Genomic DNA, 56848 nt, shown 5'->3' on the forward strand with positions numbered 1-56848 from the left:
GCACGTTATTCAGAAACACCGCCTGATTCCTGCGCTTCATCAGCTGTGACGAAGGTCGACGGTGCTGGCCGCTCAGCCAGAGAGACTCTTCTTTGATCACCGGGTCGAGCTGAAACTGCGAGGGATAGGGCAGCTTCTCCACAAACCCGACCTGCAGCTCGTATTCGTAGCTCTCTGTTTCCACCGCGAGGTTCATCCGCCGCAGCTGGTCGCTGCGGGTTTTGCCTGCCCAGAACACCTTCAGAATGCCGCCCTCGTTCGCCAGCGCCTGGGAAAACTGCCCCTGCGCGGCGCTGTGCATCAGGTGTATCGCCTTGTAGATATTTGATTTTCCGGTCCCGTTCGGCCCAAAAACAATGTTGAGCTGCTCCAGCTCCAGCGACATCTCGCGGATGGAGCGGTAATTTTGAATGTGCAGGGTGTGGATCACAGGCAGGCCCCTTTCGCAGAATAAGCCTGTATATAATCACAGTCTTTGAGATGAAATGCAAAAAAGAGACGACAGTGAGGATGTCGTCTAAACGGGGTACTGCTTTGGGCCTCTACGGGTCAATGGGGCCTTCGCATTTTTTTCATCACTTGACTGCCAGACGCAGACCCAAATCATCAGGATAGGGATCAAAGTAGTTTTGCGTCATCAGATACCGGTCGGGGTATTCGGCCAGGTAGTGCTTCAGCAGCGTGATCGGGGCGAGGATAGGCAACTGTCCGTTGCGATAATGCAGGATCACGTCGCGCAGTTCGCCGCGCTGGCGGGTGTTCAGCTGGTTACGAAAATACCCCTGAATATGCATCAGCACGTTGGTGTGATTCTTACGCGAAGCGGGTTTTTTCAGGATGGTCATCAGCTTTTCCCGGTACGCCACGAAGAAAGCGTCCAGGTCTTCCCACTCGTGCAGCGAGGCAACGAACGGGCCGATTTCACGGTAACCCGCCTGATGGTGCGCCAGCAGCTGGAGTTTGTAACGGCTGTGGAAGTCCAGCAGCGCGCGGCGCGTAAGGCCATTTTTACGCAGCGTGTTGAGTTCGTGCAGGGCAAAAACACGTTCGACAAAGTTTTCACGCAGCACCGGATCGTGCAGACGTCCATCCTCTTCCACGGGCAGCCACGGCCAGGTTTCAAGGAGGGCGGCGGTGAACAGCCCGACCCCCTCCTTGCGGCCCCGGTTGCCGTTTTCATCATACAGCCGCACGCGTTCCATGCCGCAGCTTGGGGATTTAGCGCAGACGATAAACCCGGCGAGATCGCCGATTTTCGGCAAAAAATCTGCCGTAAAGTCCGCCATTTTCTGCGTAACGTCTTCGTGAGGCGCGTGGCTAAAGCGCATCTGCGTTTCACCGCTGGTGGTCATAATCAAACGCAGCGCAGGGCGAGGCGTCGGCAGGCCGATGGCCATTTCCGGACAGACGGGCCTGAAGTTCACCCACTGGGCCAGCTCATCCATGACGAAGCTCATACGCTTGTGTCCGCCGTCAAAGCGAACGGCGGATCCGGTCAAACATCCGCTAATACCGAGCACAGGTTTCGTTGTCATGGTGTGGTCCTCCCGTTCATATAATTAAAACTTACACAACATGACTAATTTGTCCAAGTATTCGCGGAACTATTTTTTTTATTCCTTTAGAATCAATGCGTCTTAGCTGCCCTTATAGGTCGAGTAACCGTACTGGCTCAGCAGAAGCGGGATGTGCAGCTTCTCGTTGGTGCGCGTCACGGTAAACAGCACCGGGATCTCCGGGAAGAAGGAGTCCAGCTTTTTGCCGTGGAAGTACTCAGCCGTTTTGAAGGTCACTTTATACACGCCAGGCTGCATGTCCTGATCCTGCGGATAAAGCGATTTGATGCGTCCGTCATGGTCGGTTTTACCGCTGGCAATCGGGGTCCATTTGTCCTGCTGCTGCTTCTCCAGCGTAACGCTCACGTCTGATGGCGGCATCCCGGTTTGCTGGTCGAGAATGTGGACGCTCAGCGTACCGGCAGGGGCGCTAAAGGCGGCGGGGGCAAAGGCTATTGAGGCCAGGATCAGCAGAGGGACAGTTTTTTTCATGGTGTTTTCCTGTGGAGTTATTCGTCACAGGAAAACGTTAGCATTTGCGGCGCGGGAAAATATTCAACTTTTCGTGAAGATTCCCGCAGAAGAAAATGATCAGAGGATAATCACTTCAAGCGATACCTGCTGCTGCCACTGCTCCACCTGCTTTTTCCGCCCGGCGGTGAGTTTACCGCTGGTGACCAGCAGCCATTTTCGCTCCGGGAAAATGTCCGGAGCCAGGGCGTCTGGCGGAACTGGCAGAATGTCGATGCGGTGGCCCTGCCCGGTGCGCGTTAGGGCTTCGAGCCAGATCTCGCACGGGTCGTTCAGGTGCCAGCCGCTAAGCAGAATATTATCGCCCGGCGCTTTTTTATCGCCTTCGAGGCAAAACGAGGTATAGGCGATGATGATGCCGTCGAGGATCGCGCGCAGGGTCATGGCGGCGGCCACGTTAGCCGAGACCTGGCGGCGCAGCGGGCGCAGCACGTTCGCGACCAGCTCCGGCCTTGGGTACTCGCGCCCGGCGTCGTAAATCATCTGGCGCAGGGACTCGACTTTGCCGTCCTGCAGGCGTTGCAGCATGTTCTGCTGCAGGGTTTGCCAGTTGTTGGTTCGGCCCGGCGTCGGGCGTTCCAGCAGCGGTTTGACCTGGCCGATCGGGACGCCTTTTTTTACCCAGTCGAGGATTTTGAGCGCCTGCTGGACGTCCTCATCGCTGTACTGGCGATGGCCGCCTTCCGTGCGCTGTGGCTTGAGTAAACCGTAGCGACGCTGCCACGCCCGCAGGGTGGTGGCGGTGATGCCGCTGAGTCTGGCGAATTCGCCGATGGAGTAAGCCATGTCCGTGTCCAGAGTGGAGGAATACTCTCAATATACTACGAATTTTCCCGAAGGGGATGAAGCGCCGAAACGGTGCACTACACTTAACATCCAACCGTGCAAATGAAAGGAATTCTCATGAAGCTATGGCCTGTTGTGACCGGTGTTGCGATTGCTTTGACGCTGGTCGCCTGTAAATCCCCCACGCCGCCGAAAGGCGTGCAGCCTATTACCAACTTCGAAGCCAGCCGCTATCTCGGCAAATGGTACGAAGTCGCCCGTCTGGAAAACCGCTTCGAACGCGGCCTGGAGCAGGTGACGGCGACCTACGGCAAGCGCAGCGACGGCGGCATCAGCGTGCTTAACCGGGGGTACGATCCGGTGAAGAACAAGTGGAATGAGAGCGAAGGCAAAGCGTACTTTACCGGCGAGCCGACCACGGCCGCGCTGAAGGTGTCGTTCTTCGGCCCGTTCTACGGCGGGTATAACGTGATCAGACTCGACGATAAGTACCAGTATGCGCTGGTCAGCGGCCCGAACCGCGACTATCTGTGGATCCTGTCACGCACGCCGACCATCCCGGATGCGGTGAAGCAGGATTACCTGAACACCGCGCGCAGTCTGGGCTTCCGGGTTGACCAGCTGGTGTGGGTGAAACAATAAAAATCGTGCTTTCTTCCTGGGGCATTACTGGCACGCCTGGATAGACTTCCGTTAAAAGCCTAACGGAGGGAAGACGACATGAACTGGCAGCCTTTTCGCGGCGATGCACCGGAAAATATGACGATTTTCAGCGCGTCATTTCCCGACGTCAGCGACCAGTGGCCGATGAAAGACGATGCTGCCCGTGAGATCGCCTCCCTTGACCGCGCCTTGAAAGCGGAGCCGGCGCTTCGGCCGCCGCGGGTGGAATACGACGAAGGGGGGCTGGCCGTGCTTGTCCCGCAGAATCGCTATTCCGAACAGGCCTTTCGCAACCGCCCGGCGCTCACCGCGTGGCGCACCCGGCTGGTGCCCTCCGCGCTGGCGCTGTTTGTGGTGCAAAACCCGCTGGAGGACCGCCTGCCCGACGGCACAAAAATGGACAGCGACAGCCGCCAGTGGTTTATCCACGCTAACGATGCGATTGGCGTGCGCTCCCGCGCCCGGGTGCTGGCCGCGCTGGTGGATAAGTACATTCATAATGAAAGCGAGAACAACTGGGTCAGCCTGGCGAGCGGTGCCGCCATTCCGGTGCTGGAGGCGTTGCGCGAAGCAAAGCTCGACGGTCAGCAGGTCTATCTCACCCTGGTGGACAAAGATCCCGTAGCGCTGAGCTGGGCGGAAACCATGGCGGCGCAGGAAGGCATTGTGGTGGGCGAACAGCTGACGCTGCTCAGGCGCAACCTGCTCCATACGCTGGTGCGTAACGAGGACCTGCTGCTGGAGCTGGGCGAGCACCAGGCCGAACTGGTCGACGCGCTGGGGATTTTCGAATACTTCAATGATACCGACGCGGTGATTTTTCTCCAGCGCGCGCTGCGGCTGGTCAAACCCGGCGGCGCGGTGATTGTGTCGAACATGCTCACCAGCAGCCCGCAGATTGACTTTGTGCTGCGGGGCATCGGCTGGGAGGATATTCACCCGAGGTCGTTACAGCAGCTGCAGGACATCCACCTCGCGGCGGGCGTGCCGGTGGAAAACGTCACCGTGGTGGTGCCGAAGGACGGGGTGTATGCGGTGATGGAGATTAGGGTAGGGGATGAAAAACCGCACGGTCAGTTCCCTCTCCCTGTGGGAGAGGGTTAGGGTGAGGGGGAGCAGGCCGCATAGCGTGATTTGCATTAGTAGGATTTTCCAATCATGATCTCCCCCATGAAAATTGAAACCGCACTCCCCATACACTTCGAGCGTCTGGTCGCGATCTGGGAATCCTCCGTCCGCGCCACCCATCACTTTTTACAGGAAAGCGATATTGCGGCGCTGCGCCCGCTATTGCTCAACGCCTATCTGCCAAATCTCAAGGTTGTGATTGCTCGCGATGACGCAGGCGTTATTCACGGCTTTTTAGGCGTGGATGAAAACCGCATTGAAATGTTGTTTGTTGACGACGCGAGCCGCGGGAAGGGCGTTGGGAAATTGCTGCTGCAACACGCCATCGCAGCGTTCGGCGCGAACGAAGTGGATGTGAATGAGCAGAACCCGCAGGGCGTCGCGTTTTATGGCCATATGGGGTTTGAGCAGGTCGGACGCTCGGAACTGGACGGGCAGGGGAATCCGTTTCCGTTGCTGCATATGCAGTTGGGCGGGCAGGTTTAACGCCCCCTCCCTCTGGAGAGGGAGTCTGCAAGCTAGTTACTGGTAATTTGCCCGATGATTACGCCACGCACTTTTTCGCCATCGAAGTAATAAGAGACCGTATTACTCTGGATGAATCCATTCTGTACTGGCGTCTCCTGATAAAAAAGCATCGCTTTCTTTTTGGCGATCTCTTTCTTGCCGAACAATTCGACTAAATTCCCATGCGTCGCATTTAATAATGGAACATTAGCGACTGAGACTCTGACAGGTTCCGTTGTTTTAGCACACTCGTTATGGATGCCATCTTTGGCTATAACTAGCGCAGTTAGCAATCCTGCACCCATTTCGTTATCAGAAATGAACCAGTAATTCGTGCCATCGTCGTCATGAAGGCAGACCCAACGAGCGGAACTGTCTTTGTTGACTGGTGTGCTGGAGATGTCCGCCAGATGAGTAACCTGCATTTGCACGGTTTTCTTACCGATAGTGATGGTTGAGGTAAGGGGCATTGTTGTTGAAATTTCCGTCAGCGAGTCGTCTTCATCGTAATACCGGGTCGCGAAGCCGGTCATTTCCGTTGCTGAGACGTGCGAACTGACTGCAACGAGTAATGGCAATAAACAAAATAAATGCTTCATTTGACAATCAATATCGTATCGTTGCTTTTCCAGATACTCCTTCTGGCACTCAGAGGAGCAATGATGCAGCCCTCTGAAGAGTCGTCGGGGTGCAAACTGCGTTTACCATGTGTGAATCGCCACGGATAATCTAGACACTTCTGAGCCGTTGATAATATAGGTTTTCATATTCAGCCGGTGGCATCTGCTCGCTCGAACCATGCCGACGCTTACTGTTATAAAACATTTCCATATAATCAAAAATATCGCTTCTGGCTTCGTCTCTCGTTCCGTAGATCCTTTTCTTAATCCGTTCGCGTTTCAGTAGCTGGAAAAAGCTTTCCGCAACCGCGTTGTCATGACAATTACCGCGACGACTCATTCTGCCTTCCAGACCGTGTGATTTCAGGAACGACTGCCACTCATGGCTCGTGTACTGACTGCCCTGATCAGAGTGAACCAGTACCTGCTTTTGAGGATTACGCCTCCACACCGCCATAAGTAATGCGTTCAGGACAATCTCTTTTGTCATGCGGGGTTGCATTGACCAGCCGATAACTTTTCGGGAGAACAGGTCAACCACCACGGCCAGATACAGCCAGCCTTCGTGGGTTCGGATGTAGGTTATGTCCGTCACCCAACGCTCATCCGGTGAGTCCGGATTGAACTGCCGCTGGAGCCTGTTGGGTGTCACGATACTGGCTTCGCCTTTACGTGCTCGTGGGCTACGGTACCCAACCTGAGCTTTTATTCCGGCACGCTTCATCAGCCGCCAGACCCGGTTCACTCCGCACTGCTGTCCGGTATCACGCAGATCGAGATGGATCTTGCGATAACCATAGACGCAGCCAGACTCAAGCCAGAACTGTTTGATTTGCCCGGTCAGCATCTGAACTGTCTGGTGACGCTGCGAATGTGGCTGCTGAAGCCAGAAATAAAATCCACTCGGATGGACATCCAGAACCCGACAGAGCAAACGAACAGGCCAGCAACGGCTGTTGTCGCGGATAAAGGCGTACCTCAGTCGGACAGCTTTGCGAAGTACGCCGCGGCTTTTTTTAATATGTTCCGTTCGTCCGTAACCCGCTTCAACTCTTTCTGAAGACGGCGGATCTCGGCCTGAGCATCTGACTGTTCATTATGAGTGGAAGAATCCGGGCCGTACTTCTTTATCCAGGCGTAAAGACTGTGAGTGGTGATATCGAGACGTGTTGCAACACTGGAAACAGAATGACCACGATCAACAACCTGTTTGACTGCTTCAATTTTAAACTCTTCAGGATAACGCTTACCGCTCATGGGCACCTATCTTTAAGTCATCTTAAATGACTCTGAGGTGTCTGTTAAACCCGTGGCGATTCAATCAGTCCACTTAACACCATCCGTATATCTAAAACGATCTAATGTTGTTAACGATAAAAAAAATTGCCAGTATCCCTAAAAAAGTTGGCAAACCTGCCGATGAACTGACAACCTATGTCAGCATTTCACATATAATCCATGTCAGGGAAACAGAAAAGTAGGTGCTTATGGCCGATTCAGCAAGGAGTTGCTCAGCGGGACGTTTAGTCGATATTCTGATAGAACTACAAACTTGTGGCGCTGTGAATCGCTATCAGTTGATGAGGAAATTTAATATTACTGAACGAACGGTCTATCGTGATCTTAATATGCTTTCCTCATTTATAGAGGGGTGTGGTGGTGGAGAGTATCGATTGATACCTATTCGAGCTCAGAATAATCGCTACGATGCTCTTCATTACCCACTGGCTAAGTTGCTGGACGCCGATGCGGTTTTTCCTGACAGAGATGAGGATTTTTGGCTTAGCTTAGAGAAAAGAGCTGCAGAACAGCATGTTAGAGTTCAGTTTGGTCGCCCTGAACATTCAGTCAGAAATGATTTGCGAAAGTATTTTAACTTATTAGAAAAAGCGATTCAGAAAAACAGCGTCTGTCATATTTTATATAAAGACAAAACGCGCACTGTTCATCCTTATAAATTAGTTAACCAGAAAAATATTTGGTATCTGCAGGCGACTGAGGACGGAAAACTAAAATCTTTTTCGTTAGGTAAAATTCGGTGGTTGGATATCCGGAAAGAGCATTTTGCTGTAGACACCCCCACACTGTCATTAATTGATGAGCATCGCGATCCTTGGGTGAGTGAAGAGACGTTTGAGGTGCGGGTGCGTATTAAACACAGTATTGCTGGCTACTTCGCAAGACGAGACTTACTGCCTCAGCAAGAATTGGTTCGCGAAGAGAATGATGGTGTGACTTTGCTTTGCAAGGCAGCACATCAGAATCAAATTATTCCACTAATTCTATTCTGGTTACCGAATATAGAAATTCTGGAACCAGAATGGTTGAAAAAAACGGTCATCAACTTACTGCATAACTACATCACTGTCGATCGTGACTCTGTTCCTGTTCAGGAATGTGATGCGTAGCGGGTAACAACGACTTATTGCACAGGAGATTATTATCTATGGCATTACCATTCATTATTCTGGGCGTCGCGGCAGCGGCAACGGCGTTTGGCGGCAAAAAAGCTTATGATGGCTACCAGAAAAAATCGGAAGCTGATGATGTATTAGATCGCGCGCAGCGTCGCTTTGATAAGCATAAAGAGAGCTTTGATCTGGCAAATGAAACAACGTCGAAAAAACTGGCCGAACTGGGTGAAAAAGAGCTGGAAATCGGTAAAGATTTCAATGAGTTTAAAACGATTGCCGACGATCTGCTGGCGCGTATGGCGAAAGATGGGCATAAAGATCTTCAGCTGAAGGTACCACAGCATAACATCAATAAAATTCAGAACTTGGCGATTTCCGCCACGGAATACCTGACGACGGTCGTCGGTGCCGGGGTTTCTGGTGCTGCCGCTGGTTTTGCCGTGTACAGCGGCGTGATGGCGTTTGCCGCAGCTTCTACCGGTACGCCGATCGCCGCCCTGTCTGGTGCGGCGGCGTATAACGCCACAATGGCAGCGATTGGTGGTGGTTCCCTGGCCGCAGGTGGTTGGGGGATGGCGGGCGGCGCGATGGTGCTTGGCGGTGCAGTGGTGGCTCCGCTGATTGCTATTGCGGGCTGGGCTTACGATAGCCATGCCGAAAAGGCGCTTAACAATGCTTATCAAAGCTCCCGTGAAGTGACCGCGGCGGTGGAAAAAATGAATGCGGCTGAAGCGCAGCTGACGAAGGTGCAGCAGTATGTAAATAGCATTTATGAATCAATCACCCGTATGCATAGCGTCTTTATTCAGCACTACTTTGAGCCGCTGAAAGCGATGCATACCATCATTGTTGAACGTCATGAGAAGAATATCACTACCGAGATTAGTGAGTCGGAAGAGATCATGGCGATTATCGACCATGGTTATGAATTAGCCGCCATAATGACCGACGTGATCACCACGCCGTTGTTCAAGCCGGTGACGCAGGAAAACGGTGAAGCCGTTATCGAAGATGGCGTGATCCAACTGCAGACCGACAGCAACGGTATGAACCTGCTGAACAAAGAGATTCTGGACGAAAAACTGGCGGCTTCTGATTCTGAGTTTGACGCATTTTCTTCTCGTATTTAATCAACTCGCCGGGCGAATCTGCCCGGTATTGCTATGGGCGAGCACAATGAACACAGCCAGGTTTGACTGGGGTGAAGAGTTACATCAGACGGTAGTCAAGAGTCTGACTACCTCTTTTGGGTTGGATTTTCTCTTGCTGGAGGATAAACACGGCGGCGATGTGAATACCATTCATAACGCTCGCGAGGGAGTGTATGCCTCCGATGCCGAGCGTCAACGGTACGAGCAACGCGAAGGGTATGATTCTCATCATTACCATAGGCACGAAAACTACATTGCCACCAACCGGGCGGGAAAAAAGGCGCACGAGGCCGGTACGTTGACCGATACCTACACTGGTGAGAGATTTGCGGCTAATGATAAAAAGAATCTCGACCATATTATTGCCGCCCATGAAATTCACAACGATCCAGGGCGTATCCTTGCCGAATGCGATGGTGCCGATCTGGCTAATGATTCATCAAATCTGACCTTCACGAATGAGTCGCTGAATAAGGCGAAGAAGGCGAAAACGATGGATGCCTTCGTGCAAACGCTACAAGAACAGCATGCTGCGACCACGCAGGAAATTGCCCGTTTGCGCAGCCAGCCAACGCTTTCCGAGCAAGAGCAAAAACAACTGAATAAGCTGGAAAATAAAGCAGCCGCCGATTTTGAACGGATGAAAGAGGCTGACAAAAAGGCGCGGGAAAAATACAACAGTACGATCAATCAGGAATATTACACCAGCAGCAAATTTGCGAAGAATGTCGCCACTGCCACAATAAACAATGCATTTCGCATGGGAACGCGGCAGATGTTGGGGCTGGTTCTGGCAGAGACCTGGTTTGAGTTCCGCGAGCGCATTCCGGTGATGTTCGAGAAGCATCGTCGTTCATTCGATGCCGGAGACTTCCTGCAAGATGCGGCGGAGGCATTACGCGCAGTCTGGCAGCGAGTGCAGAGTAAATTCAGCACTTTCCTGACATCCTTTAAAGACGGTGCTATCGGTGGCGTGCTCTCCAGCATTACGACGACGCTCTTCAATATCTTCTTTACGACTAAGAAGATGATGGTGCGCCTGATTCGTGAGATGTGGAACAATTTGGTACAGGCCTTTAAAGTTATGGTCTTTAACCCTGAGGGGTTAGCGCCGGGGCAGCTAGCTAAAGCGGTGAGCAAGCTGGTGGCTGCGGGTGTGGCCGTGGCTGCTGGTGTGGTGGTTAACGAAGCTTTAGCCAAGATGCTCGTCTTTCCTTTTGGTCCGGAACTGGCGGCTTTCTGCGGCGCGCTGGCGACCGGTCTTCTGACGCTGGTGATGAACTACTTCCTTGAACACAGCGCATTGATGAAAAAGGTCTGGGCGTTTCTGGATACGTTTAAAGATAAGTATCAGAAAGCACTAGAGTATTATCAGCAGGTGAATGCTGAACTCGATCGTTATCTACTGGAGCTTTCGGCGTTAGAGTTTGCTATTGATACGTCTGCGTTATCGCGTTTCTCGCTGCATCTTAACGCGGTGAATAGTGAAATTGAGCGTGGTTTGTTGCTGCGTGCAGAGGTTGAGCGCCGTAATATTGCGCTACCGTTTGAAGCAGGGAATACCCGCTCTGTGCGTAGCTGGTTAAGTAAGCTATGACGCTAACGCCCGCGTTTCCCTGTAACCAGTGCGGCGCTTGTTGTCGCCACGTCAATCGCGCCAGTGAAACGCAATTTCTCGATCGTGGTGACGGCATTTGTCGTCACTATCAGATGGAGACAAAGCTGTGCGCGATTTATGAAACACGTCCGCTTATTTGCCAGGTAGAAAAACAGTATCAGCTTAACTACCAACAACAATATAGCTGGCAGGAATTCATTACTCTTAATCGTGAAGCTTGTTTAATTCTAGAAAAACTTGAGCAGTAGGATGGACTGATCCCATGACCGTAGTCACGACTAGGCCAGTTTGAAGGCCTTTGGACTGATGCTGCCGTTGTTTTGACTACTTGAACCCGAATCAAAGAGCAGAATTTAAAGTAAATCACTTCGGAGACAAAAAAACACTCCAAATAATAGCCATCTAGATTTATAGATGGCTAAATCATTGTTGTATTTACCCCACAACATGCCTATTCAATACAGCCTCTCTCATCCTTAGCTCATCAATAAAATCCCCATACCACTGCATCATTTCCCTTCTTCCTTCCAGATATTGCGCATGGTTGTAAGTACCACGGATCGCATTCTTATCGACGTGTGCAAGTTGCGTTTCAATCCACACTGAGTTAAATCCCTGCTCATGCAAAATGGTACTCATGGTGTGACGGAAGCCATGTCCAGTTAGCCTACCTTTATAACCCAGTAGCTCTATTACCTGATTCACACTTTCCTTTGAGATTGGTTTAGTTCGATCATTACGCCCGATAAACACTAATGGATACTGCCCGGTAATCGGTTTAAGCGATTCAAATAGGGCCACTATCTGGTTCGATATTGGAACGATATGGGGTCGCTTCATTTTCATCACCTCGGCAGGTATTTCCCAGAGTCGTTTTTCAAAATCAATATCTTCCCATCGGGAAAAACGTAGCTCCTGAGTTCGTACGCCCGTCAGCATGATGATCTATGTTGCTGTTTTTGGGATGACACTGCCAGTATAGCCAGAGAGGTCTTTGAGGAAATGCGGGAGCTCATCTGCAGAGAGGAAAGGAAAATGCGTTTTCTTTGGTGTTGCCAGGGCAGTTGCAAGATCCGGTGCTGGGTTATATTCGGCCCTGCCTGTGACTATTGCATAGCGAAACACTTCACCACAGCGTTGACGAACCTTGCGCATTTTCTCTAACGCCCCGCGCTTTTCCATGCGACGGAGTGCTTCCAGTAATTCCATTGGTTTGCTTTCAGCAATAGGGCGCTTACCAATGTAGGAAAAATATCTTTTTCAAAGGTATCAATGATTTCATCGCAGTAGCGTAATGACCAGCGATCGGCTTTTGAGTGATGTCACTCACGAGCTACAGCTTCGAAGGTGTTCTCAATATTGAGCTTTTGGGCTATTTTCTCCGCTTTTTTTACTTCTGTTGGATCACTTCCTGCAGCTAATGTCTTTTTAGCCGCTTCTCTTCTGTCACGTTCAAGATAAACACCAAATGCTAAGCGCTTCTCTTTACCGCCGTAGCGATATTTTAGTCTCCAGGAGCGAGAGCCGCTGGTTGCTATCTCAAGATAAAGTCCACCACCGTCTGAGAGCTTGTACGGCTTATCTTTAGGTTTTGCGGTCTCTACTTGTCAGGCTGTCAGTTTCATTGGGGGCACCTAGAAATAGGGGCATCTTTTATGCCCCCAGAACACGCTTGATTCTGATAGACATGAGTTGATCTAAGGAGAGCATAGATGCTTTCAGTTGCAGGTATTATAAGGGATTAATTGACTTAGGGAGAATTTAGAAGAGGCATATTGGCGGAAGATCACAGGAGTCGAACCTGCCCGGGAACGCTGGCGTCCCCAACTGGATTTGAAGTCCAGCCACCTCACCGGAGATGACGATCTTCCGCGCCTGCATTGCTACATGGAGGCGGGGCGCATTATAGCTACTTTCAGGCATTTACCACATACCCCACACCACTTTTTTCACCTCTCTTTTGACCTGCACCCCCCTGTTTCAGTTAATTCTTAAGAAAATCCTCAGGTTAACCTTTCGTGCTCTCCATTATTTACCGCGATCACAAAAAACAAGAAACGTAATCTGCTAACCAGAAAACGCAATACCCCCATCTGAAACAATGGTTTAAAACCAATGCAACCGGTCTCAGCGCCCCCTACAGCGTGAAGGATAAAAAAAGATGAGCGAAGTACTGTCAGTAAAAGAGAAGATTGGCTACGGCATGGGAGACGCCGCCAGCCACATCATTTTTGATAACGTCATGTTGTACATGATGTTTTTCTACACCGACATTTTCGGCATTCCCGCCGGGTTCGTCGGCACCATGTTCCTGCTGGCCCGCGCGCTGGATGCGATCTCCGACCCGTGCATGGGGCTGATTGCCGATCGCACCCGCAGCCGCTGGGGCAAGTTCCGCCCGTGGATTTTGTTCGGTGCGATACCGTTCGGCATCGTCTGCGTGCTGGCCTACACCACGCCGGACCTCAGCCTCAACGGTAAAATGGTTTATGCCGCCGTGACCTACACCCTGCTGACCCTGCTCTATACCGTGGTCAACATTCCTTACTGCGCGCTGGGCGGTGTGATCACCAGTGACCCGACGCAGCGTATCTCCCTTCAGTCCTGGCGCTTCGTGCTGGCGACGGCGGGCGGCATGCTCTCCACGGTGCTGATGATGCCGCTGGTGAAGCTGATTGGCGGCGACGATAAGGCGTTCGGCTTCCAGGGCGGGATTGCCGTGCTGTCGGTGGTCGCGTTCCTGATGCTGGCGTTCTGCTTCTTCACCACCAAAGAGCGCATCCAGGTGCCGCCGAGCACCACCTCCATGCGGGAAGACCTGCGCGACATCTGGCACAACGACCAGTGGCGCATCGTCGGCGTGCTGACCATCCTCAACATCCTCGCCGTCTGCGTGCGCGGCGGCGCGATGATGTACTACTGCACCTGGATCATGGGCTCGCCGGAAGTGTTCGTCGCGTTCCTGACCACCTACTGCGTCGGCAACTTGATTGGCTCCGCGCTGGCGAAACCGCTCACCGACTGGAAGTGCAAGGTCAGCATTTTCTGGTGGACCAACGCCGCGCTGGCGGTGGTCAGCGTGGCGATGTTCTTCGTGCCGATGCATGCCACGGTGCTGATGTTCGCCTTTATCTTCGTAATCGGCGTGCTGCACCAGCTGGTGACGCCGATCCAGTGGGTCATGATGTCCGATACCGTCGACTACGGTGAATGGACCAACGGCAAGCGCCTGACCGGCATCAGCTTTGCAGGCACGCTGTTCGTGCTGAAGCTGGGTCTGGCGCTGGGCGGGGCGATGATCGGCTGGATGCTGGCAGGCGGCGGCTACGACGCGGCGGCCAAAACCCAGAACAGCGCGACCATCAGCATCATTATCGGCCTGTTTACCCTGGCCCCGGCGGTCTGCTACGTGCTGAGCGCCATCATCGCCAAACGCTACTACACGCTGAAAACCCCCTTACTGACCAAAATCCTGGGCGAGCTGGCACAGGGCGCGCGCCGCAATCAGCAGGAATTTGAAACCCTGCCGGTCAGCAAAGAATTGCAGAACTAAGAGGACGAAAGCATGAAAATCAGTGATGGAAACTGGCTTATTCAACCGGGCCTGAACGTGACCTGTCCGGTTCAGGTGTTCGACGTGGAGCAGCAGGGCAATGACCTGGTGATGTATGTTGCGCCGCGCGACGTGCGTGAGCGCACCTGGCAGCTCGACACGTTGATGTTCACGGTGCGTCTGTTTGCCCCGCAGGAAGGGATTGTGGGGGTGCGCATCGAGCACTTCCAGGGCGCGCTGAACAACGGCCCGCACTATCCGCTGAACGTTCTGAAAGACGTGAAGGTCGAGATTGAAAACAACGCCGAATTTGCCGAGCTGAAAAGCGGCAGCGTCAGCGTGCGCGTCACCAAAGGCGAGTTCTGGGCGCTGGACTTCCTGCGCAACGGCCAGCGTATTACCGGCAGCCAGCTGAAAAATAACGGCTACGTGCAGGACAGCAATACCCACCGCAATTACGTGTTCGAACGTCTGGATCTGGGCGTGGGGGAAACGGTCTACGGCCTGGGCGAGCGCTTTACCGCGCTGGTGCGCAACGGCCAGACGGTCGAGACCTGGAACCGCGACGGCGGCACCAGCACCGAGCAGTCCTACAAAAACATCCCGTTCTACCTGACCAACCGCGGCTACGGCGTGCTGGTGAATCACCCGGAAAACGTCTCGTTTGAAGTGGGCTCCGAGAAAGTCTCTAAGGTGCAGTTCAGCGTGGAAGGGGAGTATCTGGAGTACTTCGTGATCGACGGCCCGACGCCGAAAGAAGTGCTGAACCGCTATACCCGCTTCACCGGGCGTCCGGCGCTGCCGCCTGCGTGGTCATTTGGCCTGTGGCTCACCACCTCGTTCACCACCAACTACGACGAAGCGACGGTCAACAGCTTTATCGACGGCATGGCCGAACGGGACCTGCCGCTGCACGTGTTCCACTTTGACTGCTTCTGGATGAAGGCCTTCCAGTGGTGCGACTTCGAGTGGGATCCGGTGACCTTCCCTGATCCGGAAGGGATGATCCGCCGCCTGAAGGAGAAAGGGCTGAAGGTCTGCGTGTGGATTAACCCATACATCGGCCAGAAATCCCCGATCTTCCGGGAGCTGAAAGAGAGGGGCTATTTGCTTAAGCGTCCGGACGGCTCCCTGTGGCAGTGGGACAAATGGCAGCCGGGGCTGGCGATTTACGACTTCACCAACCCGGACGCGTGCCGGTGGTATGCCGACAAGCTGAAAGGGCTGGTGGATATCGGCGTCGACTGCTTTAAGACCGATTTCGGCGAGCGCATCCCGACCGACGTCCAGTGGTTCGACGGTTCCGATCCGCAGAAGATGCACAACCATTACGCCTACATCTACAACGAGCTGGTGTGGAACGTGCTGAAAGAGACGGTGGGTGAAGAAGAGGCGGTGCTGTTTGCCCGCTCGGCGTCCGTGGGTGCGCAACAGTTCCCGGTTCACTGGGGCGGCGACTGCTACGCCAACTACGAATCAATGGCGGAAAGCCTGCGCGGCGGGCTGTCGATTGGCCTGTCCGGCTTCGGGTTCTGGAGCCACGATATCGGCGGGTTCGAAAACACCGCCCCGGCGCACGTCTACAAACGCTGGTGCGCATTCGGGCTGTTTTCCAGCCACAGCCGCCTGCACGGCAGCAAATCCTACCGCGTGCCGTGGGCGTACGATGACGAGTCCTGCGACGTGGTGCGCCACTTTACGCAGCTGAAGTGCCAGCTGATGCCGTACCTGTACCGTCAGGCGGCGCTGGCCCGCGAGTTCGGCACGCCGATGCTGCGGGCGATGATGCTGGAGTTCCCGGACGATCCGGCGTGTGATTATCTCGACCGTCAGTACATGCTGGGGGATTCGTTAATGGTGGCACCGGTATTCTCCGAGGCGGGTGACGTGCAGTTCTACCTGCCGGAAGGGCGCTGGACGCACCTGTGGCACAACGACGAAATTCAGGGCAGCCGCTGGCATAAGCAGCAGCACGATTTCATGAGCCTGCCGGTCTACGTGCGCGACAACACGCTGCTGGCGCTGGGCAACAATAACCAGAAGCCAGACTATGCATGGCACGAGGGGACGGCCTTCCAGCTGTTTAACCTGGACGATGGCGCGACGGCGGTAAGTGAAGTGCCTGCGGCGGACGGTTCTGTGGTGTTTACGCTTAAGGCGTCACGTCAGGGCGACATCGTGACCTTTATCGGCGCGGGAGACGCGCAAAACTGGTCGGTATGCTTGCGCAACGTGCAGAAAGTGAGTGGCGTGAAGGGCGGCTCGCACGCGGGTAGCGAGTGGGGCGTGGTGGTGAAAGCCGAGGGGGATGAGGTGGCGGTTCAGCTCTGAGGTGGAAAATGCCCGGTGGCGCTGCGCTTACCGGGCCTACGGTAATTATGCGGTCTGATGCCCTCACCCACAGGGAGAGGGAACCAAAACCTCGTAGGCCGGGTAAGGCGAAGCCGCCACCCGGCTTTTTACTGTGCCGGCGCCATCGCCGACACCACGCCGCCCGTCATCGTCTGCTCTACCTGCTGCTTATCCATATTCACCGCGCTCAGCTTCCCATTCACCGTTGGCTTCAGCGGCGCACTGGCCTGCACGCTGCCGCTGGCGGTGAGCTGAATATTGCCGTCACCTGCAATTGGCAGCGCAGGCCAGCCCCACTGCTGCAGCACGCTGAGCGGAACGCCGCGCCCGTTGAGGCTCACCGTGGTCTGCCGCTGCGGCAGCTGGGAAACGGTCGCCGTAGCTTCCAGAATACCTTTCTCGGTAAATGCGCTCAGGTCGGTAATATTCACCGTGGCGGCGTTGGCATTCAGCGCCAGCGACGGACGGCGCACGTCCACGCGGTTAAAAGTCGCCGCCGCGCCGTTCAGGGTTGCGCTGCCGCCCCAGACGCCCCACTGGCGATCTTTCACCAGCTGCAGGTTTGCGCCATAGCCGTCCAGCGAGGTGATCTGCCACGGGAAGGCGGGATCGATGTCGATCACCAGGTTGCGGCTCAGGCCAAATTTTTGCAGCGTGACGCTGTTCAGCCATTCCGGCAGAGGCGCCATCCACAGCGCTTTCCAGTTTTGCGGCAGGGTATACTCCAGCCCGGCAATGGCGACATCGTCCAGCACCAGCGCTTTACCGTCGCGCAGCCAGTTACCGGACGTGCGCACCATGCCGCCTTCCCAGCGGGAGGTGAACTGGCGCAGCGCCATGCCCTGCGGGGAAAACTCCGCATTCAGGATCGGGTCAAACAGATGCAGCGAGCCGTAGATAAACTCGCTGGCGTTCATCGACAGGCGGCCTTCCTGGCTCTGCCAGTCACCTTTGCTCAGCGTCAGGTTGCGCAGGCTTAAATCGAGGTCGGTCACCGCCCAGTCCGGGCCCTGAAGCCGGGCGTCGGTCACGTCCAGACGACCAATCTGCAGAGAGGGGATAGTGGCCAGCGGTGCGAAGAACGCCGTCAGCGTTTTATCGCTCTGCAGGCGGATCTCGTTCAGGCGCATGGTGTCGATAATCCAGCTCCCGTCGGCGTTGCGCAGGGCCGAGCCGGTGAGCGAGCCCCGGGCCATATCGGCGCCAATCGTATTCAGCACCACTTCCTTGCCGTTAAGCTGGCCCTCGATCAGCACGTTGGTGGCCGGTACGCCGTTGAGGGCCAGCGAGCCTGCGCTCATCTGGATCTGCGCGTGATTACCCAGCACGTTGCCCGCTTCCGGCTGCCACGGGCTGACGCCGCCCGTCACCTTCTGCGCGCTCAGATCCCATTCGGTATTCGGGCTGTTAAAGGCCATATTGTTCAGCTGCAGGCGATCCGCCTGGAAGGGCAGCGGCGCGGTCTGCGGGGAGAGATTCAGCGTGCCGTCGAACAGGGTGATGGTGTCCACGTGCAGCGGATCGGTTATCTGGCGGCTGCTGAGGCCGATATCCACTTTTTTGGCCACCAGCGTGGCGGGTTTACCGTCCCGGCCGAAGGTGACGTTTTCCAGAATGAGGTGGGATGGTGACGAAAAGCGGTGATTCATCTTGTCGAAACTGAGCTCGTAGTCGGTATTCACCGTTACCCAGCTGCTGACCTGAGTCGCGCCCCAGCGGGTCTGGAGCAGAATATAGAGCGCCAGTATCACAATGAGCAGGGCTACCAGAAGATAGACGAGTAGCTTTCCAATAAATTTCATGGTCTTCCATCCCGCAAAACGCACATAAGGGAGTTATGCACGATTTATGCGCAATCCTCAAGGCGGGAATGGTGTAAATAGATGTCACGGCAGACATTGACTGCCTGCCGTGAAGGGGATCAGTTCTTTTCAGGCGGGAAAACGAGGTTCAGCACGATAGCGGTGATACCGCCCGCGGCAATGCCGGAAGAGAGCAGGTTTTTCACCCAGTCCGGGGCAAACTGCAGGATCAGCGGCTGCTGAGAAACGCCCAGACCGACGGCCAGCGACAGCGCAATAATCATGATTGCGCGGCGGTTCAGCGGCTCGCGGGAGACGATACGCACGCCGGAGGCCGCGATCGTCCCGAACATCACCAGCGTTGCCCCGCCCAGCACCGGCTCAGGGATGTGCTGCACAAAGCCGCTCACCGCCGGGAACAGGCCGAGGACGATCAGCATCAGCGCCACCACGAAGCCGACATAGCGGCTGGCCACGCCGGTCAGCTGGATCACGCCGTTGTTCTGACCGAAGCAGGAGTTCGGGAAGGTATTGAAGACCGCAGAGACAAACGAATTCAGACCGTTCGCCAGCACGCCGCCTTTCAGGCGCTTCATGTACAGCGGGCCGGAAACGGGCTGCTCGGAGACGTCGGAGGTGGCGGTGATGTCGCCGATGGTCTCCAGAGAGGTGATCATAAAGACCAGCATCAGCGGCAGGAGCAGACCCCAGTCAATGCCCAGACCGTAATACAGCGGCGTAGGGACAGTGATCAGCGCGCTGTTGGCTGGCGCGGTGTTCTCCGGCAGCATGCCCAGCGCCCACGCCAGCAGGTAGCCTGCCGCCATGGCGATCACCAGCGAGGCGACGCGCAGGTATGGGTTACGCTGGCGGTTAAGCAGAATAATGATGGCCAGCACGACGCCCGCCAGCAGCAGGTTTTTTGGCGCGCCGAAGGTGTGGTCGCTCATCGCGGCATAGCCGCCGCCGATGGAGGTGAGGCCCACCTGAATCAGCGACAGGCCGATAATCATCACGACGACGCCGGAAACCAGCGGGGTGATAACGCGGCGAGCCAGATGTAGAACGCGGGAGATCACCATCTCCGTACAGCTGGCCAGCATCAGCGTGCCGAACAGCGCCGCCATCATGGTCGGGACATCCGCACCGCCGGTTTTCAGGGCCGTACCGCCCATGATCAACGGCGCCACAAAGTTAAAGCTGGTGCCCTGAATCGACAGTAAACCCGACCCCACCGGACCCCACGCTTTAATCTGGATAATCGAGGCCACGCCGGAGGCGAAGAGAGACATGCTGATGATGTGCTGCGTGTCCTGCGCCGGTAAACCGAGCGCCTGACAGATCAGCAGCGCCGGGGTGATCACCGCAACAAACATCGCCAGAAGATGCTGGCAGGCGGCGAAAAGCGTCTGCGGCAGCGGCGGGCGGTCTTCAAGGCGGTAAATCAGTTCGCTATTTTGCTTCTGCGCAATCGGTTGCGCATCAGGCGACTCTATGGTGTTAACGGACATCGGCGGCAATCCCACGGTGGAAAAGCGGGCATTTTATCTGACCACCTGGTAAAAGCAAACGATTGCCAGCAAAAAAAGACAAGAAAATCTGCCGCTGTGAGCAGGTTTTCTACATCCGATGAGGAAAAAAAATTACACTTTTTGCGCCGGAAGCTCATGAAGAGCGCAAACCGGCCCAGGATAACGCCGCGTGTGTATGGAACACGCGCAAAAAAGGAGCCTTCTATGATTCATCTCGATACGTTGTCGACCCTTGTTGCCGCAACGCTGGTGTTACTGCTTGGCCGTAAGCTGGTACATAGCGTTTCCCTTCTGAAAAAATACACCATTCCTGAACCTGTCGCTGGCGGCCTGCTGGTGGCACTGGCCCTGCTGGTACTCAAAAAAAGCATGGGCTGGGAAATCGATTTTGACATGTCCCTGAAAGACCCGCTGATGCTGGCCTTCTTTGCCACCATCGGCCTGAACGCCAACCTGGCAAGCCTGCGGGCGGGCGGTAAGGTGCTCGGCGTATTTTTGATTGTGGTGGTGGGGCTGCTGCTGATGCAAAACGCGATTGGCATCGGCATGGCGACCTTGCTGGGGCTGGACCCGCTGATGGGGCTGCTGGCGGGGTCGATTACGCTGTCAGGCGGTCACGGTACCGGGGCGGCGTGGAGTAAATTGTTCGTTGAGCGCTACGGTTTTGAAAATGCAACGGAAGTGGCGATGGCCTGTGCCACCTTTGGCCTGGTGCTGGGTGGCCTGATTGGCGGCCCGGTGGCGCGTTATCTGGTGAAGCATTCCACCACGCCGGACGGCAGACCGGACGACGAGCTGGTACCGACCGCCTTTGAAAAGCCTGACGTTGGGCGCAGTATTACCTCGCTGGTGCTGATTGAAACCATCGCGATGATCGCCATCTGCCTCACCGTGGGCAAAGTGGTTGCGCAATGGCTGGCGGGCTCCGCGTTTGAGCTGCCGACGTTTGTCTGCGTGCTGTTTATCGGGGTGATTCTGAGCAACGGCCTGGCGCTGATGGGCTTCTACCGCGTGTTTGAACGGGCGGTGTCGGTGCTCGGCAACGTCTGCCTGTCGCTGTTCCTGGCGATGGCGCTGATGAGCCTCAAGCTGTGGGAGCTGGCCTCCCTGGCGCTGCCGATGGTGGCGATTCTGGCGGTGCAGGCCCTGTTTATGGCGCTGTACGCCATGTTTGTCACCTGGCGCATGATGGGCAAAAACTACGATGCGGCGGTGCTGGCGGCGGGTCACTGCGGTTTTGGTCTGGGGGCAACCCCAACGGCTATCGCCAACATGCAGGCGATCACCGAACGGTTTGGGCCATCGCACATGGCGTTTCTGGTGGTGCCGATGGTCGCGGCGTTCTTTATTGATATCGTCAACGCGCTGGTGATTAAGCTGTACCTGATGCTGCCGATGTTCGCCTGAAATCAGGCGTTGGAATAGCGTTCGGTTTCCGGCATCCAGCGCTCAATTAACGCTGCCGCCTGCTCGGGGTAGCGTTCATGAATGTGGCGGGCGAGGCGCTGAACCTCGGGGATCATGGCCTGATCGCGCAGCAAATCCGCGACTTTGAATTCCGCATTCCCCGTCTGACGCGTGCCCAGCAGTTCACCGGGGCCGCGGATCTCCAGGTCTTTTTGCGCAATCACAAAACCGTCGTTGCTGTCGCGCAGCACCTGCAAACGCATCTGGGCGGTTTTCGAGAGCGGCGCTTTGTAGAGCAGGACGCAGTGGGACGCTACCGCGCCACGGCCGACGCGCCCGCGAAGCTGGTGGAGCTGGGCAAGGCCCAGGCGCTCCGGGTTTTCGATAATCATCAGGCTGGAGTTCGGCACATCCACGCCCACTTCGATGACCGTGGTCGCGACCAGCAAATGCAGCTCGCCCTGTTTGAACGACTGCATCACCGCCTGCTTTTCAGCGGGCTTCATGCGTCCGTGAACCAGACCCACGTTTAGCTCCGGCAGGGCGAGCTTTAACTCTTCCCACGTGGCTTCGGCAGCCTGCGCTTCCAGCAGTTCCGACTCTTCAATCAGGGTACAAACCCAGTAGGCCTGACGCCCTTCGTGGGTGCAGGCGTTGCGCACGCGGTCGATGATATCGCTGCGACGCGTGTCAGGAATGGCAACCGTCGTGACCGGCGTACGGCCCGGGGGGAGTTCGTCGATGGTGGAGGTATCCAGATCGGCGTAAGCCGTCATCGCGAGCGTGCGCGGGATCGGCGTGGCGGTCATGATCAGCTGATGCGGGTGGAAGCCCTGCTGCAGTCCCTTTTCCCACAGCGCCAGACGCTGATGCACGCCGAAGCGGTGCTGTTCATCGATAATCACCAGCGCAAGGCCGTTGAACTGCACCTGCTCCTGGAAGATAGCGTGCGTGCCGACAATCATCTGCACCTGCCCGCTGGCGATGGCTTCCTGCTGCGCAAGGCGCGCTTTGCCCTTTTGTTTTCCTGCCAGCCAGCCCACTTCAATCCCCAGCGGCGCGAACCAGGCGCGGAAATTGTTGGCGTGTTGTTCCGCCAGCAGCTCGGTCGGCGCCATTAACGCGACCTGTTTACCGTGGGCAATGGCGCGCAGGGCTGCAAGGGCGGCAACCAGCGTTTTACCGGAGCCTACATCGCCCTGTACCAGGCGCATCATCGGCACGTCGAGCGCCATATCGCGTTCAATCTCGGCGGTGACGCGCGCCTGCGCACCGGTGGGTTTAAACGGCAGAGAGGCCAGCAGCTTATCTTTGAGCGCATCATTCTGGCTTAACGGCTGAGCGTGGAAACGCTGCGCGCCCGCACGAAGCGCCAGCATGCTCAGGTTATGCGCCAGCAATTCCTCAAGGATAAGACGCCGTTGGGCGGGGTGTTTGCCGCTTTCTAAGTCGCTAAGCTGCAGCGTGGGCGGCGGACGGTGCAGGGTTCGCAGCGCTTCGGGAAGGCTCACCATGCCCTGCGCCAGCTCGGGTGGCAGCAGCTCGGTAATGGCGCAGGTGTCCAGCAGCTCCAGCGCCTGATCGGTAAGCTTACGCAGCGTGGCCTGCTTGATGCCTTCGGTCGTCGGGTAAACCGGGGTAAGTGTCTCCTGCAGTTCCGGCGTGCTGAGATCGCCCTGCACGCGGTACTCGGGGTGGATCATCTCTGCGCCGTACTTCCCGCGTTTGGCTTCGCCATAGGCCAGCACCCTGCGGCCTGTCGCCAGGCTGTTTTTCATCGCCGCGCTGAAGTTGAAGAAACGCATGGTGAGAATGCCGGTGCCGTCGCTGATCTGGCAGGTCATCATCCGGCGTCCGCCGAAGGTGATGTTGCAGTTCAGGACTTCGCCTTCAACGGTGGCGTAAATGGCGGGAAGGAGATCGCCAATCTTATAAAGCTGGGTGCGGTCTTCATAACGCAGGGGGAGGTGAAGCAGGAGATCCTGCACGGTGTGCAGGCCAATTTTGGCCAACTTACTGCTTTGCGCCGCGCCCACGCCCGTCAGGCTGTTGAGCGGGATAGCATCCAGCAGGCGGCCCTTCATCGCTTACCCGGCGTACTGCATGGTGGCCCACCACTCGGCATCGGCTTCAATTTCGCCCTGCGCGTTGACGTGGGGGTAAGGCAATTTTTTCTGCTTCGCAACGCGAGCCAGCACCGGATAACCGCCTTCAAACAGCAGGCGCTGCTGTTCATCTTCCGGCAGCATACTGTTGCTACGCTCGTACATGCCGGCGTTCTGACGCTGGCGCTGCGCTTCATACAGAATGAGCGCGGACGCCACGGAGACATTGAGAGACTGGACCATGCCGATCATCGGAATGATGATGTCCCGATCCGCCAGATCCAGCGCTTCCTGTGAGATCCCGGTTTTCTCCTGACCCATCAAAATGCAGGTCGGGCGAGTGTAGTCGATCTCGCGAAAATCCACGGCTTTAGCGGACAGGTTAGTGGCAAGGATTTGCATCCCGCGCCCTTTCAGGTGCGAAACGGCATCGCCAATTGTCTGGTGAGATTTGACGGAAACCCAGCTGTTACTGCCTGCCGCCGCCGAGACCATGGTGCGCATCCGGTGACCCGGCCAGACGGCGTGCACTTCATGCACACCGACGGCATCGGCGGTACGGACGATAGCAGAGACGTTATGCGGTTTATGGACCTGCTCCATGCAGACCGTCAGGTCAGGCTGACGCCTGGCGAGCATTTCGCATATCCGCGCGTAACGTTGTGAATTCATACCACTAGTTTCGGTTACGGGTGACTTTAATCACGTCCGGCATGACGCGGATCTTGCGCATGATATTCGCCAGATGCACGCGGTCGCGGGCGGTCAGACGAATAAAGGCGCTGTACACGCGGCCATCTTTTTCTTCCGTATTCAGGCTTTGAATATTGGAAGATGCCGTGTTGATCGCTGCCGTCAGGTTCGCCAGGGCACCCTGATGGTTGAACATATCCACCTTAATCTCGGTGATAAATTCCTGCGCCGTCTCTTTATCCCACTCGACCGCCATAAACTTCTCGGCTTCTTTCTGGTAGCCGCGAATGTTACGACAGGATTCGTGGTGGATAACCAGCCCTTTACCTGGGCTGACGTGCGCAATAATCGGGTCGCCTGGAATTGGACGGCAACATTTTGCGAAGGTGATCAGCACCCCGTCCGCGCCTTTGATTGGCAGATGAGCATGGCCGGATGCGCCTGGCGCAGAAGGTATTGCTTCGCCCTGCTGCAGGTTTTTCGCCACCACGACGCTCATGGCGTTGCCCAGACCAATTTCCGCCAGCAGATCGTCAAGAGACGTGAGCTTCATACGGTCGAGCTCGCGCTGGATATGCTCCGGTGGGATCTCAGCCAGCTTACGACTGCCGCCCAACGCGTGGTTGAGCAGACGACGCCCCAGGCTGACGGAATCATCACGCTTGAGATTTTTCAGCAGCTGACGGATTTTAGCGCGCGCTTTGGAGCTCACGACAAAGTTCAGCCAGGCCGCGTTCGGACGTGCGCCCGGCGCGGTAATAATTTCCACCGTCTGGCCGCTGGCGAGCGGCTGAGACAGCGGGTAAGGTTGTCTGTCGACGCGCGCGCCCACGCAGGCATGGCCGATATCGGTATGCACGGCGTAAGCGAAGTCGACCGGCGTTGCGCCCGCAGGCAGTTCGACAATGCGACCTTCGGGGGTGAAAACGTAAATCTCATCCGGGAAGAGATCGGATTTCACGCTCTCGATAAATTCAAACGAGCTGCCCGCACTCTGCTGAAGTTCCAGCAGGCTCTGCATCCAGCGCTGGGCGCGGATTTGTGCGGTCGTGCTGCTTTCGCCACCGTGCTCTTTATAGGCCCAGTGCGCGGCAACACCCATCTCTGCCATCTGGTCCATGTCTTCGGTGCGAATTTGCACCTCAACAGGCACGCCGTGCGGCCCGATCATCGAGGTGTGCAAAGATTGATAGCCGTTCGCTTTTGGAATGGCGATGTAATCTTTCATCCGCCCCGGACGCGGCTTGTAGAGGCTGTGCATCTGCCCCAGCACGCGATAGCAGGTGTCCGAGTCATGGACAATGACGCGGAAGGCGTAGATATCCATGATCGAGTGAAAACGCTGCTCCTTGAGCACCATTTTGCAGTAGATGGAGTACAGGTGTTTCTCGCGACCGCTGACGCGGCACGGAATTCCCGCTTCCTGCAAGCGCCCTTCGATTTCAGAGAGGATTTTTTGAATCATCTCCTTACGGTTGCCGCGTGCGGCTTTCACCACCTCTTTAATCACGCGATAGCGGTTCGGGTACAACGCTTCAAAACCCAGCTCTTCCAGCTCGGTTTTAATGTGGTGAATACCTAAACGGTGCGCCAGCGGACTGTAGATTTCGAGGGTTTCACGGGCAATGCGGCGACGTTTATCCGGGCGAAGTGAGCCCAGCGTGCGCATGTTGTGGGTGCGGTCAGCGAGTTTGATGAGAATGACGCGGATATCCTGCACCATCGCCATAATCATTTTGCGGAAGTTTTCGGCTTGCGCCTCTTTCTTGTCGCGGAAATTCAGCTTATCAAGCTTAGAGACCCCTTCCACCAGTTCGGCAACGCTTTTGCCAAACAGCTGTTCCATGTCCTGGTAAGTGGCAGGGGTATCTTCAATCACGTCGTGCAGCAGCGCGGCCATCAGCGTTTCGTAGTCGAGTTTCATCTCGGCCAGAATACAGGCCACCGCTACCGGGTGCGTGATGTAGGGTTCACCGCTTGAACGTGTCTGGCCCTCGTGAGCGTCACGTGCAACGAGATACGCCTGCTGAAGACGCTTAATCTGGTCTTCAGGCAGGTAGATTTGAATCAGTTGATTCAGGCTTTCAAACAGATACAAGGGCGACCCGCAGGTTTAATTAACGACGACCTTCAGCAATAGCGGTTACGGCCTGCAGTTCTGCGGCTTCCTGCTCTTGCTGCTCCTGGCGCTCACGCACGTCGAGGATCTGGTTGTTGATCAGACCTTCTTCGATTTCGCGAAGTGCAATAACGGTGGTTTTATCGTTTTCTTCCGGTACCAGCGGATCTTTACCGCCTACCTGCATCTGACGAGCGCGACGCGCGGCGACCAGCACCAGGTCAAAACGGTTACCAATTTTCTCTACAGCGTCCTGAACAGTTACGCGTGCCATACTTAAAATGCTCCACAGGTGAAGAAATGACTGGGCATGATACTGAAAGTGGGTTCAGTCTGCCAACAGTTTGGTGATTAATGCGTCATGTCGCTGCTTCTGGCGGCTCATACGCAGACGTTCTGCACGAAGAATGGTTTTGAGATCGCTCAGTGCGGCATCAAAATCATCATTCACAATAAGGTAATCATATTCCGCGTAATGGCTCATTTCTGCAACAGCCTGTTCCATACGCTTTGCGATGACTTCTTCGCTGTCCTGACCGCGGCCACGCAGGCGGCGATCCAGCTCATCTTTCGATGGCGGTAAAATAAAGATACTGCGCGAGTCAGGCATTTTCTTGCGAATTTGCTGTGCACCCTGCCAGTCGATATCCAGGAACACATTCACGCCCGTGGCCAGAACCTGCTCAATGGTTTCACGCGAGGTACCGTAGTAATTACCGAATACTTCCGCATGTTCAAGAAACGCGTCTCTGCCGATCATCGCTCTGAACTCGTCGTGATCCACAAAGAAATAGTGTTCGCCGTGCACTTCACCCGGACGCGGTTGACGCGTGGTGTGAGAAACAGAAACCTGTGTGTCGTACAACGGTTGGGTTTTTAACAATGCCTGAATAAGGCTGGATTTACCCGCGCCACTAGGGGCAGAAACAATATAAAGCGTGCCTTGAGCCATGAGAGTCTTTTGTATGTGTTAACGAAGAAGTCCTACATACGGGCTTATTATACACGTCACTGCCGTGTGACGTAGCCTTTGTCACACTTTTTCCCCTGGATTATTGAATTTTGCGTGCCGTTTTCAGGTTTTATATGGGGTTTTCAGCAACCCAAAGAAATACCGGATAGCGTCTCGCATTGTGAGTCGTTGCCGTTAGCGTTGTTTCAGGCATCGGGATATACCTCCTGCAACACAAAGGAGGAGTAGCAATGTGGCGATGGATAAGCGGGTTAATGCTCTTGTGGAGTGGCTATGGCGCGGCGGTGTGCCCGGTGTGGTCGCAGGCAAAAGCTGAGAAAGAGATGGCGTCGTTAAGCGCGCAAATCAAACGCTGGGATGACGCTTACTGGAAGCAGGGCGTGAGCGAGGTCAACGACGAAGTTTACGACCAGCTTAACGGGCGCTTAATGCAGTGGCAGCACTGTTTTGGCAGTGAGCCTTCAGAGGAGAAACTCCCTGCGCGGGTGGGAAGCGTAAAACATCCTGTTGCCCATACGGGCGTACATAAAGTGGCCAGCAAAGAGGAGTTGAGACAGTGGATGCGTGCGCGGCAGCATCTGTGGATGCAGCCCAAAGTTGACGGTGTGGCGGTAACGCTGGTCTATCGTGACGGAACGTTAACCCAAGCCATCAGTCGTGGTGATGGCCTGAAAGGGGAAGACTGGACCGGGAAGGTGCGTTTGATCCCGACTATTCCGCAAAAGCTCACCGGCAAGCTCGCGAACAGCGTCTTACAGGGCGAGCTTTTCTGGCTAAGCGACAATCACATTCAGCGGCAGATGGGCGGGATGAACGCTCGCGCAAAGGTGGCGGGGGCGATGATGCGGCAAAAGGATAACTCAGTTTTGAGCAAGATCGGCGTGTTCATCTGGGCCTGGCCGGATGGGCCGAAAGATATGCAGACATCTTTAGCTGAGCTGTCTCAGGCCGGTTTTACGCTGTCGGCACGGTATACGCTACCCGCCGATTCTGTTGATGCCGTCGAGAAACAGCGCGCCGCCTGGCACGTAACCGGATTACCCTTTGCCACGGATGGCATTGTGGTGCGTTCGGAGGATGCGCCCGCAGGGGAAGGCTGGTTACCGGGCGAAGGCAACTGGCTGGTTGCGTGGAAATATGCGCCTGCAGCCCAGGTGACCGAGGTGAGTGATATTCATTTTTCCGTGGGGCGAACGGGCAAAATGTCCGTTGTAGCCGCACTGGAACCTGTGCAATTGGACGATAAACAGGTACGGCGGGTGAGTCTGGGCTCGGTGGAGCGCTGGCAGAGGCTGGATATTGCCTCAGGGGATCAGATCCAGGTCAGCCTGGCCGGGCAGGGTATTCCCCGGTTTGATAAGGTGGTCTGGCGCGGGACGGACAGACATAAACCCGAGCCTCCAGCCTCGCGTTATCATCCGCTGAGCTGTTTCTATGCTTCTCCGGAATGTATGGAACAGTTCTTTGCCCGACTGACCTGGCTCAGCTCAAAGCAGGTACTTGATATTGAAGGATTAGGCGAGTCAGGCTGGCGCACCCTCTGGCAGGCACATCATTTTGAACACCTCTTTTCGTGGCTGTTATTAACGCAGGCGCAAATGCAGGCTACGCCTGGCTTTTCCTCCGCGCGCGGGCTGGCGCTCTGGCATCGATTTAATCTGGTGCGCGAGAAGCCATTTATCCGCTGGCTCATGGCATTGGGTGTTCCGCTGACACAGGCTTCGCTGAAGGCGATGGGGAACGTAACCTGGCAGACGTTGAGCGAACGTAACGCAAAGGACTGGCAAAGCCTGCCGGGAACGGGAGAGGAGAAAGCGCGACAAATCGTTAACTGGATGCACGCGCCTCAGATTGATGTGCTGACGAAATGGCTCGCTGAACAACACATCAACGGGTTCTGAAGCTAGTGGGCGCTGTGTTTGTAATGAAAAACGGGCAGCCCGAGCTTCAGACGCAGCGCCAGCATGCGGGCTGTAAAGCCAAACAGCAGTGTCGAGATGACCACCACATCATGGTTCGAAACGTAATGCTGCAGAGCGATATAGAGTACCGCTGCTGCAAAAGAGATACCGGCATACAGCTCTTTTTGAAAGACCAGTGGAATGCGCTTGCAGAACATATCGCGCAGCACACCGCCGAATACGCCCGTGACCACGGCGGCAATGGTAGCGATAACAGGTCCTTCCCCCATATCGAGCGCGATTTGTGCTCCGATAATCGAGAAAACCACCAGACCTAAAGCGTCAAGGACTAAAAACAGGCGGCGAAGATGGGGCATGACGGGTGCCACTATGGTGGTTAACACGGCAGCTGTCGCCACGATAATGACGTACTCAGGGTGTTTGACCCAGCCAAGCGGATAATGTCCCAGCAGAATATCGCGTACCGAGCCGCCGCCCAGCGCGGTCGCTGTAGCAATAATGATCACGCCGAAGGTGTCCATACGGCGACGTCCGGCAGCAAGTGCGCCGGTCATGGCTTCTGCGGTGATGCCAATGAGATAAAGGATGTGAAGCAGCATATTTCCTCCGGTGTGAACGCGGGGGAGGTTAGCGATTTGTGCGCAAGATCACGATTGAGTTTTTCTAAGGCGACTGCGTTTGCCCTATAAATTTTTATCAAATGATGTTGAATAAGCTTGATGAAAGGCGGTGACCTGCAAAATCAGGTGCCGGAATGGATTAGAAATAATAATGGGTGGTGCTGTCGACACCACCCGATAAGGCATTACTCAATATTCTGAATCTGCTCGCGCATTTGCTCAATCAGTACTTTCAACTCAATCGCTGAATTCGTCACTTCCGCATTGATCGACTTAGACGCAAGAGTGTTCGACTCGCGGTTGAACTCCTGCATCATAAAGTCCAGACGGCGGCCTACCGCTTCTTTTTTCTTAAGAATGTTGTAGGTCTCTTTAACGTGCGCTTCCAGACGGTCCAGCTCTTCAGCGACATCAATACGTTGCGCCATCAGCACCAGCTCTTGTTCCAGACGGGTGTTTTCCAGCTGAACTTCTGCCTCTTCCAGTTTGGCGACCAGGCGCTCACGCTGCCACTGCAGCACTTCCGGCATATGGGTGCGAACCTTAGCCACTTCCGCACTCACGCCTTCTAGGCGCTGCTCAATCATCGCTTTCAGCGCCTGACCTTCGGTTTCGCGGGCAACGATAAAGTCATCCAGCGTGCCGTCGAGGGCGGCCAGAATTTCAGCGGCAATCGCGTCCAGATCCTGCTCGCCGGCGGCCATGACGCCAGGCCAGCGCAGAATATCAACCGGGTTGATTTCGCCTTCATCGCTCTGCATTTTGACCCAGTTCGCCGCATTCACGAGCTGTTTCGCCAGTTTTTCGTTGAGGATCAGCTCGCCCTGTGCGCTGGCATCGGGCTCAAAGCGCAGGTTACATTCCACTTTACCGCGCGTCAGACGCGTACGGATACGCTCGCGAACAACAGGCTCAAGGCTGCGGAACTGCTCCGGCATACGGAAATACGTTTCCAGGTAACGCTGGTTTACCGAGCGCATTTCCCATGTAGCGCTACCCCAGCTACCCTTGATTTCACGCCGGGCGTAGGCGGTCATACTGCGGATCATAGACATTCCCGTTTTTAAAGGAGAGATGGGGGGATTATAGCTTTCGGGGGCTTCTCAGGATAGGAATAAGCGTCCTTTATCCGTATAATGCGCAGCCACATTCGTTTCAAGCCGGAGAATCCATCATGCGTCCATCAGGTCGTAGCGCCAATCAGGTGCGTCCCGTCACCCTGACCCGTAACTATACAAAACACGCTGAAGGCTCCGTGCTGGTTGAGTTTGGTGACACCAAAGTGCTGTGTACCGCATCCATCGAAGAAGGCGTTCCGCGCTTCCTGAAAGGTCAGGGCCAGGGCTGGATCACCGCCGAGTACGGCATGCTGCCGCGCGCGACCCATACCCGTAACGCTCGTGAAGCGGCAAAGGGTAAGCAGGGCGGTCGTACCATGGAAATTCAGCGTCTGATCGCGCGTGCGCTGCGCGCCGCCGTTGATCTGAAAACCCTCGGCGAATTCACGATTACCCTGGACTGCGACGTGATTCAGGCCGATGGTGGCACGCGTACGGCCTCTATTACCGGCGCCTGTGTAGCGCTGGCCGATGCCCTGAACAAGCTGGTTGCAGCCGGTAAGCTGAAAACCAATCCAATGAAAGGCATGGTTGCGGCGGTCTCCGTAGGCATCGTTAACGGTGAAGCGCTTTGCGATCTGGAATACGTTGAAGATTCCGCTGCAGAGACAGACATGAACGTGGTGATGACCGAAGACGGTCGCATCATTGAGGTGCAGGGCACGGCAGAAGGCGAGCCGTTCACCCACGAAGAGCTTCTCTCCCTGCTGGCGTTGGCCCGAGGGGGAATCGAATCCATTGTCACGACGCAGAAAGCGGCGTTAGAAAATTGATTTTAAAGGCGACCAATGAGTCGCCTTTTTTTTGCCTGTAAGACAGAAAAACCAAAGGAGCTAATCCATGAAATCGTATCAGCGCCAGTTTATTGAGTTTGCGCTTAACAAGCAGGTACTTAAGTTTGGCGAATTTACGCTGAAATCCGGGCGTAAAAGTCCTTATTTCTTCAACGCCGGGCTGTTTAATACCGGGCGCGATCTGGCACTGTTAGGCCGTTTCTATGCCGAAGCGCTGGTGGATTCCGGGATTGATTTTGACCTGCTATTTGGCCCGGCCTATAAAGGCATTCCGATTGCGACCACTACCGCGGTGGCGCTGGCGGAACATCATGATCGCGACGTGCCGTACTGCTTTAACCGCAAAGAAGCCAAAACCCACGGTGAAGGCGGGAATCTGGTCGGCAGCCCGCTGCAGGGCCGCGTCATGCTGGTGGACGACGTGATCACCGCGGGTACGGCAATCCGCGAATCAATGGAGATTATCCAGGCCAACGGTGCAACGCTGGCTGGCGTGTTGATTTCGCTGGATCGTCAGGAGCGTGGTCGCGGAGAAATTTCCGCCATTCAGGAAGTGGAGCGGGATTACAGCTGCACTGTGACGTCAATAATCACCCTGAAAGATCTGATTGCGTATCTGGAAGAGAAGCCTGAGATGGCGGACCATCTGGCAGCGGTAAAGGCGTATCGCGAAGCGTTCGGGGTTTAATTGCATTGCCCGGTGGCGTTGTGCTTACCGGGCCTACCCGTTCGTAGGCCGGATAAGGCGACGCCGCCATCCGGCGATGGCGTTACTGTAATTGTGCTGCGACTAACGGCCAGCGGGCGTCAAAATCGTCCGTTGGACGGTATTTGAACTCGCTGCGCACGAAGCGGGAAAGCATCCCTTCACAAAACGCCAGAATCTGGCTCGCCAGCAGCGTTTCATCAATGCTGTATCCTTCACCCTCACGCATTTTCTTCTCGCGCAGAACCTGGCGCAGCTGCGCTTCAATGCGTTCGAAAAGCTGGTTAATGCGGCCCTGGAGTCTGTCCTGCTCAAACATCAGCGCGTGGCCGGTCAGGATACGGGTTAAGCCCGGATTGCGTTCACCGAAGCCCAGGATTAACAGCACTATCAGACGCAGACGCGCGGTAGTGTCTTTTTCGTCTTTCAGAATCAGGTTGATGCGCGTGATCAGGCTGTCTTCAATAAACTCGATCAGACTGTCGAACATCCGGGTCTTGCTCGGAAAATGACGGTACAGCGCCGCCTCAGACACGCCCACAGAGGCGGCCAGTTTAGCGGTGGTGATGCGTTGACTGCCATCGCTGGATTCAAGCATCAGAGCCAGAGATTGAAGTATTTCTTCGCGACGATTCCTTTTCGCGGTTTGTTTTTCTGCCATGTTACAAAATACCCCTGAAAATAAGCACTTGCCAGGCTGGCATCCACACAGCGACCGCAAACGGACGTTTGCGGTTTGTTATTGCATTATGACGCTGTGAGATACGTGTTTGTCGGGCCGTTACTTGCGCCCGGAATGGCCGAAGCCGCCTTCGCCACGGTCGGTGGCGTCAAAGTCTGCCACCAGGTTAAATTCTGCCTGTACCACCGGTACAAAGACCATCTGTGCGATACGCTCGCCCGGTTCAATGGTGAAGCTGTCCTGACCACGGTTCCAGACGGAGACCATCAGTTGACCCTGATAGTCGGAGTCGATCAGGCCCACCAGGTTACCCAGCACAACGCCGTGCTTATGGCCCAGGCCAGAACGCGGCAGGATAACCGCTGCCAGCGACGGGTCAGCAATGTGAATCGCCAGGCCAGTCGGAACCAGGGTCGTGGCACCCGGAGCCAGTTCTACGGCGTCATCGAGACAGGCGCGCAGGTCAAGACCGGCAGAGCCGGAGGTGGCATAGGTTGGCAGCGGGAATTGCTCGCCAACACGCGGGTCCAGAATCTTAACGTCGATTTTTTTCATCATAACGGGTAACGATCTCGTCGAGTAAATGTTGGCCCAGGAGTTCCTTGCGCTCAAGCGGTAAGACTTTATCTCCATCCTGCCAGAAAAGGTGCAGTGCGTTGCTGTCGCTGTTAAATCCTTGTGTGGCCAGCGATACGTCGTTCGCGCAAATCAAATCGAGGTTTTTGCGGGTACGTTTTTGCCGGGCATATTCTTCCACATTATTCGTTTCTGCGGCAAACCCAACAACGTATGGCCGGTGGCTTTTTAGTGCGGCGACACCGGCAACAATGTCCGGGTTTTTCACCATTTTTAGTGTTAATTCATCGCCTTGCTTTTTAATTTTAGCCTCGGCGATCGTCTCAGCACGATAGTCTGCAACGGCCGCACAGCCGATAAAAATCTGCTGGCTTTGCGCATGTGCCTGCACGGCGGCTTCCATCTCCAGCGCGGTGGTAACGTCAATTCGCTTCACACACGCAGGGGTAGGCAGAGAGACCGGGCCGCTCACCAGCGTGACGTTCGCACCACGCTTCGCGGCGGCGGCGGCAACCGCAAAGCCCATTTTGCCGGAGCTATGGTTGGTAATGTAGCGCACCGGATCCAGCGGCTCGCGCGTGGGGCCCGCGGTAATCATGATGTTGAGATGTTGCAGATCGTTGACAGGCGAGAAGTGGGCTGCGGCCATATCAACAATCGTCAGCGGATCAAGCATGCGGCCCGGGCCAACATCGCCGCAGGCCTGGCTACCGCTGTCCGGACCCCAGATAAGCAGGCCGCGTGAGGCCAGGGTCTCAAGATTGTGCTGCGTAGCCGCGTTACGGTACATCTGCTGGTTCATGGCAGGCACGACGGCAACAGGCGCAGGTGTGGCCAGACAAATGGTGGAGACCAGGTCGTTTGCCATACCGGCCGCTACCCGGGCGATTAAATCAGCCGTGGCGGGCGCGAGGATAACCAGGTCTGCCCATTTCCCAAGCTCAATATGGCCCATCGCGGCTTCGGCGGCCGGATCGAGCAGGCTGTCAGATACCGGGTATCCTGAAACGGCCTGCAGGCTCAGAGGAGTGATAAAGGCTTTACCGCCTTCGGTTATCGCGACCCGTACATCTGCCCCGCGCTCGCGCAGACGACGCACCAGCTCCGGCGCTTTGTAGGCAGCAATACCGCCGCTCACGCCAAGAACGATTTTTTTACCGGCCAGGCTCATCATGATTCTTTCCTGTTGGGGTTCACCAGAGAGCGGGCATTTTATCACAATCCCCAAAACGGGGTGATTTTGTCCTTCGACCACTTTGCGAGGCGCTACGCAAGAACGCAACGTGGTCGTCGAGTGCCTGACTGGCCTGTGGCAGCATGCGGTTAAAAAAGGGAGAAAGAGCATGGAAGAAGAGGATGAGCCGCTGCTGCCGCGCGAAAAACTGCTGCGCTATGACGTCACCCTGTTAAAAGATGATGAACTGCTGGCGCTCTTTTTACGTACCGGAACGCCCGGTAAAACGGTATTTACGCTGGCAAAAGAGCTGATCGTACATTTCGGTTCTCTGCACGGTTTGCTGACCGCCGAACTGGCGCAGTTTAAGCACGTAGAAGGGATCGGTGTGGCGAAATATGCCCAGTTGCGGGCCATTGCTGAACTTGCCCGCCGTTTTTACAATGTCCGCATGGAGAAGGACGATCCGATCCTGACGCCAGCGATGACGCGTGAATACCTGCAAAGCCAGTTAACCGATATCGAGCGCGAGATCTTTATGGTGATCTTTGTCGATAACAGAAACCGGGTACTGAAACATAGCTGCCTCTTTGCCGGTACGTTAAGCCACGTTGAGGTGCATCCGCGAGAAATTGTGCGGGAAGCGATAAAAGTGAATGCAGCGGGCGTGATCCTCGCGCATAATCACCCCTCAGGCTGTGCAGAACCGAGCAGAGCGGACAAAGAAATCACCGAGCGCATTATCAAATGCTGTCAATTCATGGACATTCGTGTGCTGGACCATCTGATAATTGGCCGCGGAGAGTACATTTCTTTTGCAGAACATGGCTGGATTTAGGCTATTTCTCGCGATCCATCGGGATCTTTGTCTGTTCGGGACTTGAGCACACCGCCGAGTCAGCGTATACTACGCCACCTTTGAGAATCTCGGGTTTGGCATTTGGGCCTGGCAATCGAGAGTTCACTTAGAACTATGCGATGACCGGGCTGTAAAGCCTGACGAGGCGCCGATACCCCATACGAAGCTCGAGCTAATTTGATTTTTGGAGAATAGACATGTCCCGAGTCTGCCAAGTTACTGGCAAGCGTCCGGTGACCGGTAACAACCGTTCCCACGCACTGAACGCGACTAAACGCCGTTTCCTGCCGAACCTGCACTCTCACCGTTTCTGGGTTGAGAGCGAGAAGCGTTTTGTCACCCTGCGCGTATCTGCTAAAGGTATGCGTGTAATCGATAAGAAAGGCATCGATACAGTTCTGTCTGAACTGCGTGCCCGTGGCGAAAAGTACTAAGTACTTAAAGAGGAAATAAATCATGGCTAAAGGTATTCGCGAGAAAATCAAGCTGGTTTCTTCTGCTGGTACAGGTCACTTCTACACCACCACGAAGAACAAACGTACTAAGCCGGAAAAACTGGAACTGAAAAAATTCGATCCAGTTGTACGCCAGCACGTACTGTACAAAGAAGCTAAAATCAAATAATTTTAGTCTCCTTGTATCGAAAAACCCCGCAACTGCGGGGTTTTTTGCATTCTGTATCTCAACGGAGGAACCATGCCTGAATTACCTGAGGTAGAAACCAGCCGTCGCGGCATTGAGCCCCATCTGGTCGGCGCGACGATTCTTCACGCGGTTGTCCGTAACGGGCGTCTGCGCTGGCCGGTGTCCGATGAGATCCATGCCCTGAGCGATAAACCCGTCCTTAGCGTGCGGCGCCGCGCGAAATACCTGCTGCTGGAGCTGCCCGACGGCTGGATCATTATCCACCTGGGGATGTCCGGGAGCCTGCGCGTTCTTACCGAAGAACTGCCTGCGGAAAAGCACGACCACGTGGATCTGGTGATGAGCAACGGCAAAGTGCTCCGTTACACCGATCCACGGCGCTTTGGCGCGTGGCTGTGGACGAAGGAGCTGGAAGGGCATAACGTGCTGGCGCATCTGGGCCCGGAGCCGCTCTCAGACGCGTTTAACGCGGAATACCTCAAGGCGAAGTGCGCGAAGAAGAAAAGCCCGATTAAGCCCTGGCTGATGGATAACAAGCTGGTGGTCGGCGTGGGGAATATCTACGCCAGCGAATCGCTGTTTGCGGCCGGGATCCACCCCGATCGGCTGGCCTCGTCGCTGTCGGCGCAGGAGTGCGAGCTGCTGGTCCGCGTGATTAAAGCCGTATTACTGCGCTCGATTGAGCAGGGGGGGACAACGCTGAAGGACTTCCTGCAAAGTGACGGCAAGCCGGGCTATTTTGCCCAGGAACTGCAGGTGTATGGCCGTAAGGGCGAACCGTGCAGAGTCTGCGGCACACCCATTATTGCCACGAAGCACGCCCAGCGCGCCACGTTCTACTGCCGTCAGTGCCAGAAATAGGGCTACTTTAGCTTTTCCATCAACGCCTGGTGGACGTTAACCGGCAGGAAATGGGTAACGTCCCCGTGATGGCGCGCCACCTCTTTCACCAGCGTGGACGAGATAAACGACCACTCTTTGGAGGGCATCAGGAACACGCTCTCCAGCTCCGGCATCAGGTGGCGGTTCATGTGCGCCAGCTGCATCTCATATTCGAAGTCTGCCACCGCGCGTAAACCGCGGATCAGAATGTTCGCCTGCTGGGCCCGGGCGAAGTTCGCCATCAGGTCGCTGAATCCGACAACCTCAACATTCGGCAGGTGCGAAATGGCATCGGTGGCGAGCTGCACGCGCTCGTGGAGGTCAAACATCGGCTTTTTGCTGGGGCTGGCGGCAATGGCCAGGATCACCTTGTCAAACATGCACGCCGCACGGGTGATGATATCAAGATGACCGTTGGTGATCGGATCGAAGGTACCCGGATAAATCGCTTTTGTGCTCATGGCTCACGTTTTCTCTGAGTAGCCGCGGCAGAGCGCCCACAGCTCGGTGTATTTGTTAAAAGTATACTGGGCATTGACTACCGCGAGTAACCAGCCCTGCTTACCGTCCAGCACGCCACCACGCAGCAGCAGCGTTTTCAGGAACGCGCCCAGCGTGTGGGTGAAGATTCCAGTCAGCGAGGCCTTCTTGCCGCGCTGGTGACGCTCCTGCGCCCATGCCGTGGCATAGTTGAGCTGTTTGCGCTGGAAGCTTGCGAAATCGCGGCAGGTCAGGTGCAGCAAATCGCCCGTCAGGGGGATGATCTGGGCGTTGTCGCAGGCCAGGGATTCATGCACCAGATTGTCGTTGTACTGATACCGCTCGCGCTCGTATAGGCGCGTCACGCGGTCAGGATACCAGCCGCTGTGGCGCATAAAACGGCCAAGGAAGTAGTTGCGGCGGGCAATGCTGTATACAGCACCAGGTTGAGGTGAGGAAAGCACCGCCTGAATGGCCTGCTGAAGCTCCGGCGTGATGCGCTCGTCAGTATCGAGCATCAGGACATAATCTCCGGTGGCAAACCCCTGCGCGCGCTGGCGCTGGAGGCCATAGCCTTGCCAGTCAGTATCGATAAAGACTTTTGCGCCCGCTGCCCGGGCAACGTCCACCGTGTTGTCCGTACTTCCGGAATCAAGAATGACTATCTCATCAGCCCAGGCTACCGACGCCAGGCAGTCCGGAAGCAGGTCGGCGGCGTTTTTGGCGATCATCACGACCGACAGACGCGTTGACATCAGTGGCTCCGCTGGGGCAGGTAAGGTTGCAGAAGTTGCAGCAGACGGGTCAGGGCACCCTGGTTCTGGTGCAGCACTTCGACCGCATGTCGCCCGTACCACAGGCGATAATCTTCGTCAGTCAGAAGGGTTGAGACCTCTTTGACTACCGAATCCGCATCGGTCACGGTAATTAAACCATCGGCCTGCTGTAATTTCGCGCAGATATCTTTGAAGTTAAATGTGTGCGGCCCCATCAGCACCGGAATCGCGTGGGCTGCTGGCTCGAGCGGGTTATGGCCTCCGCGTTCCACCAGGCTGCCGCCAACAAAGGCGAGGTCAGCAATCCCGTACAGCAGCATCAGTTCGCCCATCGTATCGCCAATCACCACCTGGGTGCTGCCAGACGGGATCTCCCCGCTGCTGCGCAGCGTGAAGCTGAAACCGGCTTTCTGAACCATTTCACGGGCATCTTTAAAACGTTCCGGATGGCGGGGCACGAGGATCAGCAGTAAGTCCGGGAAGGTTTCCAGCAGCTTTCGGTGCGCCTGCAGGATAATCTCTTCTTCGCCATCATGGGTGCTGGTTGCAATCCATACCTGACGACGCGGTGCCCACTGGCGGCGAAGCGTGATGGCGCGGGCGGCGAGTTCAGGGGTAACCGAAATATCAAATTTCAGGCTACCCGTCACCGCAAGCTGGTTGCGTTTGAGGCCCAGAGAGATAAAGCGTGCCGCATCTTCTTCATTCTGCGCGGCAATCAGGGTGATTTTGCTCAGCAGGCGGCGCATAAATTTACCCAGCTTGCCGTAACCTTTCGCCGAGCGCTCTGACAGGCGCGCGTTGGCAATCACCAGCGGAATTTTACGGGCATGCAGGGCGGAAATCATGTTCGGCCACAGTTCGGTTTCCATCACAATCACCAGCTTCGGGCGAACGGTATTCAGGAAACGATTCATGGCGCAGGGGAGATCGTAAGGGAGATAGACGTGATGAACGTCTTTGCCGAAAGCGGATAACGCGCGCTCCGAGCCGGTTGGCGTCATCGTCGTGACGGTAATCGGCAGCGACGGGTAGCGGTGACGCAGGGCGCGAACCAGCGGGATCGCCGCCAGCGTTTCACCGACAGACACGGAATGCAGCAAAATACCGTCCGGTGCGACTTTATTGCGGCAGAAGCCATAGCGTTCAGCCCAGCGTTTACGATACGCAGGCGCTTTCCGGCTACGAAGCAACAGTCTCAGCCACACCAGTGGCTGAATAATGTAGAGCAGGGCGGTATACAACAATTCCAAGCGATTATCCGTTTTTTTAGTTTCGGCGGGCAAATTCTAAGCATTTAAGCCAGGTAAAGCTATCTCTTATGCCAGATACCGTTTCAGACGGAAATAACGGCGTCCCAGGCGCCAGTGCTGGCGCAGCCCACGGGCGTTTTTCCAGATTAGCGACCAGATCCCGCGGTCAAACAGCTCGCGGATGATTTCACGCTTTTTGCTCTGATCGCCGATGTTGTTAATGGCGTGAAGAATGCCCAGACCCTCTTTGGCAATCTGCCACTGGCAGGCCGGCACATGGCGCACCGCATCCGGGTAACGCTGGTTGATTGCATCCAGCATTTCGAGGATTTTCATGTAGTGGCGGGCGTTGCGCATTCGCGTGTCGTCCGTTCCCGGCGTGTGCGACACCGAGGCCGAGTGGATCAGGTAATCGTAAAAGGTTTCGTCGGTGTACTGCACGCGTTTGGCGGTCAGCAGCACTTCAGTGGTCCAGGGGATATCCTGGTGGCGCAGACCGTGTTCAAAGGTGAAGCCCTGCTCTTTGATGAAAGCATGGCGGTAGATATTCAGCCAGGTCACGTGCAGGAACTTTCGCGATGAAAGCGCGCGTTGAAGCCAGGTTGGGCCGTCCAGCACGTCGGTGGACTGCAGCTTGTCGGACGGGAAGATCTTTTTCGACGGGCGTCCGTCGTCGTAGATATAGGTACCGTTGCAGGTCGCGACATCAAGATCGTTCTTTTTGGCCATCTCAAGCAGACGCGGGTACATGCCCGGATAAATCACGTCGTCGATGTCCGGGAAGGCGACGTATTCGCCCGTTGCCACCGCCAGGCCGGTATTACGCGCGGCCGACACGCCCTGATTGGCCTGATCGATAACTTTGTAGAAGGGGAATTCGCTGGCGTACTGCGCAATGATGGTGGAGGAGCTGTCGCTTGACCCGTCGTTCACAACGACCAGTTCCAGACTGTCCAAATGTTGAGCTTTAATGCTGTCGAAAAATGCATTGAGGAATTTTTCACCGTTATAAACGGCGACCACGAGGCTCAATAAAGGTTTGTCGGACATGCTTTCTCCGTTGTGTTCAGGGCAGGCCACCCAATATGGTGGTACCATTCGCGCTGTATTATATCTGGTGGATATTAAAAACATATGCCTGGAGGGACAAAGATCGTTTCAGGTGGAAAATTAGCGTCACGCGGGCGAGATTTTTAACAGGAAATATATGCATATTGTTCACACTGAAGCAGACGGCGGCAAAGGCGGGCAGCCTCTGCGCATTATCAACGAATCGCTTGGGATGATTCAGCGTGGCCATCAGGTGACTCTCCTTTGTCCGGAAACTGCGCCGCTCCACGCGCTGGCACGCAATGCCGGTCTGCCGGTGGTCACGATGCCGTTGAAGCGTAAGAACCTTAAAAACCTGCAGGTGCTGCGTCGCTGGATGAAGGATAACCGTCACTCGATTGACGTCATCAACAGCCATAACTCTGCCGATACCTGGCTGGTGGCGCTGGCGAATCTGACGCTGTCCAACCCTGTACCACTGGTGAGAACCCGTCATGCGTCCGGCGTACCGCGCAACAACTGGACGACCCGCTGGCTCTTCCGCACGGCCTGCGCGCATATCGTGACCACCGGCGAGGCGCTGCGCCATCAGGTGGCAAATATTGGCGTGCCGATGTCTCAGAGTACGTCGGTGCCAAGCGGTGTCGATACGCAGCGTTTCCATCCGGGAGATAAGCACCAGGCCCGGGTTCATTGTGGTTTGTCGCAGGACGATTTCTGGCTGGGCGTGGTATCGCATTTGCGCCCGAACAAAGGCCATAGCGTACTGCTGCGCGCCCTGGCGAAAATCGCCAATCCACACATCAAGCTGGCGATTGTCGGTGAAGGTCCGCACAAGGCGACGCTGGAACAGGAAATCACCGCGCTGGGATTACAGCAGCGCGTGGTCATGGCGGGACATCAACCCGATCCGGAACGCTGGTTTCCGGCCTTTGATATTGCGCTGAGTCCTTCGCATGATATGGAAGGTGTGCCGCAGGGCGTACTGCAATCGTTAGCCACCCGTATTGCAACTATTGCGACGGATGCCGGTGGAACGGGAGATGCGGTGATTAACGGGCAGACGGGATTGTTGGTCGCGCAGCGCGACGAAAACGCGCTGCACGATGCCATAATGAAACTCTATGACGACTCAGCCCTTCGCGAGACGCTCGCGCAACAGGGATATGACTACCTGAGCACGCACTTTACCCGCGAATGTATGCTGGACGCGATGGAGAAAGTCTTCTCCGATGCCGCTCAGCGCAGCAAATCACGATAAAGCGCCTGTAGCTCTTTCGCCATTCTGTCCAGGGTGAAGGGCTCGGCGGTTGCACGCGCAGCGGCGGAGTAATCGACACCCTGTTCACGGCCTTTCAGCCACAGCGAGATGGCCTGCTGGTAGCCTTCGCTGTCCAGCGCGTCGCGCACCCAGCCGTTATGACCCTCGGTTATCCACTCCGCCGCGCCGCAGCCGTGGCTGGTAAGCAGCGGCAAACCACAGGCCAGCGCTTCCACGCAGACGTTCGGGAAGGGATCGTAGAGCGTCGGCAGGATAAGGGCATCCGCCGTGCCATAGACTTCACGCACGTTGGCAACGGGGCCCAGGAACTTCACTCGTGAGGAAATCCCCAGCGCCTGCGCCAGCTTTTCGAACTTCCGCGCATGTTTATCGCGGCCGGCAATCAGCAGCCAGACGTCAGGATGCGCCACAATGGCGCGCAGCGCGGTGGCGACGCCTTTGCGGCTGAAGCCTGACCCAACATACGCCAGCACCGGTGCGTCAGGAGGAATACCCAGGACATCACGCTGCGAAAGGGCGCGGACCTCAGGGCTAAACTGAACGGTGTCCACGCCGTTGTAGATCACCGTCAGCTTGTCGTCCGGCAGCCCGAAGCGCCGCGCGATATCATCGCGCACCATCTTCGAATTACAGATCACCTTGCGCAGCTGCGGATGGGTAAACATCTGCGCCTCGGCCTGCAGAATGTAGCGGTGATAGCGGCTCAGAGATTGCGCCCAGCGCGCCAGCGGCGACAGAATGCGGCCATATTGCTCAAGCCAGGTGGCGTGAACACCGTCGCCCGCCCGGAAGATGGTGGCTCCCGGTATGCGTTCGTGGCTTTGCACAATATCAAACTGCGCAAAATGCGCGGCGGCTTCGAGGGCAAAACCGGATTCACGCGCGATGCGATTGCGAAACGGCGGATTGACCGTCAGCGTTTTCCAGCCTGCGGCATCCTCCCACTGGCGAGCAATTAGCGTGACATCAAGCGACGTATCCTGCGCCAGCACGTTCAGCGCACGTGAGACAAAACGCTCTGCGCCACCGTTGGGGTTGTAGGTCTGTCGGACAATCGCCAGCTTCATGCAGGTGTTTCCGTTTCCAGAAGCATCGTATCAATGGCGCTCAGCACCTGCTGCGGGGTGATGGCCGTGATGCAGTCAGAGACACCGCTGTCTCCGCAGCCCGCTTTGCCGCAAGGCTGGCAGGTAAACCCGGCAACGATTACGCGATAATTTACCCCCCACGGCGCCCATTTGATGGCGCCGGTAGGGCCAAAGATGGCGACGGTTGGCGTACCGACGGCGCTCGCAAGATGCATTGGCATGGAATCCACGCCGAAGTACACCCGGGCGTGCTTCATGAGCGCGCCCAGCTCTTTCAGGTTCAGCTGACCGCTTAAATCAAAGACCGGCTGGGTGAGGGCTGCGCGCAGCGCATCCATATAGGCCTTCTCTTCTTTTGACGGTGCGGCGGAGAGGACGATCGGCAGGCCGCGCGCCGCCAGGTTATCAATGGTCGCTGCCAGCTTTTTGATATCCCAGGCCTTGAACATCCAGCGCGAGGTCGGGTGAACCAGAATGTAGGATTTACTCGTGAGCCCAAACCCGGCCAGTTTTTCGGCCACAGAGGCTTCTGCCGCGTCACCGGGCACAAAAAGCGTATGTTTGTCTTCATCGGACTGCGGATGAATGCCGATCCGGCGCAGGGCATCCAGATTAACCTCCACCATATGACGGCTGTTGTCCTGAATCGCCGGATAGAGCGTGGTGAACGATTTCACCCAACGGCGACGCGCCAGGCCCCCGCGCTTATCCGGCTTAAAGCCGACGGAGACGCGCGGTTTCAGGCGACGCGCCAGACGCGCGCCGTGCCAGTGTTCAGTCAGGTTAATCAGCACGTCATACTGACGGCCTTTCAGGGTGTTCAGCAGGGCGCGGTAGAGGCGGAATTGTTCAAACCAGCCCTTCTTGCGCCAGTTGCGCCCAATAGTGTGCACCTGGTCGATATGCGGGTGGCTGGTCAGCATCGCCTGGGTATCGTCATAAACCAGCGCATCGACTTCCACGTTCGGCCAGTTCTTTTTCAGCACGGTAAAAACCGGCGAGGTAAGCAAAACGTCACCGTGGTGACGAAGCTTAATAATCAGCACGCGCTTTGGCGGGCGCTCCGCTGAGAAAAAATCAGACATAGGCTCTCTCTGCTGCCAGCAAAGGCTCTAATTGCGCAAATACCGCAGCGGCGCTGAGATCGCTCAGCTGCGATGAGTGTTCCGGGCGGCAGATATATTGATTTTTTCCATAGCCGCCGATCAGGCCCGGGTCCGTTGGGCCGTAAAGCGTAATATTAGGACGGTCCAGCGCCGCCGTCAGGTGGCTGAGTCCGGTATCCACGGAGACCACAGCCGTAGCGCCTGCCAGCGCCTGAGCGACGCCATCCAGCTTCATGCGCGGCAGAACGTCCACATAATCAAACCCTGCCGCCAGGCGTTTGGCGCGCGCTTCTTCATGGGGAGCGCCCCACGGGAGTTTGATACGTAACCCCGCACTCCCCAGCAGGCCGATCAGTTCGCGCCAGTGCGCTTCCGGCCAGTGCTTGTCGTCGCGGGTCGTTGCATGAAGGAAAATCAGGTAGGGTGCGTCTGTTTGTTGCGAACCGTGCAAAAAATGCTGCGAAATGGCGTAATCGCCCTGCGTTTCCGGCTTTGCATAGCCAAGACTCTTTGCAAATAGCTCGCGGGTACGTTCCACCGCGTGCTGCTGCTTCGCGATGTGATGGCGGCGGTTATAAAACAGGCTCGCCAGCGGTTCGCGGGCGGTTTGCCAGTCCATGCCGTGCTTTACGCCGCGCGCCAGTCGGGTCACCAGCGCGGCGCTTTTGACCAGCCCCTGCGCGTCGATGATGGCATCATAACGCTGCGCCTGTACCGCCTCGCGGAAGGTTTTGCGTTCGGCTTTAATCGGGGCAGAGAACCACGCTTTCCGCCAGCGGCGAATCGCCACCGGGATCACGCGGTCGACCGCTTCATGCCAGGTGGGGATCTGCGCGAAGCCCTCTTCCACCACCCAGTCAAAACGGATGCCGGGAATGGCCCGCATGGCGTCCGTCAGCGACGGCAGCGTGTGCAGAACATCGCCCATCGATGAGGTTTTAACGATCAATACCCGCATCCGTTATCCTTCTTCGCTCAACAGCAGTGCGTTGAGTTCTTCAAGAACGCGCTGCGGGGTAATGTCGATCAGACTCTGATGATAACCTTCAGCGGCATCGCCTTTGCGCACCTTGTGGTAGCCGGTGATCAGGCGAATAACGCGCGCTTTATGGGAAAGCGGAGGCGTAAAGTCCGGGCTGCTTGGCCCATACAGTGCCACCAGCGGACGGTTGAGCGCAGCGGCGACGTGCATCAGGCCTGAATCGTTGGTAACCACAGCGTGGCAGGCAGCAATCAGGATAACCGCCTGCTCAAGCTGCGTTTCTCCCGCCAGGTTGCGGCACCAGGCCTGCTGTTCATTACTGAGCGTCGCGAGAATTTCGTTGCCCGCCTCGTGGTCTTTTGCCGAACCGAACAGGACAATCTGGTAGCCTTCGTCGATCAGCTGTTTCGCCAGCTCTGCATAGTGGTAGTGCGGCCAGCGTTTTGCCGGGCCGAACTCGGCGCCAGGGCAGAAGCCAATCATCGGACGTTCAGCCGAAAGGCCAAACGCGCTGCAGGTCTGGGATTTTTCACCGTCGTTAACCTGAAGCTGGGGCCAGAGCAGCGGCTGCGGCAGGTCTTTCGCGCTGCGCATCACGCCTTTGTCATAGGCCAGCGCCACGTAGCGCTCCACCATTAATGGCCAGGCCGCTTTATCCAGCACGCGCGCATCGTTCAGCAGGCCGTAGCGCATTTCGCCGCGCCAGCCGGTGCGATGCGGAATGCCCGCAAAGAAGGGCACCAGGGCAGATTTAAAGGAGTTGGGCAGAACATACGCGCGGTCATACCGCTTCTCGCGCAGGCTATGGCCGAGCTTGCGGCGTTCGCCAATTTCCAGCGCCCCGTGGCCGAGCGGCATCGGGATCGCTTCATTCACTTCCGGCATACGCGATAACAGCGGACGGCACCACGCGGGTGCCATCACGTCGATTATCGCCTGGGGATAGCGCGCCTTGAGCGTGCGATAGAGACTTTGCGACATCATCATGTCGCCCACCCATGACGGGCCGATCACCAGAATCTTCATACTTACGCGTCGCGGTTCAGCCAGGCCATATACTCCGTTACGCCTTCGGCAACGGTTTTGAACGGCTTGTCATAACCCGCTGCGCGCAGGTTAGTCAGGTCAGCCTGGGTGAACGCCTGATAGCGGCCTTTCAGCTTGTCCGGGAACGGAATGTACTCGATGCTGCCTTTTTTGTGGTACGCCAGCGTGGCGTCAGCCACCGCCTGGAAGGACTCTGCGCGGCCGGTACCCAGGTTGAAGATGCCGGACACGCCGTTTTCCCAGAACCACAGGTTTACGGCCGCCACGTCGCCCACGTAAACGAAGTCGCGCTTAAAGCCGTCGCTGCCTTCGAAGAGTTTTGGACTTTCACCGTTATTCAGCTGGGTGTTCAGGTGGAACGCCACGCTCGCCATGCTGCCTTTGTGGCCTTCGCGCGGTCCGTAGACGTTGAAGTAGCGGAAGCCGACGATCTGCGAGTTCGCTTCTGGCAGTACCTGACGCACGTACTCGTCGAACAGGAATTTGGAGTAGCCGTAGACGTTCAGCGGCTGCTCATATTCGCGGGACTCGATGAAGTCCGAGGTGCGGCCGCCATAGGTTGCAGCGGAGGAGGCGTACAGGAACGGAATTTCACGCTCCAGGCAGTAGTGCAGGATCTCTTTGGAGTACTGATAGTTGTTGTCCATCATGTACTTGCCGTCCCACTCGGTGGTGGAAGAACACGCACCTTCGTGGAAGATGGCTTCGATTTCGCCGAACTCTTCGCCCGCCATAATCTGGATAAGGAAGTCTTCTTTATCCATGTAGTCAGCGATGTTCAGATCCACCAGGTTAACGAACTTGGTGCCGTCTTTCAGGTTGTCAACCACCAGGATGTCGGTGATGCCTTTGTCATTGAGAGCCTTAACAATATTGCTGCCGATAAAGCCTGCGCCGCCGGTAACGATGATCATAACTGTAACCTTTGAAGTGTGGAGCCCGGGGACAATCCCGGACGCTAATGTTTCTATCATATCATTAGTATGGCTGCCCTTCAGCCATTCACCGACATAGCGCAAGGGTACACGTGATTTATGCTGCAAAAACAACAAGAGATGACGTGTCATCTCGTCATGAACTATAGGTTTGGGTAATATGTCCCGAAATTTGCCGAGTCTGGAGAATTGCAATGCGTGGTGATTTTTACAAACAGTTAAACAGCGACCTTGAGACCGCACGTGCGGAAGGGTTGTTCAAGGAAGAGCGTATTATCACGTCTGCACAGCAGGCGGACATCACCGTTGCCGATGGCAGCCATGTGATCAACTTTTGTGCGAACAACTACTTAGGTCTTGCGAATCACCCTGAGCTGATTGCCGCGGCAAAAAACGGCATGGATACCCACGGTTTTGGTATGGCCTCAGTACGCTTTATCTGCGGTACCCAGGACAGCCACAAGCAGCTTGAGCAAAAGCTGGCGAACTTCCTCGGAATGGAAGACGCGATTCTCTACTCCTCCTGCTTCGACGCCAACGGCGGCCTGTTCGAGACTCTGCTCGGCGCAGAAGATGCGATTATCTCCGACGCCCTGAACCACGCCTCCATCATCGACGGCGTACGCTTGTGTAAAGCGAAGCGTTTTCGCTACGCCAACAACGACATGGTTGAGCTGGAAGCGCGCCTGAAAGAGGCCCGTGAAGCGGGCGCTCGCCATGTGCTGATCGCCACCGACGGCGTATTCTCCATGGACGGCGTGATCGCCAACCTGAAGGGCGTGTGTGACCTGGCGGATAAATACGACGCGCTGGTGATGGTCGATGACTCTCACGCGGTCGGTTTTGTCGGCGAAAATGGTCGCGGCTCCCACGAATACTGCGACGTAATGGGCCGCGTGGACATCATCACCGGCACGCTGGGCAAAGCGCTCGGCGGCGCATCCGGCGGCTATACCGCTGCGCGTAAAGAGGTGGTGGAGTGGCTGCGCCAGCGCTCGCGTCCGTATCTGTTCTCCAACTCCCTGGCACCGGCGATTGTTGCCGCCTCCATCAAAGTGCTGGAGATGGTGGAGTCCGGCGCTGAACTGCGCGACCGCCTGTGGTCCAACGCGCGTCTGTTCCGTGAAAAAATGAGCGCAGCAGGGTTCACCCTGGCCGGTGCTGACCACGCGATCATTCCGGTGATGCTGGGTGATGCGGTCGTGGCGCAGAATTTTGCCCGCGAGCTGCAGAAAGAAGGGATTTACGTCACCGGGTTCTTCTTCCCGGTGGTGCCAAAAGGTCAGGCGCGTATCCGCACCCAGATGTCTGCGGCGCATACGCCTGAACAAATTGAACGTGCGGTGGAAGCCTTTACCCGCATCGGTAAACAGCTGGGCGTCATTGCCTGAGGACCTGTGATGAAAGCGTTATCCAAACTGAAAGCGGAAGAAGGGATTTGGATGAGCGACGTGCCGGAACCGGAAGTCGGTCATAACGATCTGCTGATCAAAATTCGTAAAACGGCTATCTGCGGTACTGACGTTCACATCTACAACTGGGACCAGTGGTCGCAGAAAACCATTCCTGTCCCGATGGTTGTCGGTCACGAATATGTCGGTGAAGTGGTGGGTATCGGCCAGGAAGTGAAAGGCTTCAAAATCGGCGACCGCGTCTCCGGTGAAGGCCACATTACCTGCGGCCATTGCCGTAACTGCCGCGGCGGGCGTACGCACCTGTGCCGCAATACCATCGGCGTGGGCGTGAACCGTCCGGGCTGCTTCGCGGAATACCTGGTGATCCCGGCCTTTAACGCCTTCAAAATCCCGGACAATATTTCTGACGATCTGGCCTCCATTTTCGATCCGTTCGGCAACGCCGTGCACACGGCGCTCTCCTTCGATCTGGTCGGTGAAGACGTGCTGGTCTCCGGCGCGGGCCCCATCGGCATTATGGCGGCAGCCGTGGCGAAGCATGTAGGTGCGCGCAACGTCGTGATCACCGATGTAAACGAATACCGCCTGTCGCTGGCGCGCAAAATGGGCGTCACCCGCGCGGTGGATGTCTCGAAAGAGAGCCTGACCGACGTGATGGAAGAGCTGGGCATGACCGAGGGCTTCGATGTGGGTCTGGAGATGTCCGGTGCGCCACCGGCGTTCCGCACCATGCTCGACACCATGAACCACGGTGGCCGTATCGCGATGCTGGGTATCCCGCCGTCGGATATGTCCATCGACTGGAACAAAGTGATCTTCAAGGGGCTGTTCATCAAGGGCATCTATGGTCGTGAGATGTTTGAGACCTGGTACAAGATGGCGGCGTTGATTCAGTCCGGTCTGGATCTGTCCCCGATTATTACTCACCGTTTCTCCATCGATGAGTTCCAGCAGGGCTTTGACGCGATGCGTTCCGGCCAGTCAGGGAAAGTGATTCTGAGCTGGGATTAAATCTGCCTGCTGGCACCACTTTTACGGGTGCCAGCGTTCTTTCTTAGCGGTTTGACTTTCCAGAGGTTACTTGTTAACTTTTGGCGAAATTTTCTCCATTCCGTCTTCTCCGCACGTTCATTCAAGTAGTTAAAATGATTGCGTCAGGAAAGATTCTGCCAGGCTAATTAGGTCATTATGTCCACACTGTTTCCACAGAAGTTGGTTGAGACACCTTCGCGATTTACCGCTTTCTTAACTTTCTTTATTTCCCTGCTAATAGTCATTGGCGTTAATATTATACATGCTAAATATAATGCGGTAATTAACCGTGCGCTGGTTTTTGCGCTGATATTGCTGGCGTTAAAATGTATAAACAATAAAATATTCAGAAATGTACTTGCGATTATTTTATTAATTCCAGTCGCGGCAGACATCACTTTACAGTTATATGCCTGGAGTAATTTCAATTCTGCGTTTAGCTATGGGTTTGCGCTAAGCGTACTTAATACGACACCGGGTGAAGCAAGTTCGATGCTCGGTTTGTACTGGCGCGATTGCCTGATTTTTATCGCCCTCTCGGCGTTTTTCATTTTTACCACCAATACCGGGATATGGCCTGTCGCGCCGCGTTTTCGTCGCTGGCCCGCCATTGCGCTTGCCGTCACGCTGCTGGCTTTTTATGGTCAGGCCTTGCAGCATCAACTCAGGAAAAGCAGCGTAGAGAGCCTGGCGCAGCGCGTGGTTCAGGCAACACCTGTCAGCACGTCTAAAGTCTTTATGCAGGCCATCGAAGATAATGCCGTGGTGGCCAATATCGGTAATAACATTCCTGATTATAAAATCACGCTATCCGATACTGGCATCGAAAACTATGTATTGATTATTGGTGAGTCTGAGCGCACGGCAAATATGGGTATCTATGGTTATCCTCGAGATACGACACCGGAGCTGGAGAAGCAAAAATCGCAGCTATTATTGTTCCGTAATGCTGTAACGCCTGCTCCGGTCACGATTATGGCGGTTCCGCTGGCGTTGACCGCCGATACTGTGAATGCACGAGATCCTCGTAAGTATAGCGATAACGTCATCAATATCGCTAACAAAGCGGGATATGATACGTACTGGTTTAGTCGTCAGGGTAAAGGAGGGGCGCATAATAACGTCATTACCGGAATTGCCCTGAACACGAAACAGCATGAGTGGATTGACGGGGGCTACGACGAAGACCTTCTGCCGCTGTTGCGGAATGCGTTAAAAACGCCGGGCAAGAAACTGATTGTTCTGCATTTGTACGGAAGTCACGAACCTTCCTGTCGACGCTTCCCTGCCAGCCAGGCGGTGCTGCAGGGTGATAATGAAGCTGATGATTGTTATGACAATTCGGTGCGATACACAGACACAGTGATGGGCAACGTTTTTAGCCTGCTCGAAAACTCGCGCTCATCCGTCATGTATTTCTCCGATCATGGCCTGATTCGCGATCCGAAACGTGCTGTAGCTTACTCGCACGGGAACGTTAATCCTCCACGCGAGGCGTTGCATATCCCCGTGTTTATCTGGTACGGAAATCAGGTGGATTCTAGCAAGCAATACACCGGAGATTACAATACCGTGTGGTCAGCGGATGATATTAATACGCTGGCAGAGCTGTGGCTTGGAATCCATCGCCAGGGGGAGACTGTTCAGTCGGTACAGTCCTGGCTCGCTGGTTATAATAAGGACGTTACTGTGCTGGACACGACCGGGAAGTCCTATGAGTGGCGTAATATTCGTTAACACAGGTGCGATAAACTTGCCTTTAGCAGCGTGCTAGTCTGCTTTGCCTTTATAGTAAATGGAATAATGATGATTAATTTAGAACGAGATAAGGTCCAGTTTGTATTGCTGCAGCTACTCTTCGGAATGTGTGCTTTAGCTTTTGGTTGCGTCGTTGTTTCACCTAATTTATCCGCCAAAATTTTGGGCCTGGCGGGTGTAACAGCATTCGTTATTTTCTTATTGGATATTAAAAATTCCAGAAAGAACGATGCATTCTGGCTTTGTCTGGTCCTGCTGGCTATTGGAATTTGCGATTTGGCCTGGTACCGGATGTATAAGGTTGATAGTGAGGCGATCAACTCTTATCGCGCCTATCTTGAAGTCGGGAAAATCTGCCTTTTCGGGGCATTCTCCATCTTCATGCTTGTGAGCAGAGAGCAATTCAAAATCGGCAGCAATAAGATTCATATGTTGCTGGTCATCACACTGCAGGTGATGATTATTGCCTATGCAGGATATCAAAATATTTTTCTTGGAAACCAAAGGGTTACGCTTTCCCTTGCCGGTGGGGCGGATGCGACTGGGGCCGCTTATACCATTGCATTTATTTCCTTCTACACGATTCTGGTGCTTCAGCACAGTTTAAGTAGATGGAAAGAGTTGTTTGTACTCGGGCATTTTTTTATCACTTTCCTGGTACTGGTGGCGACAGAAACTCGAGCAGCCATTCTGACCTATCCGATTATTTTCTTCGCATTGCTGGTAGTGAAGTTCTACAAGGAAAAGCATATCCCCTGGAAGGGAGTTGTGGTTTTCCTGATCGCGTTGCTGGCTGGTGCATTTATGATGAAAGACAGCCTGATAAAGCGTTATAACGACTTTAACAATGACATTGTTTCCTATGATAAAGCGAACAGTGCCACTTCTGTTGGGGCTCGTTTTGCTATGTGGAAAACGGGATTAGCTGCGTCTAAAAATAATTATTTATGGCAGTCGACAGATGAGCGAAACGCAAAGATAATTGCCGAGGTTAATAAAGACCCAAGCTTGTCAGGCGCGCTGGATCACATCCGCGGTCATCTTCATAATGAAATCGTCGAAACGCTTTCAGTGAAAGGACCTTCAGGCGTTCTTCTTTATATTCTGTTTGTGATATCGCTTGGCTGGTATGCATTACGTAAACGTAAAAGTATTATACTTTTCGCGTTCCTGGTTTCGATTGTTATGTTCGGCGTAGGTGGTGTGATGTTCTATTCTAAAACAACTCCTGTTGCGTGGATGTTGACGCTGATAATGTCGATTGTTTTCCTGGAACAAAACAAACATCGTACTGTCATTAAGTAACCGTTTTGATTCTCCCTCGGGAAAAAGGTATTCTTCCGAGGGAGAAATACCTTTTACCAGACGAGTACCCCATGAACGAACTGATTTCAGTCATCATCACCACCTACAACAGAGAGGCGTTGCTGGAACGCGCAATTCGTTCAGTTATTGCTCAGACATATCCCGCAGTAGAATTGGTTATTGTTGATGACTGCTCCAATGAGAAAACCCCTCAACTTATCGAGCGTATGCGCGCTGAGTGTGAGGCGCGCTTTGTACATTTCATCTACGAGCGTAACGAAAAGAACAGCGGTTCTAACTTCAGCCGTAACCGGGGCTATGCGCTTTCGCACGGCGTGTTTGTAACGGGGCTTGATGACGACGATTATTTCCTGCCAGAGCGTTTGAAGAAGCTCGCTGAGCGGTATGATGATAAGTATGCTTTCGTGACGGACACGCCCGCCAGGTTGGACAAAACCCACCGTACCTATCCGGAAACTGATGACAAACGAATCATTGAGCTGCAGGATATTCTGTGTGAAAACGTGGTTGGCAATCAGGTATTGACCACAAAAGAAAAACTGTTAGGCGTAGGCGGATTTTCCCCTGAAATTAAACAGCAGCAAGATCGCGATGTGTGGATTAAATTAATTCTGAAGTATGGTCCAGGAATCAAATACAGTTTCAGTACTGCGATGGTGGATGCTGAACACGGGAGCGATCGGATTACGTCGCAGGTTAAAAAATACAATGCGTATCGGAAACTCTATTTTAAATACCGTCGGCACATGTCTGAAGTGACCCGCAGTAATAATTTATTCCAACTTATGTCGTTTCGTGGCTTTACATCATCGCGCATGAATTGCTTATTACGTGGGCGTAAAAAAGACGCTAAATTAAAAATGAAACTGTTTCGCCGTACGCTAAAAGAGCTATTCTGAATTTAATTAGGTGAAATGATGAATCTCAATGCAACGAATAAGCTCATCAAGAAAACCCGGCGCTGGCACAAAAAAACGGGTTTTTCTCTTTTTCAGCGTGCTGCTTGCCATTTTGAGCGGAAGAAAAAAGAAGCGATTTTTAGCATTATTGATGATCTCAAGGTTCAACCTGACGATTCGCATACAGCGGAACCGATGCAATCAAACATTATCTGGATCTGCTGGTTCCAGGGGCTGGATAACGCGCCTGAGTTAGTTAAACACTGTGTCGACTCTGTTTATAAACACTCAAATGGATATGAGATTATAATTATTACTGAAGATAATTTTTCGGATTATATCACACTACCTGGTGTGATTATTGAGAAATATAATTCTGAATTGATCGGTAAAGCTCACTTCTCTGATCTATTACGTTGCTGTTTATTGTATGAATATGGCGGTGTATGGCTTGACTCTACCATATTTATGGCTCATGATTTACCTTCCTACCTTGCCAATTACTCATTTTGTTCTTTGCGTTTCACTCCAGCAGATTGCTCTGGGAGTATTAGCAACGGTTTCTGGACAACTTATTTTTTGGTTTCCGAGAAAAATGGCTATTTAATCGGTAATGTAATGAATGTGCTTTTAGAATACTGGCAAAAGCATGATAAAATCATAGACTATTTTTTAATGGATTATATCTTTTCTTATTTTTTTGAAAACGATAGCCACTCAAGAGAAATTATTTTATCTCAACCTGTGCTAGGTGAAAATCGTTTTTTACTAAAAAATAGTATGAATGAGCATTTCTCACTTGAAATACAAAAACAATTTATGGAAGACCCTATAGGCATATATAAATTGTCTTATAAAGGGTCTTACCGTACTTCAAACAACGGCCAGCCGACAATATATAGCCTGATCCTTGATGGCACTTTCGAACTAAAGTGAGAAAAAAGCCACCATGACGGTGGCTTATTATCGTCAGGCTTTCTTACCCCATCCCTGCCACTGCTGCTGGACGTATTTCACCAGCGTACTGTTACTGATGCTGTCTCCGATGACGGAGAAGAAGCGGGTCGCGTAGACCGGTTCAAGCGGCTGCTTCGGTACGCAGCGCTTCACGCCGCGGAACGGATTACGCGGCGCCGTCGGGGTGGGCTGCGCAGAATTCGGCGTAGAGGTATCCACCTGCGGCTCGTTCAGCAGGTCGCTCGGGCGCACCAGCGTGATATCGGAAGGTAAGGTCGGCAGCATTTGCTGCAGGACGCGAACGGTAGACGGGTGGGGGTGACCGATGGCAATGGCCGAACCATTGCGGCGGGCCAGCTGTACCGCGCGATTAAACTGCACGCGAATATCGGCTTCGTTCTGGGTATCATCCAGGAACACCTTGCGCTTAATCACCTTTACGCCCGTTCCCTGAGCGGCGCGCATCGCCTGGCTGTTGCCGATGGTCATGCTGTCGAGGAAGTAGAGGTTATAACGCTCCAGCGCCTGCATTACTTTGAGCATCCCGTACAGGCTCGATGTCATCGCGCTGCCCATATGGTTGTTCAGCCCTACGGCATACGGCACCTTGTTGTAGGCGTCGCGGATGATGCGCTCGATCTCCTCGCTGCTCATATCCGGGCGCAGGGTATCTTTTTCCAGCGGCTGCTTGCTGAGCGGGGCCATAGGCAGGTGGATGAGAACCTGATGCCCGCTGCTGTGGGCTTTGGTCGCCATCTCACGCGCGTGGGGGGCATTCGGCAGGACGGCAACGGAGATGGCCGACGGCATCGCCAGCACCTGGTTTTCATAATGTGGGCGATAACCGAAGTCATCAATCACGATAGCGAGCTTACCGGCGTATACCGGTGCAGCCAGCGCCAGCGCGCTGACGACGGAGAAAACGATTCGACGAAATTGAAGCAAAACTTATCTTCCCAACCACGGCTGTGGATTGACCGCCTGACCCTGACGACGAATTTCGAAATAGAGTGACGGGCGGCCCTGACCGCCACTGCTGCCCACAAGGGCGATGGGTTGGCCAGCGCGCACCTGCGTGCCGACGCTGACCAGCGCGCTCTGGTTGTAGCCGTAAAGACTCATGTCGCCTTTACCGTGCTCGACCACCACCACAAGCCCGTAACCCTGCAGCCAGTCGGCCAGAATCACGCGGCCATCGGCGATGGCTTTCACTTCGCTACCTTCAGACGCACCGATAACGATCCCTTTCCAACGTAGCTCACCCTGCAGCTGTTCGCCATAGCGATGCAGAATTGAACCGCGAACGGGCCAGAAAGCCTGACCGCGAGGAGAGCCGAGGCCGCCGGTACGCGACATCAGGGAACGTTCGCTTTCGCTTGGCTTGTAGGTGGTCCCTTTGCGGGACGCTTCCTGCTGCTTGTCGCGAACGGCCTGCGCCTCGCGAGCCTCTTTTTCGGCGCGCGCTTTCGCCGCGGCTTCCGCACGGGCGATGCTGTTACGCAGTTTGGATTCGTTGGCGCGCATTTCGCTCAGCTGGCTCTGACCTTCCTGAATGGAGGACTCGAGACCGGCCAGGGTTTTCTTGCGCTCGTTGCGTGCCTGCTCAAGCTTTGCCTGCTGGGCCTGCTGATCGTAGAGCAGCGTCTGCTGCTGGCTCTGCTTCTCTTCCAGCTCGGCTTTTTGCGTGGAAACCTCTTCGCGCGTCTGCTTCAGCTGCGCGATCGTCTCCTGACGCGCCTGGTTCAGATAGCCAAAGTAGGCCTGCAGGCGCTGGCCACGCTGGCTCTCTTCGCCGCTGAGGATGAGCTGGAGTCCGGTATGTTCACCCTGGCGGAATGCGGCATCAAGCTGTGCGGCAAGGTTGCGCTCCTGCGCATCGCGCTGGCGCTCCAGTTTGGCAATCGACGCGTTCATCTCGTCGATCTGCTTATTCAACTGGGCAAGGGTGTTTTGCGTTTCACGGAGTTTACGCGT

53 protein-coding genes, 1 tRNA gene and 1 pseudogene (2 of these 55 cut by a window edge) are annotated in these 56848 nt (G+C 55.2%); 24 read left to right on the forward strand and 31 right to left on the reverse strand.

What is annotated here, in order from left to right; genetic code table 11:
* From LLF79_RS16105 to LLF79_RS16120, 4 genes are all read right to left on the reverse strand, one after another.
* On the reverse strand, positions 1 to 430 hold the 5' end (the start) of the coding sequence (locus tag LLF79_RS16105; protein ID WP_046091941.1) for an AAA family ATPase. 659 nt of this gene lie to the left of the window's left edge; the window shows 430 of its 1089 coding nt (coding positions 1-430); the start codon lies at positions 428 to 430; its stop codon lies beyond the left edge, outside the window.
* 145 nt (positions 431 to 575) lie between these two features.
* Positions 576 to 1535 carry a DUF523 and DUF1722 domain-containing protein gene (locus LLF79_RS16110; protein ID WP_008500118.1) on the reverse strand — a complete coding sequence of 320 codons (960 nt, stop codon included), beginning with the start codon at positions 1533 to 1535 and terminating at the stop codon, positions 576 to 578.
* A gap of 102 nt (positions 1536 to 1637) precedes the next feature.
* Positions 1638 to 2048, reverse strand: coding sequence for a hydroxyisourate hydrolase (gene uraH, locus LLF79_RS16115; protein WP_227879877.1), 411 nt, complete (start codon positions 2046 to 2048; stop codon positions 1638 to 1640).
* 99 nt (positions 2049 to 2147) lie between these two features.
* A complete protein-coding gene (locus LLF79_RS16120; RefSeq protein ID WP_008500116.1) occupies positions 2148 to 2873 on the reverse strand; it encodes a MerR family transcriptional regulator in 726 nt (241 codons plus the stop codon).
* 117 nt (positions 2874 to 2990) lie between these two features.
* On the opposite strand from LLF79_RS16120, the gene LLF79_RS16125 reads away from it, so the two are divergent.
* The 3 genes from LLF79_RS16125 to LLF79_RS16135 all read left to right on the forward strand — a co-directional run bounded on the left by LLF79_RS16125 (position 2991) and on the right by LLF79_RS16135 (position 5150).
* Positions 2991 to 3515: a lipocalin family protein gene (locus LLF79_RS16125; RefSeq protein ID WP_008500115.1), complete on the forward strand. Its 525-nt coding sequence runs from the start codon at positions 2991 to 2993 to the stop codon at positions 3513 to 3515.
* A gap of 78 nt (positions 3516 to 3593) precedes the next feature.
* Positions 3594 to 4640 (forward strand): class I SAM-dependent methyltransferase, encoded by a 1047-nt coding sequence (locus LLF79_RS16130; protein WP_047745850.1) that lies wholly within the window; start codon positions 3594 to 3596, stop codon positions 4638 to 4640.
* 66 nt (positions 4641 to 4706) lie between these two features.
* Positions 4707 to 5150 carry an acetyltransferase gene (locus tag LLF79_RS16135; protein WP_213802772.1) on the forward strand — a complete coding sequence of 148 codons (444 nt, stop codon included), beginning with the start codon at positions 4707 to 4709 and terminating at the stop codon, positions 5148 to 5150.
* Positions 5151 to 5182: 32 nt separating this feature from the next.
* Here LLF79_RS16135 and LLF79_RS16140 read toward each other — a convergent pair whose 3' ends face one another.
* Positions 5183 to 5770 (reverse strand): hypothetical protein, encoded by a 588-nt coding sequence (locus tag LLF79_RS16140; protein WP_224162534.1) that lies wholly within the window; start codon positions 5768 to 5770, stop codon positions 5183 to 5185.
* Positions 5771 to 5900: 130 nt separating this feature from the next.
* Positions 5901 to 7048, reverse strand: a protein-coding gene (locus LLF79_RS16145) for an IS3 family transposase (RefSeq protein WP_227879878.1) whose coding sequence is annotated in 2 segments (ribosomal slippage) — positions 5901 to 6811 and positions 6811 to 7048 — 1149 coding nt in all. Because the reading frame shifts where the segments join, the coding sequence is not laid out codon by codon here.
* Between the two features lie 230 nt (positions 7049 to 7278).
* Between LLF79_RS16145 and LLF79_RS16150 the strand changes: the two genes are divergently transcribed.
* Genes LLF79_RS16150 through LLF79_RS16165 form a run of 4 tightly spaced genes read left to right on the forward strand, consistent with a single transcriptional unit; the run spans position 7279 to position 11222 of the window.
* Complete coding sequence (locus LLF79_RS16150) at positions 7279 to 8199, forward strand: YafY family protein (protein WP_025910644.1); 921 nt, start codon at positions 7279 to 7281, stop codon at positions 8197 to 8199.
* Between the two features lie 38 nt (positions 8200 to 8237).
* Positions 8238 to 9335, forward strand: a complete 1098-nt coding sequence (locus LLF79_RS16155; RefSeq protein WP_025910642.1) for a hypothetical protein — start codon at positions 8238 to 8240, stop codon at positions 9333 to 9335.
* 46 nt (positions 9336 to 9381) lie between these two features.
* Positions 9382 to 10953, forward strand: coding sequence for an ATP--cob(I)alamin adenosyltransferase (locus tag LLF79_RS16160; protein ID WP_025910640.1), 1572 nt, complete (start codon positions 9382 to 9384; stop codon positions 10951 to 10953).
* Positions 10950 to 11222, forward strand: coding sequence for a YkgJ family cysteine cluster protein (locus tag LLF79_RS16165; RefSeq protein ID WP_061353835.1), 273 nt, complete (start codon positions 10950 to 10952; stop codon positions 11220 to 11222). The genes LLF79_RS16160 and LLF79_RS16165 overlap by 4 nt, the downstream gene beginning before the upstream one ends.
* A gap of 187 nt (positions 11223 to 11409) precedes the next feature.
* Here LLF79_RS16165 and LLF79_RS16170 read toward each other — a convergent pair.
* Positions 11410 to 12599 (reverse strand): annotated as a pseudogene (locus LLF79_RS16170) (tyrosine-type recombinase/integrase).
* 151 nt (positions 12600 to 12750) lie between these two features.
* Positions 12751 to 12845, reverse strand: a tRNA-Sec gene (locus tag LLF79_RS16175).
* Positions 12846 to 13135: 290 nt separating this feature from the next.
* On the opposite strand from LLF79_RS16175, the gene LLF79_RS16180 reads away from it, so the two are divergent.
* Together LLF79_RS16180 and yicI are read left to right on the forward strand one after the other, a co-directional pair.
* A complete protein-coding gene (locus tag LLF79_RS16180; protein ID WP_045414825.1) occupies positions 13136 to 14527 on the forward strand; it encodes a glycoside-pentoside-hexuronide family transporter in 1392 nt (463 codons plus the stop codon).
* A gap of 12 nt (positions 14528 to 14539) precedes the next feature.
* Positions 14540 to 16858 (forward strand): alpha-xylosidase, encoded by a 2319-nt coding sequence (yicI, locus tag LLF79_RS16185; RefSeq protein ID WP_227879881.1) that lies wholly within the window; start codon positions 14540 to 14542, stop codon positions 16856 to 16858.
* A 128-nt stretch (positions 16859 to 16986) separates the two neighbouring features.
* Here yicI and LLF79_RS16190 read toward each other — a convergent pair whose 3' ends face one another.
* The gene (locus tag LLF79_RS16190) at positions 16987 to 18681 is read right to left on the reverse strand and encodes an AsmA family protein (protein WP_227879882.1); all 1695 of its coding nucleotides are present in this window, start codon (positions 18679 to 18681) and stop codon (positions 16987 to 16989) included.
* A gap of 119 nt (positions 18682 to 18800) precedes the next feature.
* Positions 18801 to 20192, reverse strand: coding sequence for a xanthine/proton symporter XanP (gene xanP, locus LLF79_RS16195; protein WP_008502668.1), 1392 nt, complete (start codon positions 20190 to 20192; stop codon positions 18801 to 18803).
* A gap of 225 nt (positions 20193 to 20417) precedes the next feature.
* Between xanP and gltS the strand changes: the two genes are divergently transcribed.
* Positions 20418 to 21620, forward strand: coding sequence for a sodium/glutamate symporter (gltS, locus tag LLF79_RS16200; protein ID WP_227879884.1), 1203 nt, complete (start codon positions 20418 to 20420; stop codon positions 21618 to 21620).
* A 2-nt stretch (positions 21621 to 21622) separates the two neighbouring features.
* On the opposite strand, the gene recG is transcribed toward gltS, so the two are convergent.
* The 5 genes from recG to gmk are packed head-to-tail and all read right to left on the reverse strand — an operon-like array spanning position 21623 to position 27489.
* Entirely contained in the window at positions 21623 to 23704 is a 2082-nt protein-coding gene (recG, locus tag LLF79_RS16205) for an ATP-dependent DNA helicase RecG (protein WP_046091946.1), read from the reverse strand.
* Between the two features lie 3 nt (positions 23705 to 23707).
* Positions 23708 to 24397, reverse strand: a complete 690-nt coding sequence (trmH, locus tag LLF79_RS16210; protein ID WP_021242410.1) for a tRNA (guanosine(18)-2'-O)-methyltransferase TrmH — start codon at positions 24395 to 24397, stop codon at positions 23708 to 23710.
* A gap of 4 nt (positions 24398 to 24401) precedes the next feature.
* Entirely contained in the window at positions 24402 to 26516 is a 2115-nt protein-coding gene (spoT, locus tag LLF79_RS16215; protein ID WP_008502673.1) for a bifunctional GTP diphosphokinase/guanosine-3',5'-bis pyrophosphate 3'-pyrophosphohydrolase, read from the reverse strand.
* Between the two features lie 19 nt (positions 26517 to 26535).
* Positions 26536 to 26811, reverse strand: a complete 276-nt coding sequence (rpoZ, locus tag LLF79_RS16220; protein WP_000135058.1) for a DNA-directed RNA polymerase subunit omega — start codon at positions 26809 to 26811, stop codon at positions 26536 to 26538.
* A gap of 54 nt (positions 26812 to 26865) precedes the next feature.
* On the reverse strand, positions 26866 to 27489 hold the full coding sequence (gene gmk, locus LLF79_RS16225) for a guanylate kinase (protein ID WP_008502674.1): 624 nt from the start codon (positions 27487 to 27489) through the stop codon (positions 26866 to 26868).
* Between the two features lie 251 nt (positions 27490 to 27740).
* On the opposite strand from gmk, the gene ligB reads away from it, so the two are divergent.
* Complete coding sequence (gene ligB, locus LLF79_RS16230; protein ID WP_045414834.1) at positions 27741 to 29411, forward strand: NAD-dependent DNA ligase LigB; 1671 nt, start codon at positions 27741 to 27743, stop codon at positions 29409 to 29411.
* Positions 29412 to 29413: 2 nt separating this feature from the next.
* Here ligB and LLF79_RS16235 read toward each other — a convergent pair whose 3' ends face one another.
* Positions 29414 to 30031: a trimeric intracellular cation channel family protein gene (locus LLF79_RS16235; protein WP_023345196.1), complete on the reverse strand. Its 618-nt coding sequence runs from the start codon at positions 30029 to 30031 to the stop codon at positions 29414 to 29416.
* Between the two features lie 206 nt (positions 30032 to 30237).
* The gene (locus LLF79_RS16240) at positions 30238 to 31101 is read right to left on the reverse strand and encodes a YicC/YloC family endoribonuclease (protein ID WP_008502687.1); all 864 of its coding nucleotides are present in this window, start codon (positions 31099 to 31101) and stop codon (positions 30238 to 30240) included.
* Between the two features lie 125 nt (positions 31102 to 31226).
* On the opposite strand from LLF79_RS16240, the gene rph reads away from it, so the two are divergent.
* Together rph and pyrE are read left to right on the forward strand one after the other, a co-directional pair.
* Positions 31227 to 31943, forward strand: a complete 717-nt coding sequence (gene rph, locus LLF79_RS16245; RefSeq protein WP_006812424.1) for a ribonuclease PH — start codon at positions 31227 to 31229, stop codon at positions 31941 to 31943.
* A gap of 67 nt (positions 31944 to 32010) precedes the next feature.
* Complete coding sequence (pyrE, locus tag LLF79_RS16250; RefSeq protein WP_063417680.1) at positions 32011 to 32652, forward strand: orotate phosphoribosyltransferase; 642 nt, start codon at positions 32011 to 32013, stop codon at positions 32650 to 32652.
* 82 nt (positions 32653 to 32734) lie between these two features.
* Here pyrE and slmA read toward each other — a convergent pair whose 3' ends face one another.
* The 3 genes from slmA to coaBC form a co-directional block, all read right to left on the reverse strand.
* Positions 32735 to 33331, reverse strand: coding sequence for a nucleoid occlusion factor SlmA (gene slmA / locus LLF79_RS16255; protein WP_008502690.1), 597 nt, complete (start codon positions 33329 to 33331; stop codon positions 32735 to 32737).
* A 120-nt stretch (positions 33332 to 33451) separates the two neighbouring features.
* Positions 33452 to 33910 carry a dUTP diphosphatase gene (gene dut, locus LLF79_RS16260; RefSeq protein ID WP_008502691.1) on the reverse strand — a complete coding sequence of 153 codons (459 nt, stop codon included), beginning with the start codon at positions 33908 to 33910 and terminating at the stop codon, positions 33452 to 33454.
* Positions 33888 to 35099, reverse strand: a complete 1212-nt coding sequence (coaBC, locus tag LLF79_RS16265; RefSeq protein WP_227879924.1) for a bifunctional phosphopantothenoylcysteine decarboxylase/phosphopantothenate--cysteine ligase CoaBC — start codon at positions 35097 to 35099, stop codon at positions 33888 to 33890. The genes dut and coaBC overlap by 23 nt, the downstream gene beginning before the upstream one ends.
* Positions 35100 to 35271: 172 nt before the next feature.
* On the opposite strand from coaBC, the gene radC reads away from it, so the two are divergent.
* The 4 genes from radC (at position 35272) to mutM (ending at position 37467) form a co-directional block, all read left to right on the forward strand.
* Positions 35272 to 35940, forward strand: a complete 669-nt coding sequence (gene radC / locus LLF79_RS16270) for a DNA repair protein RadC (protein ID WP_008502693.1) — start codon at positions 35272 to 35274, stop codon at positions 35938 to 35940.
* 218 nt (positions 35941 to 36158) lie between these two features.
* Positions 36159 to 36395, forward strand: a complete 237-nt coding sequence (gene rpmB / locus LLF79_RS16275) for a 50S ribosomal protein L28 (protein ID WP_002436699.1) — start codon at positions 36159 to 36161, stop codon at positions 36393 to 36395.
* 22 nt (positions 36396 to 36417) lie between these two features.
* On the forward strand, positions 36418 to 36585 hold the full coding sequence (gene rpmG / locus LLF79_RS16280; protein WP_003024094.1) for a 50S ribosomal protein L33: 168 nt from the start codon (positions 36418 to 36420) through the stop codon (positions 36583 to 36585).
* A gap of 72 nt (positions 36586 to 36657) precedes the next feature.
* The gene (mutM, locus tag LLF79_RS16285; RefSeq protein WP_021242414.1) at positions 36658 to 37467 is read left to right on the forward strand and encodes a bifunctional DNA-formamidopyrimidine glycosylase/DNA-(apurinic or apyrimidinic site) lyase; all 810 of its coding nucleotides are present in this window, start codon (positions 36658 to 36660) and stop codon (positions 37465 to 37467) included.
* A gap of 2 nt (positions 37468 to 37469) precedes the next feature.
* Here mutM and coaD read toward each other — a convergent pair whose 3' ends face one another.
* From coaD to LLF79_RS16305, 4 genes are all read right to left on the reverse strand, one after another.
* Entirely contained in the window at positions 37470 to 37949 is a 480-nt protein-coding gene (coaD, locus tag LLF79_RS16290) for a pantetheine-phosphate adenylyltransferase (RefSeq protein ID WP_008502695.1), read from the reverse strand.
* 3 nt (positions 37950 to 37952) lie between these two features.
* Positions 37953 to 38723, reverse strand: coding sequence for a glycosyltransferase family 2 protein (locus LLF79_RS16295; RefSeq protein ID WP_023345197.1), 771 nt, complete (start codon positions 38721 to 38723; stop codon positions 37953 to 37955).
* Positions 38723 to 39997 (reverse strand): lipid IV(A) 3-deoxy-D-manno-octulosonic acid transferase, encoded by a 1275-nt coding sequence (waaA, locus tag LLF79_RS16300; protein ID WP_045352786.1) that lies wholly within the window; start codon positions 39995 to 39997, stop codon positions 38723 to 38725. The genes LLF79_RS16295 and waaA overlap by 1 nt, the downstream gene beginning before the upstream one ends.
* 66 nt (positions 39998 to 40063) lie before the next feature.
* Positions 40064 to 41047: a glycosyltransferase gene (locus LLF79_RS16305; protein WP_025910598.1), complete on the reverse strand. Its 984-nt coding sequence runs from the start codon at positions 41045 to 41047 to the stop codon at positions 40064 to 40066.
* Positions 41048 to 41204: 157 nt separating this feature from the next.
* On the opposite strand from LLF79_RS16305, the gene LLF79_RS16310 reads away from it, so the two are divergent.
* Positions 41205 to 42308 (forward strand): glycosyltransferase family 4 protein, encoded by a 1104-nt coding sequence (locus tag LLF79_RS16310; protein WP_227879886.1) that lies wholly within the window; start codon positions 41205 to 41207, stop codon positions 42306 to 42308.
* Here LLF79_RS16310 and LLF79_RS16315 read toward each other — a convergent pair.
* The 5 genes from LLF79_RS16315 to rfaD are packed head-to-tail and all read right to left on the reverse strand — an operon-like array spanning position 42287 to position 47466.
* Positions 42287 to 43396, reverse strand: coding sequence for a glycosyltransferase family 4 protein (locus LLF79_RS16315; protein WP_059359892.1), 1110 nt, complete (start codon positions 43394 to 43396; stop codon positions 42287 to 42289). The genes LLF79_RS16310 and LLF79_RS16315 overlap by 22 nt on opposite strands.
* Positions 43393 to 44502, reverse strand: coding sequence for a putative lipopolysaccharide heptosyltransferase III (gene rfaQ / locus LLF79_RS16320; RefSeq protein WP_023294805.1), 1110 nt, complete (start codon positions 44500 to 44502; stop codon positions 43393 to 43395). Before rfaQ ends, LLF79_RS16315 begins: the two co-directional genes overlap by 4 nt.
* Positions 44495 to 45481 (reverse strand): lipopolysaccharide heptosyltransferase RfaC, encoded by a 987-nt coding sequence (gene rfaC, locus LLF79_RS16325; RefSeq protein ID WP_095428893.1) that lies wholly within the window; start codon positions 45479 to 45481, stop codon positions 44495 to 44497. Before rfaC ends, rfaQ begins: the two co-directional genes overlap by 8 nt.
* Positions 45482 to 45484: 3 nt before the next feature.
* Entirely contained in the window at positions 45485 to 46531 is a 1047-nt protein-coding gene (gene rfaF / locus LLF79_RS16330) for an ADP-heptose--LPS heptosyltransferase RfaF (protein ID WP_045352774.1), read from the reverse strand.
* Between the two features lie 2 nt (positions 46532 to 46533).
* Entirely contained in the window at positions 46534 to 47466 is a 933-nt protein-coding gene (rfaD, locus tag LLF79_RS16335; RefSeq protein ID WP_008502707.1) for an ADP-glyceromanno-heptose 6-epimerase, read from the reverse strand.
* A 215-nt stretch (positions 47467 to 47681) separates the two neighbouring features.
* On the opposite strand from rfaD, the gene kbl reads away from it, so the two are divergent.
* The 6 genes from kbl (at position 47682) to LLF79_RS16365 (ending at position 54853) form a co-directional block, all read left to right on the forward strand.
* Positions 47682 to 48878 carry a glycine C-acetyltransferase gene (gene kbl / locus LLF79_RS16340; RefSeq protein ID WP_023294809.1) on the forward strand — a complete coding sequence of 399 codons (1197 nt, stop codon included), beginning with the start codon at positions 47682 to 47684 and terminating at the stop codon, positions 48876 to 48878.
* Positions 48879 to 48887: 9 nt separating this feature from the next.
* Positions 48888 to 49913: an L-threonine 3-dehydrogenase gene (gene tdh / locus LLF79_RS16345; protein WP_227879889.1), complete on the forward strand. Its 1026-nt coding sequence runs from the start codon at positions 48888 to 48890 to the stop codon at positions 49911 to 49913.
* A gap of 177 nt (positions 49914 to 50090) precedes the next feature.
* Positions 50091 to 51671 (forward strand): phosphoethanolamine transferase, encoded by a 1581-nt coding sequence (locus tag LLF79_RS16350; protein WP_206805014.1) that lies wholly within the window; start codon positions 50091 to 50093, stop codon positions 51669 to 51671.
* Positions 51672 to 51737: 66 nt separating this feature from the next.
* Entirely contained in the window at positions 51738 to 52997 is a 1260-nt protein-coding gene (locus LLF79_RS16355) for an O-antigen ligase family protein (RefSeq protein WP_309240705.1), read from the forward strand.
* Positions 52998 to 53068: 71 nt separating this feature from the next.
* Positions 53069 to 53917 carry a glycosyltransferase gene (locus LLF79_RS16360; RefSeq protein WP_039024590.1) on the forward strand — a complete coding sequence of 283 codons (849 nt, stop codon included), beginning with the start codon at positions 53069 to 53071 and terminating at the stop codon, positions 53915 to 53917.
* A 15-nt stretch (positions 53918 to 53932) separates the two neighbouring features.
* On the forward strand, positions 53933 to 54853 hold the full coding sequence (locus tag LLF79_RS16365; protein WP_227879890.1) for a capsular polysaccharide synthesis protein: 921 nt from the start codon (positions 53933 to 53935) through the stop codon (positions 54851 to 54853).
* Between the two features lie 33 nt (positions 54854 to 54886).
* Here LLF79_RS16365 and LLF79_RS16370 read toward each other — a convergent pair whose 3' ends face one another.
* Positions 54887 to 55819, reverse strand: a complete 933-nt coding sequence (locus LLF79_RS16370) for a divergent polysaccharide deacetylase family protein (RefSeq protein ID WP_021242427.1) — start codon at positions 55817 to 55819, stop codon at positions 54887 to 54889.
* 3 nt (positions 55820 to 55822) lie between these two features.
* A protein-coding gene (gene envC, locus LLF79_RS16375) for a murein hydrolase activator EnvC (protein WP_025910576.1) crosses the window boundary here: on the reverse strand, positions 55823 to 56848 show its 3' portion. Its footprint extends 234 nt past the window's final position; the window shows 1026 of its 1260 coding nt (coding positions 235-1260); its start codon lies off the right edge, out of view; the stop codon is at positions 55823 to 55825.

The organism is Enterobacter cloacae complex sp. 2021EL-01169, assembly GCF_020733125.1.
In the GTDB taxonomy this organism is placed as follows: domain Bacteria; phylum Pseudomonadota; class Gammaproteobacteria; order Enterobacterales; family Enterobacteriaceae; genus Enterobacter; species Enterobacter roggenkampii.

Excerpts from the sequence above, each read along its gene's own strand:
- LLF79_RS16305 (WP_025910598.1), bottom strand. The coding sequence starts at position 41,047 with ATGTCCGACAAACCTTTATTGAGCCTCGTGGTCGCCGTTTATAACGGT.
- LLF79_RS16150 (WP_025910644.1), top strand. The coding sequence starts at position 7,279 with ATGGCCGATTCAGCAAGGAGTTGCTCAGCGGGACGTTTAGTCGATATT.
- coaD (WP_008502695.1), bottom strand. The coding sequence starts at position 37,949 with ATGAGCACAAAAGCGATTTATCCGGGTACCTTCGATCCGATCACCAAC.
- LLF79_RS16360 (WP_039024590.1), top strand. The coding sequence starts at position 53,069 with ATGAACGAACTGATTTCAGTCATCATCACCACCTACAACAGAGAGGCG.
- LLF79_RS16350 (WP_206805014.1), top strand. The coding sequence starts at position 50,091 with ATGTCCACACTGTTTCCACAGAAGTTGGTTGAGACACCTTCGCGATTT.
- LLF79_RS16295 (WP_023345197.1), bottom strand. The coding sequence starts at position 38,723 with ATGTCAACGCGTCTGTCGGTCGTGATGATCGCCAAAAACGCCGCCGAC.
- rfaC (WP_095428893.1), bottom strand. The coding sequence starts at position 45,481 with ATGCGGGTATTGATCGTTAAAACCTCATCGATGGGCGATGTTCTGCAC.
- mutM (WP_021242414.1), top strand. The coding sequence starts at position 36,658 with ATGCCTGAATTACCTGAGGTAGAAACCAGCCGTCGCGGCATTGAGCCC.
- LLF79_RS16155 (WP_025910642.1), top strand. The coding sequence starts at position 8,238 with ATGGCATTACCATTCATTATTCTGGGCGTCGCGGCAGCGGCAACGGCG.
- dut (WP_008502691.1), bottom strand. The coding sequence starts at position 33,910 with ATGATGAAAAAAATCGACGTTAAGATTCTGGACCCGCGTGTTGGCGAG.
- rph (WP_006812424.1), top strand. The coding sequence starts at position 31,227 with ATGCGTCCATCAGGTCGTAGCGCCAATCAGGTGCGTCCCGTCACCCTG.
- LLF79_RS16180 (WP_045414825.1), top strand. The coding sequence starts at position 13,136 with ATGAGCGAAGTACTGTCAGTAAAAGAGAAGATTGGCTACGGCATGGGA.
- LLF79_RS16240 (WP_008502687.1), bottom strand. The coding sequence starts at position 31,101 with ATGATCCGCAGTATGACCGCCTACGCCCGGCGTGAAATCAAGGGTAGC.
- LLF79_RS16110 (WP_008500118.1), bottom strand. The coding sequence starts at position 1,535 with ATGACAACGAAACCTGTGCTCGGTATTAGCGGATGTTTGACCGGATCC.
- rfaF (WP_045352774.1), bottom strand. The coding sequence starts at position 46,531 with ATGAAGATTCTGGTGATCGGCCCGTCATGGGTGGGCGACATGATGATG.
- LLF79_RS16235 (WP_023345196.1), bottom strand. The coding sequence starts at position 30,031 with ATGCTGCTTCACATCCTTTATCTCATTGGCATCACCGCAGAAGCCATG.
- kbl (WP_023294809.1), top strand. The coding sequence starts at position 47,682 with ATGCGTGGTGATTTTTACAAACAGTTAAACAGCGACCTTGAGACCGCA.
- LLF79_RS16140 (WP_224162534.1), bottom strand. The coding sequence starts at position 5,770 with ATGAAGCATTTATTTTGTTTATTGCCATTACTCGTTGCAGTCAGTTCG.
- LLF79_RS16130 (WP_047745850.1), top strand. The coding sequence starts at position 3,594 with ATGAACTGGCAGCCTTTTCGCGGCGATGCACCGGAAAATATGACGATT.
- pyrE (WP_063417680.1), top strand. The coding sequence starts at position 32,011 with ATGAAATCGTATCAGCGCCAGTTTATTGAGTTTGCGCTTAACAAGCAG.
- LLF79_RS16135 (WP_213802772.1), top strand. The coding sequence starts at position 4,707 with ATGAAAATTGAAACCGCACTCCCCATACACTTCGAGCGTCTGGTCGCG.
- rpmG (WP_003024094.1), top strand. The coding sequence starts at position 36,418 with ATGGCTAAAGGTATTCGCGAGAAAATCAAGCTGGTTTCTTCTGCTGGT.
- LLF79_RS16355 (WP_309240705.1), top strand. The coding sequence starts at position 51,738 with ATGATGATTAATTTAGAACGAGATAAGGTCCAGTTTGTATTGCTGCAG.
- LLF79_RS16310 (WP_227879886.1), top strand. The coding sequence starts at position 41,205 with ATGCATATTGTTCACACTGAAGCAGACGGCGGCAAAGGCGGGCAGCCT.
- gmk (WP_008502674.1), bottom strand. The coding sequence starts at position 27,489 with ATGGCTCAAGGCACGCTTTATATTGTTTCTGCCCCTAGTGGCGCGGGT.
- rfaQ (WP_023294805.1), bottom strand. The coding sequence starts at position 44,502 with ATGTCTGATTTTTTCTCAGCGGAGCGCCCGCCAAAGCGCGTGCTGATT.
- yicI (WP_227879881.1), top strand. The coding sequence starts at position 14,540 with ATGAAAATCAGTGATGGAAACTGGCTTATTCAACCGGGCCTGAACGTG.
- LLF79_RS16125 (WP_008500115.1), top strand. The coding sequence starts at position 2,991 with ATGAAGCTATGGCCTGTTGTGACCGGTGTTGCGATTGCTTTGACGCTG.
- radC (WP_008502693.1), top strand. The coding sequence starts at position 35,272 with ATGGAAGAAGAGGATGAGCCGCTGCTGCCGCGCGAAAAACTGCTGCGC.
- rpoZ (WP_000135058.1), bottom strand. The coding sequence starts at position 26,811 with ATGGCACGCGTAACTGTTCAGGACGCTGTAGAGAAAATTGGTAACCGT.
- LLF79_RS16315 (WP_059359892.1), bottom strand. The coding sequence starts at position 43,396 with ATGAAGCTGGCGATTGTCCGACAGACCTACAACCCCAACGGTGGCGCA.
- LLF79_RS16165 (WP_061353835.1), top strand. The coding sequence starts at position 10,950 with ATGACGCTAACGCCCGCGTTTCCCTGTAACCAGTGCGGCGCTTGTTGT.
- coaBC (WP_227879924.1), bottom strand. The coding sequence starts at position 35,099 with ATGAGCCTGGCCGGTAAAAAAATCGTTCTTGGCGTGAGCGGCGGTATT.
- rfaD (WP_008502707.1), bottom strand. The coding sequence starts at position 47,466 with ATGATCATCGTTACCGGCGGCGCAGGCTTTATCGGCAGCAATATTGTT.
- uraH (WP_227879877.1), bottom strand. The coding sequence starts at position 2,048 with ATGAAAAAAACTGTCCCTCTGCTGATCCTGGCCTCAATAGCCTTTGCC.
- gltS (WP_227879884.1), top strand. The coding sequence starts at position 20,418 with ATGATTCATCTCGATACGTTGTCGACCCTTGTTGCCGCAACGCTGGTG.
- LLF79_RS16190 (WP_227879882.1), bottom strand. The coding sequence starts at position 18,681 with ATGAAATTTATTGGAAAGCTACTCGTCTATCTTCTGGTAGCCCTGCTC.
- rpmB (WP_002436699.1), top strand. The coding sequence starts at position 36,159 with ATGTCCCGAGTCTGCCAAGTTACTGGCAAGCGTCCGGTGACCGGTAAC.
- ligB (WP_045414834.1), top strand. The coding sequence starts at position 27,741 with ATGTGGCGATGGATAAGCGGGTTAATGCTCTTGTGGAGTGGCTATGGC.
- slmA (WP_008502690.1), bottom strand. The coding sequence starts at position 33,331 with ATGGCAGAAAAACAAACCGCGAAAAGGAATCGTCGCGAAGAAATACTT.
- tdh (WP_227879889.1), top strand. The coding sequence starts at position 48,888 with ATGAAAGCGTTATCCAAACTGAAAGCGGAAGAAGGGATTTGGATGAGC.
- trmH (WP_021242410.1), bottom strand. The coding sequence starts at position 24,397 with ATGAATTCACAACGTTACGCGCGGATATGCGAAATGCTCGCCAGGCGT.
- recG (WP_046091946.1), bottom strand. The coding sequence starts at position 23,704 with ATGAAGGGCCGCCTGCTGGATGCTATCCCGCTCAACAGCCTGACGGGC.
- LLF79_RS16365 (WP_227879890.1), top strand. The coding sequence starts at position 53,933 with ATGATGAATCTCAATGCAACGAATAAGCTCATCAAGAAAACCCGGCGC.
- LLF79_RS16160 (WP_025910640.1), top strand. The coding sequence starts at position 9,382 with ATGAACACAGCCAGGTTTGACTGGGGTGAAGAGTTACATCAGACGGTA.
- LLF79_RS16120 (WP_008500116.1), bottom strand. The coding sequence starts at position 2,873 with ATGGCTTACTCCATCGGCGAATTCGCCAGACTCAGCGGCATCACCGCC.
- xanP (WP_008502668.1), bottom strand. The coding sequence starts at position 20,192 with ATGTCCGTTAACACCATAGAGTCGCCTGATGCGCAACCGATTGCGCAG.